Origin of the sequence: Streptomyces sp. NPDC056373 (genome assembly GCF_042262425.1) — a bacterium.
Taxonomy (GTDB): Bacteria; Actinomycetota; Actinomycetes; order Streptomycetales; family Streptomycetaceae; genus Streptomyces.
Window position 1 is genome coordinate 167,818 of sequence record NZ_JBHJPX010000005.1, and the last position, 56,481, is coordinate 224,298.

Here is a 56,481-nt window from a genome sequence, read left to right on the forward strand (position 1 = left end):
CGGACGCGGCCCCGCATGGGCCGCCCGATCGTGCACGGTGTGCCCCGCCTGCGCGGCACTGCTGCGCAACTGCACCGTCATCGCCCCGGCCTTGTCCCGCAGATCAGCGGCCCGCGCCCGCGCACGCCCCTTCACATCCGCCTTCCCGGCCAATTCCTCCACCGTGTTGCCGAGTTCCGTACGGGTCCGCTCGATCTGCTGCCGCAGCTCATCGGGGCCCTTCGCCCCACCCGTCGCCTCCGTCATCGATGCGCCCTCTCCTTGATCTCCTCCACGTCCGCCCGCACACTGCCGAGCGCCTGTTCGGGCGTGGGCGGTGTGGCCTTCCGCAGCTGCGCCCGCCCGGTTGCCGCCAGCACGGCCGCGATCACGAACAGCACCCCGGTAACGATCAGCGCCGCGGCCCAGACGGGCAGCACCAGGGCGAGCGCGGCGACCCCCGCGCCGGACAGCACGAGCAACCCGGCGTACGCGACGGCGCCCGCCGCGCCGAGCAGCCCACCGCCACGCCCCGCACGCCGCCCCTTCTCGGCGAGTTCCTCCTTGGCGAGCGCCACTTCCTGCCTCATGAGCATGGAGAGCTGCTCCGTGGCCTGCCCGACGAGTTCACCCACGGAGCGGCGCTCGTCGTGCACGGCCCGATGATCGATGGTCCCGGTCACGGTGCCTCCTCTCGACATCAGGAACACCCGGGTACCCGGCCGGCCCCACTGCTACCCAGCCGACTCCGGACCCGTCCGCGGCGCGACACCCCTGCCCCACAGTGAAGCAATACTTAGAAATAACTGGTAGGAAAATTAAGTAGAGCTACACCAACAGACGGCCGAGACTACCCCCATGACCTCACCGCTCCCCGCACCACCCCTGGGCCGCACCCTCTGCGCCATGGTCACCCCCTTCACCCCGTCCGGCGCCCTGGACCTCGACGGCGCCCAGCACCTCGCCACCCACCTGGTGACGAACGGCTGCGACGGCCTGGTCCTCTCCGGCACCACGGGCGAGTCGCCCACCACCACGGACGCCGAGAAGTCCGACCTGGTCCGAGCCGTCCGCGAGGCGGTGGGCGACCGCGCGAAGGTCATCGCCGGCATCGGCACCCCCGACACCCGGCACACCACCGAACTGGCCCGGGAGGCCGGGAAGGCGGGCGCGGACGGTCTGCTGGTGGTGTCGCCGTACTACAGCAGACCCCCGCAGGAGGCGATCGAGGCCCATTTCCGGGAGATCGCGGATGCGGGTGACCTCCCGCTCATGCTCTACGACATCCCCGCCCGCACCGGCACCCGCATCGAGCCGGAGACGCTCCTCCGCCTCGCCGAACATCCCAGGATCGTCGCGCTCAAGGACTGCTCCAGCGACTTCCTGGGCGCCCAGAAGGTCCTCGCCCGCACGGCCCTGGCGTACTACGCGGGCTGCGACGAACACAACCTCGCGCTGTACGCCGTGGGCGGCACGGGGTACGTCAGCACCGTCGCGAACGTGATCCCCGCCCACCTGCGGACGGTCCTGGACGCGTTCGACGCGGGCGACACGGCCCGGGCGGCCCGCCTCCAGCAGCAGGCCACCCCCCTCATCGAGGCGATCATGTCGGCGGGCCTGCCGGGCACCGTCACCGCGAAGGCGCTCATGAACGCCCTGAACCTCCCGGCGGGCCCGGTCCGCGGCCCCCTTCAGCCGGCCGACGCGAGGAGGACCGGCGAACTGCTCGCGCTCCACGACGACCTGATCGGCCACAGCGCATGACCACCGCTCCGCGAACACCGGCTCCCACCGCCACGGACGGGACGGCCCGTACCGCGGTGTCACTGTCACCTGCGGTACGGGCCGTCCCGTCTGCTCTGCGCGGTCAGTTCCAGGCGTACCCGTCGCCGAACAGCAGCGTGTGCTCCAGCACGTCCTCCGCCGGGTCGTCGATCTGACCGGTGTTGACGTTGATCAGACCGACCCGGTGGCCGTTGTGCGAACCGGTGTTGGTCTCGTCGGCGTGCGCGGCCCCCGCCGGCAGCCAGCACACCGTCAGCGCCGCGACCACCCCGGCCAGCCCGCGCACCACGGCCCGCCCCCGCTCGTTCCCCATGCCCCGCTCCTCGTTTCGTCGGTTCGGCGTCTGATCGGACACTGCGTCCACCCGTTCATCTGCCGAAACCACCGCGAGGTCACGCAGGGTCATCCGTACGGGATCGTGCCGGGACGAGCGGACGGAGAGTTGCTCTCCCGAATATCTCCCACCGGATCAGAACCATCCGGCACGGCCTCCGGAACGGGCCTCCACGTGTCGTCGGGCTCTGGCTCCGCTTCCGGGGCGCCGCTGTCGGAGGTGGCGCGGGCGGGCGGGACGGTCGGCCTGCCGGCCGCCGCACGGCGAGCGTGTGCCCCACCCGCACTTCGTCGGCTCCTACACGGGCGTCGGATGTACGAGGCGGCCGTGGAAGATGAGTGAGGCGGCCTGTTTCAGGCGGCGGACGCGGATGCTGACCTCGTAGGCGTCGATGCCGTCGATGGCGGCGACGTGGGTGGTGAGGTAGCGGTAGAAGTCCTCGGCGTCGCGGCAGATGACGCTGACCATCAGGTTGTGCCGGCCGCTGATGGCGCCGGCGAAGGCGACCTCGGCGTGCCGGGCGAGTTCCTCACCGGCCTGTTTGAGGTGGGCGGGGGCGACGCGCAGCCAGAGGGTGGCGTTGAGGGTGTGGCCCAGGCGCTCGGGCAGCAGTTCCACGTCGTAGAAGAGCGTGCCGGAGGTCTCCAGGGCTTCCAGGCGACGGGCGACGCGCGCGTTGGACCAGCCAGTGAGCTCGGCGAGGCGGGTGTGGGTGGTGCGGCCGTCCTCGGCGAGGGCGTCCAGCAGGGGGGTGTCCTCGTCCGTAGGGGGCCGCGGCGGCCCTGCGGGGGTGGGTGGCCGGTCGCCGGTGAGCTGCCGTACCTGGTCGGCTGTGAGGCCGGCGCCGTAACCGGTCCACTCACTGGTGCCGGTCTCACCGAAGGGGTGCAGGAGCAGGTCGATGTCGACGTCGAGGACGGAGGCCGAGCGGGGCAGCTGGCGCAGCAGGACGTCGTCGCGGTGAGCCTCGACGGAGGAGCGGATCATGCAGATGATCTCCGAGCCACCGGAGGCGAGGTTGGAGTAGGCGATGTCCGGCCGCTTGGCCAGGGAGTCCGCCAGGGGGCCGACCCGATCGGGGCGGGAACGGATGCGGGCCACCCAATGGGCCTGCCCGTACGCCGCAGGTGCGACCTGGCCGATCACCCGCATCACCCCGCTGCGGCGCAAGGCGTGGTAGCGGCGGGCTGCGGTCTGCTCCGACACGCCTGTCACCTCGCCGATGCGCCGGAACGGGGCGCGGGGCGCGCATTGGAGCGCGTGGAGGATTTTCCTGTCCACATCGTCGATCACGGGGAGAGCATGCCATGCAGCAGAGCGTCTGTGGAGGTTTCTGTTCGTTTTGGGCTGCACAGTTCATGGTCGGAGGCGGCGAGGCGGATGCTGGGGCGTGTCCTTGAGGAAAGGACGTGACTCCCATGAGCACGCGGTTGGCACCGGCGGTGGTCTGCCTCGGCACGTTCGTCCTGCTGATGCACCTGACCACGGCGGGTGTGGGACGACCCCACCATGCGGCGTCGCGCACCGGTGCCTCCCGCATCCAGCGGGTTGTCGTTGACGTGGCTCCGGTGGCGGGCGGCTGTGCTTGCGGGGGTCTGCGGGTCGGCCGTCCGGCGGGGTGTCGCTGCCGGCCCCCTGACCGGCCCGGAGCGTCCTTCCGCATCCCCCCGGGCGCTCCGGGCCATGCAGCGGCGCTGTGCCGACCAGCCGACCTGCCGACCCGCCGACGGCGCCGGCCGCACCACGACACACGAGCAGCGCCTGATCATCAGAGAGGTTTCCGCCCCCGTGCACTTCACCGTCGACGCCTTCCGCTCGACACCCCCGTTCGACATCCTCGCCAAGCTCTTCGGGCAGCCGGAGCACACCGACTGGCTCGACGAGAGCCTGTCGTGGAAGCAGACCTGCTACATCGGTGACTGGTCGTTCCTGCCGCAGACCCGCTTCCGCGGCCCCGACGTGCTCACGTTGTTCTCGGGGATCTCGGTCAACTCCTTCCGGAGGTTCCCGGCGGGCGCCTCCAAGCACGTCGTGCAGACCAACACGCACGGCCATGTCATGAGCGAGGGCATCCTGACCCGGCTGGACGAGGAGGACTACGTCTTCCACGGACCGGGCGGCGACTGGGCCCGGTACAACCTGGAGCACGGCGACTTCAAGGCCACCGCCGAGGACGAGGACTGGTTCGTGTACCAGGTCTCCGGCCCCGCCTCGATCCCGCTGCTGCTGGATCTGACCGGCGACGAGCGGCTGCTGGACACCCCGTACATGCACGCGGTGCCCACCACCCTCGCCGGGCACCGCGTCTGGGCGCTGCGGCAGGGCATGGCCGGCGAGGTCGGGTTCGAGTTGCAGGGCCCGCGCGAGATCGGCGGCTCTGTGTACGACGCGGTCGTTCAGGCCGGGCAGAAGTACGGCATCCGGCGCCTCGGCAACCGGGCCGCACCCATCAACCACCTGGAGAACGCGGTTCCCACCCGGAACCTGGACTACCTGCCCGCCCTGTACGAGCCCGAGGAGGCGGACTTCCTCACCCACCTGCTCGGCTCGCCCTGGCACATCCCGCGGGCGTTCATCGCCGGCAGCTTCCAGGGCGAGTCGCTGCGCGACTACTACCGCGACCCGGTCGAGCTCGGCTGGACCAGGCAGATCAGCTTCGACCACCCCTTCCTCGGCGATGCCGTCCTCAAAGAGCGGCTCGCCGAGCCCGCACGGGTGCTGCGCACCCTGGTGTGGAACAGCGACGACGTCCTCGACGTGCACCGCTCGCTGTACGGCGACGGCCCGCACCACACCTTCATGGACATGCCCCGCGACCTGCGCGGCCACCTGTGGATGGACCGAGTGGAGCGCGACGGCGTCCTCGCCGGCACGGCCACCTCGCGCGGCTACAGCTACTACTTCCGCAAGATGCTCTCCCTGGCCGTACTGAACGTCGCCGACGCCGAGATCGGCACGCAGGTCGACGTCGTCTGGGGTGAACCCGGCGACCCGGTCAAGCGCATCCGGGCCACCGTCGCCAAGGCCCCCTTCAAACGCGTCCGTTCGCGCGCCGAGCTCCACGCCCACCTGGCCGCCTACCGGGCCGAGTCCGGACCGGCCGCGTAAGCCGCGGAGAACCCCACCCACCGACGCCTGCGGGACGCCACCGGCGACATCCCGCGGGTCAGGGCTGCCCGCCCCCGGCACGGCAGCCCCCGTGCACCAGCCCCTGCCCCACCCGACCGACCGCGGCCCACCACGCCGCACGGGAGAAAGCGGAATTTCCGTGAACGCCACCACAACGGCGATCAGGCCGACCGACCGGCGGGCGGCCACCATCGTCATGGCCTGCCTCGGCGTGTTCGTCGCCTACCTGCCGATCACCACGGTCGCCGTCAGCCTGCCCGCGATCCAGCGGGCGCTGAGCACCTCGACCGCCCAACTCTCCTGGGTCCAGGACGCGTTCGTCCTGCCCATGGCCGCGTTCATCATGACCGCAGGCGTCTTCGGTGACGTCCACGGCCGCAAGAAGGTCTTCCAGGCGGGCCTGTTCTGCTGTGCCGCCGGGGCCACGGTCGCCCTGTGCGCACACAACATCCAGACCCTGTGGGCCGGGCAGGCCCTGGCCGGTCTGGGCTCGGCCGCGCTGCTGCCCACCACGCTGGCGCTGATCAGCCACGCGGTGCCCGACTTCCGCGAGCGCGGCAAGTTCATCGGCATGTGGGCCATGGCCATGCTCGCGGCCCTGGCCGTCGGCCCGGTCATCGCCGGCGTCATCCTCGACCACTTCTCCTGGCGCTGGATCTACCTGCTGTCCGTCCCCCTCGCGCTGGTCTCGATGGCCGTCGCCGCCCCGCTGCTGACCGACTCGCGCGCCCCGCACGGCCGCAGGCTCGACTGGCCCGGCCAGATCACCGCGGCCGTCGCCGTCACCGCCCTGGTCTACGGCGTGATCGAGGGCGGCGCCGACTCCTTCACCGCCACCAAGGTGATCGCCGCCCTGGCGCTGGGCGTCGTCGCGCTGATCGCGTTCGCCGTGGCGGAGAAGCGCAGCGACAGCCCGATGCTGGACCTGGCGGTGTTCCGCAGCGCAGCCTTCACCGCCACCGCCCTGGTCGCCATGATCACCTTCCTCGGGCTGATCGGCTTCTTCTTCGTCCTCAGCCTGTACTTCGGCATGGTGCAACAGCTCGGCACGCTGGAGGCGGGCGCGCGGCTGCTCCTGGTCCCGGTCGCCGCGATCGTGGCCGGAGCCCCGGCCGGACGGCTCATGCACCGCGCCCCTACCCGCTGGATGATCAGCGGCGGCCTGCTCCTGATCGCCGGGTCCCTGCTGGCCATGACCAACCTCGACGCCGACACCTCCTACGGCTCGATCGCCTGGCGGCTGATCGTGCTGGGCGTCGGCCTGGGCCTGGTCACCACGCCGATGACGGCCACCGCCGTCGCCGCCGTGCCGCACCATCTGGCGGGCATGGCCTCGGCCGCCAACAACGCCTTCCGCCAGGTCGGCGGCGCGCTCGGCCCAGCCGTCCTGGGCGCCCTGCTGTCCACCCGTGCCGTGCACACCCTGCCCGGCCACCTCGCCGACGCCGGTGTGACCGGCAACCAGGCCCACACCATCGTGTCCACTGCCGAGGAGGGCGGCCTGGGCGCGGTCGCCGGGATGAACCTCGGCTCCACGGCCACCCAGGTCTACGGCGCCCTGGGCGACTCCCTCCTCGACGGCATGCGCCTGTGCCTCATCGTGGCAGCCGTCCTGGCCCTGACAGCCGCGGCTTGCGCGGTCGTCCTGCTGCGCCCCGAGCAGCGGACCAGGACCGGCGCGGCGCGGGCCACCGACGTGGCACGGCACTGCAACCCGGAGACCTCCACCGAGAACGGCCAGGCGGCCGGCACCGTCCAGCCCTTGGGACATCGTCGCAGCTGAGCGGGCGGCAAGGGGAGGGTCATCACCTGCGCCGGTCACACGAGCCGCAGGAGGTGACCCTCCCCGGAGCTTGTCCTTGCCTAGGTCGTAGGCGGCGAACAGGTGCCTGACCCCGTGCGTCCGGGTGGAGGTCGCCCGCCTGCGGGGCCTCGGCTCCCGGTCGGGATCCTTGTGCCGTCCCCCGCGCTCGGCTGGGCTCTGATCGATAAGGCGGCCGCAGGTCACGGCCGCCGGTGATCAGTTGTGGCTGTGCAGGATCTCGTTCAGCCCGCCCCACACCGCGTTGTTCGGCCGGGCCTCGACGGTGCCGGTGACCGAGTTGCGGCGGAAGAGGATGTTGGAGGCTCCGGACAGCTCGCGCGCCTTGACGATCTGGCCGTCGGGCATGGTGACGCGGGTACCGGCGGTGACGTAGAGGCCGGCCTCGACGACGCACTCGTCGCCGAGGGCGATGCCCACGCCCGCCTCGGCGCCGATGAGGCAGCGCTCGCCGATGGAGATGATGACGTTGCCGCCGCCGGAGAGGGTGCCCATGGTGGAGGCACCGCCGCCGACGTCCGAGCCGTCGCCGATCACGACGCCGGCGGAGACGCGGCCCTCGACCATCGACGTTCCGAGCGTGCCGGCGTTGAAGTTGACGAAGCCCTCGTGCATGACGGTGGTGCCCTCGGCGAGGTGCGCGCCGAGGCGGACCCGGTCGGCGTCGGCGATCCGGACGCCCTTGGGGGCCACGTAGTCCGTCATGCGCGGGAACTTGTCGACGGAGGTCACCTGCAGGTGCAGGCCCTCGGCGCGGGCGTTCAGCCGGACCTTCTCGAGGTCGTCGACGGCGACCGGGCCGAGCGAGGTCCAGGCGACGTTGGCGAGGAAGCCGAAGATGCCCTCCAGGCTCTGGCCGTGCGGCTTGACCAGACGGTGGGAGAGCAGGTGCAGGCGCAGGTAGGCGTCGTGCGCGTCGATCGGCTTCTCGTCGAGCGAGGCGATGACCGTGCGGACCGCGACCACCTCGACGCCACGGCGGGCGTCCGGGCCGATCGCCGCGGTCGCGCCACCGCCGAGCAGCTCCGCGGCGCGTTCGGCCGACAGCCGCTCGGTGCCGGAGGGTCCGGGCTGGTCGGCCAGCTCGGGCGCGGGGAACCAGGTGTCGAGAACGGTGCCGTCGGCGGCGATCGTGGCGAGGCCGGCGGCCACGGCGCCGGTGGTGCGAGGAGCAGTCGTGTCGGTCATGAGGGCAACCTAACCGGCGGACACCGATCGATGCGAACCGGTGCGAGGGCGTCTCACGGGACGGGCGGTATCCGCCCCTGGAAGAGGCCTCTCAGCAGCGGGGACACCCCACCCTCGGCAGCCCGCCCACGGCCCCCGCGGACCCAACCACCCACGACGTCACCCGGACCCGCCCACCCCGGAGCACACCCGACCGCGCAGCCCGCGCACACACCCCGCGCGGCCGCCCCTCGCACACGAAGACCCCACCCCGGCGGCCCGCGCACGACACGCCGGCTGAGACCGACATCCCCGCACAGCCGACCCGTCCGCAGTGCGACTTCTCCACGGACGCCCGCCCAGCGGCCCGTCGGCCTCCCCGGAGCCCTCCCAGCGGCCCGTCGGCCTCCCCGGAGCCCTCCCGGCGGCCCGTCGCCCTACCCCCGGGCCCCCGTCAGCACCCGCGCCAGCACCTCGCGGGCGTATTCCTCGTCGTAGGGCACCCCCGTCAGCAGCACCTGGAGGCAGATGCCGTCGACGACCGCCACCAGGGCCCGGGCGGTCACCGGGTCGGTACGCCGGGACAGCAGCTCGACGACGCCCTCGGCCCATTCGGCGGCGACGGGCCGCAGGGCGGGCCGGCGCAGGGCGGCCAGGTACAGCTCGTACTCCAGCTCCACCCCGGTACGGTCGCCCGCGAGCCACTCCCCCATCAAGGCGGCGAGTTCGGTGGGCAGATCGGTGCGGGGATCCTCCAGGCCGCCCCGCGAGGCGACCACCTTGGCGAAACCCTCGTTCGCCTGCCGCAGCGCGGCGACCAGCAGCTCGTCGAGGGTCTTGAAGTGGTACGTCGTCGAACCGAGCGGCACATCGGCCTCGGCGGCCGCGCTGCGGTGGCTCAGCCCGGCGATCCCCTTCGCCCCGACGACCCGGATCGCCGCGTCGATGATCCGCTGCCGCCGCTCGGGGTCGTGGCGCCGGGCCATCAGTGGGCCCCGCCCAGGTTCAGCACCACGACCCCGGCGATGATCAGCGCGATCCCGGCGGCCTTGGCGACGGTCATCCCCTCCCCCAGGAACGCGAACCCGATCGTGGCGATGGCGGCGGTGCCGGCCCCGGCCCAGATCGCGTAGGCCGTGCCGACCGAGACGGTCTTGAGGGTCTGCGCGAGCAGCGCGAAGGAGACGACGTATCCGAGGACCGTGAGCAGCGACGGCCCGAGCCTGCTGAAGCCGTCGGTGTACTTCATGGCGGTGGTCGCGCCGACTTCGGCGGCTATGGCCCCGGCCAGCAGCAGATATCCCATATGTACAAGCGTACACAACTATCTGTACACCCGTACACAGCGACGCCTTGATCACGAGGTGAAACCGCTCTCGCAACGGAGAGAAACCGCTCTCACGAAACGAGTCACAGGCGCACCGGACGTCCACTACGGTGTCACCGATCACACACCGGGCCACCACAACTGCGCCGCCGTCAAGGGTGCCCCGATGGAGGAACAGCGCATGTCAAAAGACAAGTCCCGGCCGCCCCAGGACCGCCCCTGGGAGAGCGGCTGGGCCCCGGACACCACCCGGGCACCGGGGACGCGACGGCTCTGGCTGGCGGGTGCGCTGGCTCTCGCGACGATCACCGCGTGCGTCACGGCCATCACCGTGATGAACAACGAGGCCGAGGAGGCCGACTCCCGCGCGGCGGAGCCGACCACCCTCAGCAGTTCGGCCCCGGGTGGCCTGATCTCCTTCGCCACGCCCTCCGGGACCGGCACCCCCAAACCCGGCGCGGACCGCCGCACCCCGTCCCCCACTCCCACCACCAGCGCTCCCACGGCCGGCCCGAGCCCGAAGCCCGAGAAGAAGGCCCCGAAGCCGCCGAAGTCGTCCCCCACTCCTTCGAAACACCCGAAGCCCCCGTCCACCGCCGGCATATCCATACACTCGGTCAACTTCCCCGACCGCTACTGGCGGGTCAGCGACGGCTATGTGCGGCTGGACCGGATCGGCTACGGGCAGCGCGAGGACGCCACCTTCAAGCGCGTCGCCGGGCTCTCCGACTCCTCCTGCTACTCCTTCACCACCGCGGACGGCCGCTACCTGCGCCACCGCAGTTTCGTCCTGGTCGCGAACAGCGACGACGGCTCGTCCCTCTTCCGCCAGGACGCCACGTTCTGCCCCCGCGTCTGGTCGCGCTCGGGAACGCTCTCGCTGGAGTCGGTCAACTACCCGGGGCGCTTCCTGCGCCACCGCAACTTCCAGCTCCGCCTGGACCCCTTCGAGAACAGTCACCAGTACTACTCGGACGCGTCGTTCCAGATCGTGTCCGGACTGGGCTGAGCGTGCGTGAGGGCGGCACCTCCGTACAGGGTGCCGCCCTCAGTCGCGTCAGCGGATCTCAGACGTTGAAGCCCAGAGCCCGGAGCTGCTCGCGCCCGTCGTCCGTGATCTTGTCGGGGCCCCACGGGGGCATCCAGACCCAGTTGATGCGCAGCTCGCTCACGAGGCCGTCCGTGGCGGACTTCGCCTGGTCCTCGATGACGTCCGTCAGCGGGCAGGCCGCCGAGGTCAGAGTCATGTCGAGCGTCGCGATGTTCGCGTCGTCGATGTGGATGCCGTAGATCAGGCCGAGGTTGACGACGTCGATGCCCAGCTCGGGGTCGACGACGTCGTACAGCGCCTCACGGACCTCTTCCTCCGAGGCCGGCTTCATCTCAACGGTCTCGCTCATGCCGTCGTCTCCTTCTCGGCGTCGGCTCCGCCCAGTACCTGGGCCGTCGCGTCCTTCCAGGCCATCCAGCTCAGCAGGGCGCACTTCACCCGGGCCGGGTACTTGGACACCCCGGCGAACGCGACCGCGTCCTCCAGGATGTCCTCCATCGCGTCGTCGGGTTCGAGCTTCCCCTTGGACTGCATCAGTTCCAGGAAGGTCTCCTGGATCTTCCGCGCGTCGGAGAGGTCCTTGCCGACGAGGAGTTCGTTCAGTACGGACGCGCTCGCCTGGCTGATGGAACAGCCCTGGCCTTCGTACGAGACGTCCTCGATCGTGGTTCCGTCGTACTTCACGCGCAGCGTGATCTCGTCACCGCACGTCGGGTTGACGTGGTGCACCTCGGCGTCGCCATCCCGCAAGCCCCGCCCGTGCGGGTTCTTGTAGTGGTCCAGGATGACTTCCTGGTACATGGAGTCCAGTTTCACCGTCTAGCACGCCCCTCAGCCGAAGAAGTTCCGTACGTGCTCCAGGCCGTCGACCAGTGCGTCGATCTCGGCCGGCGTGGAGTACAGATAGAACGACGCTCGCGTGGTCGCAGGAATTCCGTAGCGGAGGCAGACCGGTCGGGCGCAGTGGTGGCCGACCCGGACCGCTATGCCCTGCTCGTCGAGGACCTGGCCCACGTCGTGCGGGTGGATGTCCCCGAGGGTGAAGGAGATCGCCGCGCCGCGCTCCTCGGCCGTGGTGGGGCCGATGATGCGCAGGTCGGGGACCTCCAGCAGCCGCTTCACCGCGTACTCGGTGAGGGCGTGCTCGTGGGCGAGGATCTTGTCCATGCCGATCGAGTTGAGGTAGTCGATCGCCGCGCCGAGGCCGACCGCCTGGGCGATCGGGGGCGTGCCCGCCTCGAACTTGTGGGGCGCCGGGGCGTAGGTCGAGGAGTGCATCGACACCGTCTCGATCATCTCGCCGCCGCCGAGGAACGGGGGCAGGTCCTCCAGCAGTTCCTGGCGGCCCCACAGGACGCCGATGCCGGTCGGGCCGCACATCTTGTGGCCGGTGAAGGCGACGAAGTCGGCCTGCAGGGCCTGGACGTCCAGCGGCATGTGCGGCGCGGCCTGGGAGGCGTCGACGCACACCAGCGCACCGACCTCCTGGGCGCGGCGCACGATCGCCTCGACGGGGTTCTGGGTGCCGAGGATGTTGGAGACCAGCACGAAGGAGACGATCTTCGTCTTCTCCGTGATGACCTCGTCGATGTTCGACAGGTCGAGGCGGCCGTCGTCGGTCAGGCCGAACCACTTCAGCTTCGCGCCCGTGCGCTGCGCGAGCAGCTGCCACGGCACGATGTTGGAGTGGTGCTCCATCTCCGTGATGACGATCTCGGTCTCGGAGTCCACGCGGTAGGGCTCGTCGGCCCAGCCCAGCATGTTCGCCACGAGGTTGAGGGACTCGGAGGCGTTCTTGGTGAAGATCACCTCGTCCCGCGAGGGCGCGTTGATGAACTCCGCGACCTTGTCGCGCGCGCCTTCGTACAGCGCCGTGGCCTCCTCGGCGAGCACATGCACACCGCGGTGGACGTTGGCGTTGTAGCGCTCGTAGTACTCGCTCAGGGCGTCCAGTACCTGGCGCGGCTTCTGGCTGGTCGCCGCGTTGTCCAGGTACACGAGCTTCTGACCGTCGTGGACCTGACGGTCCAGGATGGGGAAGTCCTTGCGGATCGCCTCGGTGTCGAGGAGGCCCGGCAGCTGTGTCACGCGGATGCGCCACCCTTCTGGTATGCCTCGTAGCCCTCGTTCTCCAGCTTGTCGGCGAGCTCGGCGCCGCCGGACTCGACGATCCGGCCGCCGGAGAAGACGTGCACGTGGTCGGGCTTGATGTAGCGGAGGATGCGCGTGTAGTGCGTGATCAGCAGCGTGCCGACCTCGCCCGTCTCGCGGACGCGGTTCACACCCTCCGACACGACGCGCAGGGCGTCGACGTCCAGACCGGAGTCGGTCTCGTCGAGAACGGCGACCTTCGGCTTGAGCAGCTCCAGCTGGAGGATCTCGTGGCGCTTCTTCTCACCGCCGGAGAAGCCCTCGTTGACGTTGCGCTCGGCGAAGGCCGGGTCCATGTTGAGGCGCTGCATGGCCTCCTTGACCTCCTTCACCCAGGTGCGCAGCTTGGGGGCCTCGCCGCGGACGGCGGTGGCGGAGGTGCGCAGGAAGTTCGACACGGAGACACCCGGAACCTCGACCGGGTACTGCATCGCGAGGAACAGGCCGGCGCGGGCGCGCTCGTCGACGGACATCTCCAGGACGTCCTCGCCGTCGAGGGTGACGGTGCCGCCGGTGATCGTGTACTTCGGGTGACCCGCGAGCGAGTAGGCGAGGGTCGACTTGCCGGAGCCGTTGGGGCCCATGATGGCGTGCGTCTCGCCCTGCTTCACGGTGAGGTCGACGCCCTTGAGGATCTCCTTCGTGGCGTTGTCGGCCTCGACGGTGACGTGCAGGTCTCGGATTTCAAGCGTTGCCATGGGTGCCTCAGGACTCCTGGGTGAGGGAGACGAGCACGTCGTCCCCTTCGATCTTTACGGGGTATACGGGGACGGGGCGCGTCGCCGGTAGGGCGTCGGGCTTGCCGGAACGGAGGTCGAAGCGCGAGCCGTGCAGCCAGCACTCGATGTGGCAGTCGTCGACCTCGCCCTCCGCCAGGGAGACGTTCGCGTGCGAGCAGATGTCGTGGATCGCGAACACCTCGCCCTCGGTCTGCACGATGGACAGGGGCGTGCCGTCGAGTTCCACCCGTTTCGGGGTGTCCTCCTCCAGCTCGCCCAGTCCACAGGCGCGTACGAAGGTCATGCGACCGCCGCCTCCAGCTCCTCCTCGATCTTGGCGATCAGGCGCTCCTCGATGTCGGGGAGGCCGATCTGCTGGACCAGCTCGGCGAAGAAGCCGCGGACCACGAGGCGCCGGGCCTCGTGCTCCGGGATGCCGCGGGCCATGAGGTAGAAGAGCTGCTCGTCGTCGAAGCGGCCGGTCGCCGAGGCGTGGCCGGCGCCGACGATCTCGCCGGTCTCGATCTCCAGGTTCGGCACGGAGTCGACCCGGGCGCCGTCCGTGAGGACGAGGTTCCGGTTCATCTCGTAGGTGTCCGTGCCCTCGGCCTTGGCCTCGATGAGCACGTCACCGATCCACACCGCGTGCGCGTCCTCGCCCTGGAGCGCGCCCTTGTAGACGACGTTGGACTTGCAGTGCGGGACGTTGTGGTCGACCAGGAGGCGGTGCTCCTGGTGCTGGCCCTGGTCGGTGAAGTACAGGCCGAACAGCTCGGCCTCGCCGCCGGGGCCGGCGTACTGCACACGCGGGTGCAGGCGCACGACGTCGCCGCCGAAGGTGACGACGACCGACTTGAAGGAGGCGTCGCGGCCGACGAGCGCGTTGTGCTGGGCGACGTGGACGGCCTTGTCGTCCCAGTCCTGGACGGAGACGACGGTGAGCTTGGCGCCGTCGCCCAGGATGTAGTCGACGTTGGCGGCGAGCACGGCGTCACCGGTGTGGTCGATCACCACGACGGCCTCGGCGAAGGCGCCCAGCTCGATCACCTGGTGGCCGAAGGCGGTGCCGCCCTCGCCGTGCACCCCGATGCGGATGGGCTCGGTGAGGACGGTCTCCTTGGGGACGGTCACGACCCCGGCCTTCTCGAACGCCGAGTAGGCCTGGGCGGCGACGCGGTCCACCGGGGTGCCGGCCCTGCCGAGGCGCGCGTCGTCGCGGCCGACCGCCTCGACGGTGACGCCCTCAGGAGCCTTGACCTCCACCTTCACGCCGTTGCCGGTGGTGACGGCGGTGCCGTCGTGCAGACCGCGCAGGCGATCGAGCGGGGTGAACCGCCACTCCTCCTCACGGCCGTGCGGGACGGGGAAGTCCGCCACGTCGAAGGAGGGGGGCGCGCTCATGCGGGTGGCGACGGTCGACTCCGCGGCGACCGCGATCGAGCCCGCGGTCGTCGACCCCACGGGGATGTTCTGGGCCTCAGCCATGGCTGTCGTGGTGCTCTCTTTCCGTTACGTAAGGGCTTGACGGACCGCGGTGGGATTAACCGACCGCGCCTTCCATCTGCAGCTCGATCAGCCGGTTGAGTTCCAGCGCGTACTCCATGGGGAGCTCCTTGGCGATGGGCTCGACGAAGCCGCGCACGATCATCGCCATGGCCTCGTCCTCGCTCAGGCCGCGGCTCATGAGGTAGAAGAGCTGGTCCTCGGAGACCTTGGAGACGGTCGCCTCGTGGCCCATGGACACGTCGTCCTCACGGACGTCCACGTAGGGGTAGGTGTCCGAGCGGGAGATGGTGTCGACGAGCAGCGCGTCGCAGAGCACGTTCGACTTGGAGCCCGGGGCGCCCTCGCCGATCTCGATCAGACCGCGGTAGGAGGTGCGGCCACCGCCGCGCGCGACGGACTTCGAGACGATGTTGGACGACGTGTTCGGCGCCATGTGGACCATCTTGGCGCCGGCGTCCTGGTGCTGGCCCTCACCGGCGAAGGCGATGGACAGGGTCTCGCCCTTGGCGTGCTCGCCCATCAGGTAGACGGCCGGGTACTTCATCGTCACCTTGGAGCCGATGTTGCCGTCGACCCACTCCATGGTCGCGCCCTCGTAGGCGACGGCGCGCTTGGTGACCAGGTTGTAGACGTTGTTCGACCAGTTCTGGATGGTCGTGTAGCGGCAGCGGGCGTTCTTCTTGACGATGATCTCGACGACCGCGGAGTGCAGCGAGTCCGACTTGTAGATCGGGGCGGTGCAGCCCTCGACGTAGTGCACGTAGGCACCCTCGTCGACGATGATCAGGGTCCGCTCGAACTGGCCCATGTTCTCCGTGTTGATACGGAAGTAGGCCTGGAGCGGGATCTCCACGTGGACGCCCGGCGGCACGTAGATGAAGGAGCCGCCCGACCACACGGCCGAGTTCAGCGACGCGAACTTGTTGTCACCGACGGGGATGACGGTCCCGAAGTACTCCTTGAAGAGCTCCGGGTGCTCCTTCAGCGCGGTGTCGGTGTCCAGGAAGATGACGCCCTGCTCCTCCAGGTCCTCGCGGATCTGGTGGTAGACGACCTCGGACTCGTACTGCGCGGCGACACCGGCGACGAGGCGCTGCTTCTCCGCCTCGGGGATGCCGAGCTTGTCGTACGTGGCCTTGATGTCCTCGGGCAGGTCCTCCCAGGACTCCGCCTGCTTCTCCGTGGAGCGCACGAAGTACTTGATGTTGTCGAAGTCGATGCCGGAGAGGTCCGAGCCCCAGTTCGGCATGGGCTTCTTCTCGAACAGGCGCAGGCCCTTGAGACGGAGCTTGGTCATCCACTCCGGCTCGCTCTTCTTGTCGGAGATGTCCCGGACGACGTCCTCGTTGATGCCGCGCTTGGCGGAAGCGCCGGCCGTGTCGGAGTCGGCCCAGCCGTACTCGTACTTGCCCAGGCCCTCCAGCTCGGGGTGGGCAGTCTCCGTGGGGAGAGTCATGCGGGGTTCCTCCCGGCCGTGCTTGCAGATGCGTTGTGGGAAATCTTGGGGATGAACGTCGTGCAGACGCCGTCGCCGTGCGCGATGGTGGCGAGCCGCTGTACATGCGTACCGAGCAGCTCGGCGAAAAATTCCGTCTCCGCCTCGCACAGTTGCGGGAACTGCCCGGCGACATGGGCGACCGGGCAGTGGTGCTGGCAGAGCTGCTCACCCTGCTGCGGGTGGGGCGCGCTGCGCGCCGTAGCAGCGTACCCGTCGGCAGTCAGGGCCTTGGCCAGCGCTTCGGCCCGCTTCTCGGCCGGCACGCCCTCGACGGCGCGGCGGTAGGCGCCCGCCTGCGCGGCGATCCGGGCGCGGGCGAAGGCGGCGATCGCCTCGTTGCCGCCCTCGCGGTCGGCGATCCAGCGCAGGGCGTCGGCGGCGAGCGTGTCGTACGACTGGTCGAAGGCGTCGCGGCCGCAGTCCGTCAGGGCGAACACCTTGGCCGGCCGGCCGCGGGTCCGAGCGCCGTACACCCGCTGCTCGCGCGCTTCCACGACACCGTCGCCCGTGAGGGCGTCGAGGTGCCGGCGCACGGCCGCCTGGGTGAGGCCCAGCCGCTCGGCGAGCTCGGCGACGGTCGAGGGGCCGTGGTCCAGGATGGACCTCGCGACTCGGTTGCGGGTGGACCGCTCCCCGGTCGCCAGCTCCTCGTGGGGTGCCTCGCCGACGTTTTTCACAACGCCATTGTTGCGTAATTCTTCCGGACCGGGCAAGCCGCGCATGTGTCACCCGACGGTGCCCTGCGTCACTTAGGTAAACCTAATCCGACCTGCGGAAACGATCTCTGATCGATCAAAGAGGTGGCATGCGGCAGCCGGATCGGGGACACTCCACAACCATGCCCACACCGCCTCCGACCGGCCCTCTTGTCACCCGCGAGACGCTCCGGACCCAGCTCGCCGAGCTGGGCGTGCGGCCGGGCGAGATCCTCCTCGCGCACTCCTCGCTCAGCGCCCTCGGCTGGGTCAACGGCGGCGCCGTCGCGGTGGTGGAAGGACTGCTCGACGCGCTCGGCCCGGAGGGCACGCTCGTGGTCCCCACCCAGACCGGCGACCTGTCCGACCCGGCCCTGTGGGGCAACCCGCCCGTACCCCCGGAATGGTGGGCGGCCATCCGTGCCACCATGCCCGCCTACGACCCGCGGATCACACCCAGCCGCGGGGTCGGCGTCGTCCCCGAGACCGTGCGGACCTGGCCCGGCGCACTGCGCAGCGCGCATCCGCAGACCTCGTTCGCCGCGCTCGGCCCCCGCGCGGCGCAGGTGCTGGACGGGCACGCGCCCGACTGCCGGCTCGGTGAGCGCAGCCCGCTCGCGAAGCTGGAGGCGATGGGCGCCCGGGTACTGCTGCTCGGCGCCGGCTACGCCTCCTGCACGAGCTTCCACCTCGCCGAGTACCGGATACCGTCCCCGCGCGTCGCCGTGGGCCGGCCGGGGCCGGACGGCTGGGAGACCGTCACCGAGGTGTCGATCAGCTCGGACCGCTTCGACGAGCTGGGCTACGACTTCGAACGGGACCGTCCCGTCGTGCGCGGAAAGGTCGGCGCGGCCGAGGCGCGGCTGTTCCCGGTGGCGGACGCGGTGGCCTACGCCGAACGGTGGCTGGCGGCCCACCGGCCCCGTGATGAGGAATTCCTCCACCCGCCGGTCTGAGGTCCGGCCCGCCTCCCTAGACTCTGGACCCATGCGAAGTGAGCCCGTGATCCAGGTCCAGGCCCTGGTGAAGCGGTACGGCACGAAGACCGCGGTGGACGGGCTCGACCTGGTGGCCCGGACGGGCGTGACCGCCGTGCTCGGTCCCAACGGGGCGGGCAAGACGACCACGGTCGAGACCTGCGAGGGGTACCGGAAGCCGGATTCCGGCACGGTGCGCGTCCTGGGTCTCGACCCGGTGAGACAGTCCGGGGACCTGCGGCCCCGCATCGGCGTGATGCTCCAGTCCGGCGGCGTCTACTCGGGCTCCCGGGCCGACGAGATGCTCCGCCACGTGGCGAAGCTGCACGCACACCCCCTGGACGTGGACGCGCTGATCGAGCGGCTGGGCCTCGGCTCCTGCGGCCGCACGACGTACCGGCGGCTGTCCGGCGGGCAGCAGCAGCGACTCGCGCTGGCCATGGCCGTGGTCGGACGGCCTGAGCTGGTCTTCCTCGACGAGCCGACCGCCGGACTCGACCCACAGGCCCGCCGCGCCACCTGGGACCTCGTGCGGGACCTGCGCGCCGACGGCGTCTCCGTCGTCCTCACCACCCACTACATGGACGAGGCCGAGCAGCTCGCGGACGACGTGGCGATCATCGACGCCGGCCGGGTCATCGCCCAGGGTTCCCCCGAGGAGCTGTGCCGGGGCGGCGCCGAGAACACGCTCCGCTTCACGGGCCGGCCGGGCCTCGACGTCGGCTCCCTGCTGAAGGCCCTGCCCGCCGACTGCTCGGCCGCCGAGCTGACGCCGGGCTCCTACCGGGTCGTGGGCAAGGTCGACCCGCAGCTGCTCGCGACGGTCACCTCCTGGTGCGCCCAGCACGGCGTGATGCCGGAGAAGATCTCGGTCGAGCGGCACACCCTGGAGGACGTGTTCCTGGAGCTGACCGGCAAGGAGTTGCGCTCATGATCCCGCCCCGCACGGAGATCGGCCGGGGGCCCGGGGGTGCCCCGGGCAAGCACAGCCTGGAGCTCACCGGCAAGGAGTTGCGCTCGTGACCGCCACCGGCACCGGGACGTACACGCCGAAGCCCGGCGCGGCGCCTCTGACCCGCATGATCGCGGCCCAGGCCGCCCTCGAGACGAAGATGCTGTTGCGCAACGGCGAGCAGCTGCTGCTGACGGTTGTCATCCCGACCCTGCTCCTGGCGCTCTTCAGCACCGTGGACATCGTCGACACCGGCGCCGGCGAGGCGGTCGACTTCCTCGCGCCCGGCATCCTCGCGCTCGCGGTGATGTCGACCGCGTTCACGGGCCAGGCCATCGCCACCGGCTTCGAGCGCCGCTACGGCGTGCTGAAGCGGCTCGCGTCCTCGCCCCTGCCCCGCTGGGGCCTGATGACGGCGAAGACGCTGTCCGTCCTGGTCACCGAGGTGCTCCAGGTGACCCTGCTGACGGTGATCGCCTTCGCGCTCGGCTGGTCGCCGCACGGCAACCCGGTCGCCGTCCTGCTCTTCCTGGTTCTCGGCACGGCCGCCTTCTCGGGGCTGGGCCTGCTGATGGCCGGGACGCTGAAGGCCGAGGCGACGCTGGCCGCGGCCAACCTGGTGTTCCTGCTGCTGCTGGTGGGCGGCGGGGTCGTCGTGCCGCTGGACAAGTTCCCCGCCGGCGCGCAGGACGTGCTGGGCCTGCTGCCGATCGCGGCCCTGTCCGACGGGCTGCGGGACGTGCTCCAGCACGGCGCCGGGATGCCCTGGGGCGACCTCGGGATCCTGGCCGTGTGGGCGGTCGTGGGCCTGGCGGCGGCCGGGAAGTTCTTCCGCTGGGAGTAGGGACGGTGTCCTGTGACGGACCCTCGTGAACGCATGCACAAGCGGCGGCCTACGATGGTTCGCGTGCCACACGTGACCCGCGCCGACGCCCAGGCCGCCCTGCGCAACCCGCTCGCCTTCATCGCCGAGCGCTGGACCCCGGAACCCCGGACGGTCCGGCGCGCGGCCCTCACCGCACTGCTGATGTCGGTGATCATCGTCGTCACCGGCGGCGCCGTCCGCCTGACCGGCTCGGGCCTGGGCTGCCCGACCTGGCCCAAGTGCACCGACGACTCGCTCACCGCCACCAGCGCGATGGGCTTCCACGGCGCCATCGAGTTCGGCAACCGCATGCTGACGTACGTGCTGTGCGCGGCCGTCGGCTGGGCGATCATCGCCGCGCGCTCGCAGAAGCCGTACCGGCGGGGCCTCGTACGGCTGGGCTGGGCGCAGTTCTGGATCGTGATGAGCAACGCGATCCTCGGCGGCATCGTGGTGCTGGTCGGTCTCAACCCGTACACGGTCGCGGCCCACTTCGTGGCGACCTCCGCGCTCATCGCGGTGGCCACGGTGATGTGGCAGCGCACCCGGGAGGGTGACGCGGTACCGCGCCCACTGGTCGGCAAGGCCGTGCAGCAGCTGGTGTGGTTCCTGGCCGCGGCGGCCGTCCTGCTCATCCTGGTCGGCACGGTCGTCACCGGCGCGGGCCCGCACGCGGGCGACTCCAGCGAGGTCGAGCGGATGCCGGTCGACTGGGAGACGGTGAGCAAGCTGCACGCCGTGCTGGCCTGGATCGTGGTGACGCTGACGTTCGCCCTGTGGTTCGTCCTCAAGGCGGTCGACGCGCCGAGGAACCCGCTGAACCGCACCCGCGAGCTGTTCCTGATCCTGCTCGCCCAGGGCGTCATCGGCTACGTCCAGTACTTCACGGACCTGCCCGAGATCCTGGTCGGCCTGCACATGCTCGGCTCGGCCGTGATGTGGATCTGGGTGCTGCGGGTGGTGCTGTCGCTTCGCGAGCGGCCGGAGGCCGGCGTGGACCTGCCCGGGCCCACCGCCGAGGCCACCCTGACCAAGGCCTAGGCCTTCGGTTCCCCGCGACCCGAGCCGGACGAAAGGCCTAGTCGAGCCCGTACACCCGGCGGGCGTTCCCCGACGCCAGCATGCCCGCCACCCGCTGCGCGTCGGTCAGTGACCAGGCGCCCTCGGCGACCCAGGTGCCGAGCACCCGTCCGAGGGCCTCACGGAACAGCCGGGCCCCCACCACGTGCAGTTCGGGCAGGCCCTGCGCGCCGGTGGAGAAGAGGATCTTGCCGAAGGGGGCCAGTTCCAGGATCTCGGCGAGGACGGTCGCGGCCCGGGCGCCCGTGCGGACCAGGGCGGCACCGCAGTCGACGTGGACGTGCGGGAAGACTCCGGCGAGATGGGCGGCCTGCCGGTGATACGGGTAGCCGTGCAGCAGCACCAGGTCCGTGCCGAGACCGGCGGTGGCCCGTACGAAGTCCGTCAGCAGCACCGGATCCGTACGGTCGATCCGCAGCGCCGGGGCGCCCAGCCCCGCGTGCAGCTGGAGCGGCAGCCCCGAGGCGACCGCGCTCCACAGCAGGTGCCGGAGCAGCACAGGGTCGCTCAGCTCAGCGCCGACGCCTCGCCCCGCGAGCCAGCGGCCCGCCGCACCGCGCACCTCCCCGGGCCCGGGCGGCTCCGGAGCGAGCGCGAGGCCGTGCCGCACGCCGGCGACCGAGGTGAAGGCGACGGCGTGGGCGGCGGCCGTGTGCACCGACTCGGCGAGGTTGGCGAGGAAGGACTCGACGGTTCCGGAGGTGTCGGCGACCTGTTCGGCGAGGAGTTCCAGGCGCACGATCTCGCGGGCCTCCGCCGCTCCCGCGCCGGCCAGCTCGCCGGGTTCGGTCAGATCACCCGGGAGGCCGGTGTCGACCAGGTACGTGGTGATGCCGCTGCCGCGCAGGAGGCGGCGGCCGGACTCCAGGACGCCCAGCTCCCGGCGTCGGGCCAGGTAGCGGGCGGGTGCGCAGTGGGGTTCGAGACCGAGCAGGGGAGGGCACCAGCGCCGCACGGCGAAGCCGGTCTGGGTGTCGAAGAGGGTGGTGCCGGGGGCGGGTGGGCCCTCGGTGCGGCTGAGGTGGGCCTCGAAGGTGCCGAGGCCCAGCTCCGTGCGCAGCACTCCGTGGCAGTACTGGTCCACCAGTGACGGCGTGTCGATCATCCGGGCCTCCCGGGGTGGACCCTGTTGTTCTCAAGGGTCCTAACGGGTGAACCGGGTGTGAGGTCGCGGTCCCGGGGTGGGCGGCCGGTGCCGTGCGGCGGGTGCGGGCCGTATTCGGTGGCTCGCGCAGTTCCCCGCGCCCCCAAAGAACCAGGTCAGTCGTTCTTGGGGCCGCCCACCTGGATGCCCGCCATGCGGGACCACTCGTAGCGGCCCGTCTTGACCTTCGCGGCGAATTCGCCGTCGAAGGACTCGTGGCGGGTGATGCCCGACTTCTCCACGGCCTTCTCGGCGATGTCGTAGGAGGGGGCGACCAGGTCGCCCCAGTTGCCGTCCTCGCCGACCAGGACGATGCGGGCACCGCGCTCGCCGATGTAGGCGACCTGGCCCTCGGCGCCGCCGTGGGCCGCGGAGAAGGAGGAGATCTGCTTGGCCAGCCGGGCCACCTTGCGCTCGGCCTTCGGGTCAACCTGCTGCGTGTCTGCCATGGCCAGGATGCTACTCACGAGTAGATCGACTCGCGAGGGCGGGGCGGTGTGACGTGCGTCAGCGCAGGAAGGGGTCCACCGCGACCGCCACGAAGAGCAGCGACACGTAGGTGATCGACCAGTGGAACAGGCGCATCTCCTTGAGCTTGCCGCCCGTCACCTCCGCCTTCGCGCGGCTCTGCAGGCCGTGCGCCTCCCAGAGCCAGAAGCCGCCGGCCAGCAGGGCCACCGAGGTGTAGAACCAGCCGGTGTAGCCGAGGGGGGTGAGCAGGAGCGAGACGCCGACCATGACCCAGCTGTAGATCACGATCTGCTTGGCGACCACCTTGTTGGAGGCGACCACCGGCAGCATGGGCACACCCACGCGCGCGTAGTCCTCCTTGACCTTCATGGACAGCGGCCAGTAGTGCGGCGGCGTCCAGAAGAACATGACCATGAAGAGGATGACCGGCGCCCACGACATCGAGTTCGTGACCGAGGACCAGCCGATCAGCACCGGCAGGCAGCCGGCGATGCCGCCCCACACGATGTTCTGCGAGGTACGCCGCTTGAGGATCATCGTGTAGACGACGACGTAGAAGAGGAGCGCGCCGAGGGCGAGCCAGGCGCTCAGCCAGTTCACGGTGAGGCCGAACAGCAGCGTGGAGGCGACGGCCAGCGTGATGCCGAAGGCCAGGCACTCGCGCGGGCTGACCATGCCGGTGACCAGCGGACGCTGCGAGGTGCGGTCCATCAGCGCGTCGATGTCGCGGTCGATGTACATGTTGAGGGCGTTGGCGCCGCCCGCGGACATGTAGCCGCCGAGGCACGTCAGCAGCACCAGCGTCAGGTCGGGCACGCCCTGCTGCGCCAGGAACATCACCGGCACCGTCGTGATCAGCAGCAGCTCGATGATCCGCGGCTTGGTGAGAGCCACGAATGCCATGACACGGGCCCCGAGCGGCCGGTGGGCCGGGCTCTGGTCAGCCCCGGTCATCCCCGCTGGACGGGATTCAACGGCCGTCACGCACACCCCTACAGAGACATCCCAGCAAGCCTCACCGCTGTGAAGTCCCGGTAAAGGCTCGCGCGTACCACGCCACTTTAGACGTTGCCCAGACTCGGACATTCGCGGGGGTCGGCTCGTGTTGGCGGAGGCCTTCGGAAGGGCGCCTCGAAGCTCGATTGAGCACCCGGATGAGCGGCTCCGTATTCACCTGTCGAACGCGGTACGGCCCAGTCGGGAAGCGGATCGGGATCAGCCCCGGCACTCTGGAGTGACTCGAAAAAACGCACGTCCCACGGGGGTAGGCTCGACTGCGGCCGGTGGGCGCCCCGATACACCGGCATCCGACATGTGGAGAGGAGCCCTGACCCAGGGTGAGCACCAAGCCGACCACCACAGACCTCGAGTGGACCGAGTTGGACCAGCGGTCCGTCGACACCGCGCGTGTCCTGGCCGCCGATGCCGTACAGAAGGTCGGCAACGGCCATCCGGGTACGGCGATGAGCCTGGCGCCTGCCGCCTACACCCTCTTCCAGAAGGTGATGCGGCACGACCCGGCGGACGCCGACTGGGTCGGACGGGACCGCTTCGTGCTGTCCGCCGGCCACTCGTCCCTGACCCTCTACACCCAGCTGTACCTGGCCGGCTTCGGCCTGGAGCTGGACGATCTGAAGTCCTTCCGGACCTGGGGCTCGAAGACCCCCGGCCACCCGGAGTACGGGCACACGACGGGTGTGGAGACGACCACCGGCCCGCTCGGCCAGGGTGTCGCCAACGCGGTGGGCATGGCGATGGCCGCCCGCTACGAGCGCGGTCTGTTCGACCCGGACGCCGCCGAGGGCGAGTCGCCGTTCGACCACTTCATCTACTGCATCGCCGGTGACGGCTGCCTCCAGGAGGGCATCTCCTCCGAGGCCTCGTCCCTCGCGGGCCACCAGAAGCTCGGCAACCTGATCCTGCTGTGGGACGACAACCACATCTCGATCGAGGGCGACACCGAGACGGCCGTCTCCGAGGACACCGCCAAGCGGTACGAGGCCTACGGCTGGCACGTGCAGCGCGTGGAGCCGAAGGCCGACGGCGACCTGGACCCGGCCGCGATCTTCGAGGCGATCCAGAAGGCCAAGGCCGTCACGGACAGGCCGTCGTTCATCGCGATGCGCTCGATCATCGCCTGGCCGGCCCCGAACGCGCAGAACACCGAGGCGGCGCACGGCTCGGCGCTCGGCGACGACGAGGTCGCGGCGACCAAGCGCGTCCTGGGCTTCGACCCGGAGCAGTCCTTCGAGGTCTCCGACGAGGTCATCTCGCACACCCGCAAGGCGCTGGAGCGGGGCCAGGCGGCCCGCGCGGTGTGGGAGAAGGCGTACCAGCAGTGGCGGGACAACAACCCCGAGCGTGCCGCGGAGTACGACCGCGTCGCCAAGGGTGAGCTGCCCAAGGGCTGGGAGGAGAAGATCCCGGTCTTCGAGGTCGGCAAGGGTGTCGCCACGCGCGCCGCGTCCGGCAAGGTGCTGCAGGCCCTCGGCGGAGTCGTCCCGGAGCTGTGGGGCGGCTCGGCCGACCTGGCCGGCTCCAACAACACCACGATCGACAAGACCAGCTCCTTCCTCCCGGCGGGCAACCCGCTGCCGGAGGCGGACCCGTACGGTCGCACGATCCACTTCGGTATCCGCGAGCACGCGATGGCCGCCGAGATGAACGGCATCGCGCTGCACGGCAACACCCGGATCTACGGCGGCACGTTCCTGGTCTTCTCCGACTACATGCGCAATGCGGTGCGGCTGTCGGCGCTGATGCACCTGCCGGTGACGTACGTGTGGACGCACGACTCCATCGGCCTCGGTGAGGACGGCCCGACGCACCAGCCCGTCGAGCACCTCGCGTCGCTGCGCGCGATCCCCGGCCTGAACCTCGTGCGCCCGGCCGACGCCAACGAGACCGCCATCGCCTGGCGCGAGATCCTCAAGCGCTGGACGAAGGAGTTCGGCAAGGGGCAGCCGCACGGCCTCGCGCTGACGCGCCAGGGCGTTCCGACGTACGAGCCCAACGAGGATGCCGCGCGCGGCGGTTACGTGCTGTTCGAGGCCGACGGCGGTGAGCCCGAGGTCATCCTGATCGCCACCGGCTCGGAGGTGCACGTCGCCGTCGAGGCGCGCGAGCAGCTCCAGGGCGCCGGCGTGCCCACGCGCGTCGTGTCCATGCCGTCGGTGGAGTGGTTCGAGCAGCAGGACCAGGGGTACCGGGACAGCGTTCTGCCGCCGTCCGTCCGTGCCCGGGTCGCGGTGGAGGCCGGTATCGGTCTCACGTGGCACAAGTACGTGGGGGACGCCGGCCGCATCGTTTCCCTGGAGCACTTCGGTGCTTCGGCCGACGGCAAGGTCCTCTTCCGCGAGTTCGGCTTCACTCCCGAGAACGTGGCCGCCGCCGCGCGGGAATCGATCGCCGCAGCTCAGCGCTGACGCTTATACACGACACGTAGGAGATGGAATTTCCATGACAGACGCACTCAAGCGCCTCTCCGAGGAAGGCGTGGCGATCTGGCTGGACGACCTGTCGCGCAAGCGGATCACGTCCGGCAACCTCGCCGAGCTGATCGACCAGCAGCACGTCGTGGGCGTCACCACCAACCCCTCGATCTTCCAGAAGGCGATCTCGCAGGGCGACGGCTACGACACGCAGCTGACCGACCTCGCCGCCCGCAAGGTCACGGTCGAAGAGGCCATCCGCATGATCACCACGGCGGACGTCCGTGACGCCGCCGACATCCTGCGTCCGGTCTTCGACGCCACCGGCGGCCAGGACGGCCGGGTCTCGATCGAGGTCGACCCGCGCCTGGCGCACAACACCCGGGCGACGGTCGCCGAGGCCAAGCAGCTCGCCTGGCTGGTGGACCGGCCCAACACGCTCATCAAGATCCCGGCGACCGAGGCGGGTATCCCGGCCATCGCCGAGACCATCGGCCTGGGCATCAGCGTCAACGTCACGCTGATCTTCTCGCTGGAGCGCTACCGCCTGGTCATGGACGCGTTCCTGGAGGGCCTGGAGAAGGCCAAGGAGCGCGGCCTGGACCTGTCGCAGATCCACTCCGTGGCCTCGTTCTTCGTCTCCCGCGTGGACACCGAGATCGACAAGCGGATCGACGCGCTGGGCACCGACGAGGCCAAGGCCGCGCGCGGCAAGGCCGGCGTCGCCAACGCCCGGCTGGCCTACCAGGCGTACGAGGAGGTCTTCTCCTCGGACCGCTGGAGCGCCCTGGAGAAGGCGGGTGCCAACAAGCAGCGTCCGCTGTGGGCGTCCACCGGCGTGAAGGACAAGGCCTACAAGGCCACCCTCTACGTCGACGAGCTGGTCGCGCCCAACACGGTGAACACCATGCCGGAGGCGACCCTGTTCGCCACCGAGGAGCAGGGCGAGATCCGCGGCAACGCCGTCTCCGGCACGTACGAGCAGGCCCGCGCCGACCTCGACGCGGTCGAGAAGCTCGGGATCAAGTACGACGACGTGGTCCGGCTGCTGGAGGAGGAGGGCGTCGAGAAGTTCGAGGCGTCCTGGACCGACCTGCTGAAGTCGACCGAGGCCGAGCTCAAGCGCCTCGCCCCTTCGGAGGGCTGAACAGGTGTCGAGCAGCAACCCGCTGCGTGACCCCGCGGACCGACGGCTCCCGCGCATCGCGGGGCCGTCGGGCCTGGTCATCTTCGGCGTCACGGGCGACCTGTCCCGCAAGAAGCTCATGCCCGCCGTGTACGACCTCGCCAACCGCGGTCTGCTGCCGCCGGGCTTCTCCCTGGTGGGCTTCGCCCGCCGCGAGTGGGCGCACGAGGACTTCGCTCAGGAGGTCCACGACGCGGTCAAGGAACACGCCCGCACGCCCTTCCGCGAGGAGGTCTGGCAGCAGCTCATCCAGGGCATGCGCTTCGTGCAGGGCACGTTCGACGACGACGACGCGTTCGAGCGGCTGCGCTCCACGATCGAGGAGCTCGACAAGGCACAGGGCACGGGCGGCAACTTCGCCTTCTACCTGTCGGTGCCGCCGTCGGCCTTCCCCGTGGTCATCCAGCAGCTGAAGAAGCACCAGCTGGCCGACCAGACGGGCGGTTCCTGGCGGCGAGCGGTCATCGAGAAGCCGTTCGGCCACAACCTGGAGTCGGCCGAGGAGCTCAACAAGGTCGTCCACGAGGTCTTCGCCCCGGACCAGGTCTTCCGCATCGACCACTACCTGGGCAAGGAGACCGTCCAGAACATCCTGGCGCTGCGCTTCGCCAACACGATGTTCGAGCCGATCTGGAACCGGTCCTTCGTGGACCACGTGCAGATCACCATGGCCGAGGACATCGGCATCGGCGGCCGGGCCGGCTACTACGACGGCATCGGCGCCGCCCGTGACGTCATCCAGAACCACCTGCTCCAGCTCATGGCACTGACCGCGATGGAGGAGCCGGCCTCCTTCGACGCGGACGCGCTCGCCGCCGAGAAGACCAAGGTGCTCGGCGCCGTGCGGCTGCCGAAGGACATGGGCCGCGACACCGTGCGCGCCCAGTACGCGGCCGGCTGGCAGGGCGGCGCGAAGGTGATCGGCTATCTCGACGAGGACGGCATCAACGCCTCCTCGAAGACCGACACCTACGCCGCGATCAAGCTGGAGATCGACAACCGCCGCTGGGCGGGCATCCCCTTCTATCTGCGCACCGGCAAGCGCCTCGGCCGCCGCGTGACGGAGATCGCGGTCGTGTTCCAGCGGGCCCCGCACTCCCCCTTCGACTCCACCGCCACCGAGGAGCTCGGCTCCAACGCGATCGTCATCCGCGTCCAGCCGGACGAGGGCGTCACGGTCCGCTTCGGCTCGAAGGTGCCGGGCACGTCGATGGAGATCCGGGACGTGTCGATGGACTTCGCCTACGGCGAGTCCTTCACGGAGTCCAGCCCGGAGGCGTACGAGCGTCTGATCCTGGACGTTCTGCTCGGTGACTCGAACCTCTTCCCGCGCACCGAGGAGGTCGAGCTGTCCTGGAAGATCCTCGACCCGATCGAGGAGTACTGGGACAAGAACGGCAAGCCCGCCCAGTACCCGGCCGGTACCTGGGGGCCCGTCGAGGCGGACGAAATGCTCGAGCGACACGGACGGAGCTGGCGCCGGCCATGAAGACAGACCTCACGGACACCACGGCCGGCAAGGTCAACAAGGCGCTCGTGCAGGGCCGCCGGGCCATCGGCACACCGGCGGTCGGCATGGTCCTCACGCTGGTCATCGTGACGGACGAGGAGAACGCCTACGACGCGCTGAAGGCCGCGAGCGACGCCGCGCACGAGCATCCCTCGCGCACGCTCGTGGTCATCAAGCGCGTCTCCCGCTCGCCCCGCGACCGCACCCAGTCCCGTCTGGACGCGGAGGTCCGGGTCGGCGCGGACGCCGGTACGGGCGAGACGGTCGTGCTCCGGCTGTACGGCGAGGTCGCGGACCACGCCCAGTCGGTGGTGCTGCCGCTGCTGCTGCCTGATGCCCCGGTGGTGGTGTGGTGGCCGGTGAACGCGCCGCTCGACCCGGCGAAGGACCCCCTGGGTGCCCTCGCGCAGCGCCGCGTCACCGACACGTACGCCTCCGAGCAGCCGGTACGGGACCTGGCGACCCGGTCGGGGACCTACACCCCCGGCGACACGGATCTGTCCTGGACCCGCATCACGCCCTGGCGTTCCATGCTGGCTGCGGCCCTCGACCAGGTCACCTGCGAGGTACGGGCCGTCGAGGTGGAGGGCGAGGAGTTCAACCCGAGCTGTGAGCTGCTGGCGATGTGGCTCGCGGACCGGCTGGACGTGCCCGTGAAGCGCTCGCTGTCCAGCGGCCCCGGTCTGACGGCGGTCCGGATGGACACCAACTGCGGGCCGATCAAGCTGGACCGGGCCGACGGCTCCCTGGCGACGCTCTCCATCGAGGGCCAGCCGGACCGGGCTGTCGCGCTCAAGCGCAGGGAGACCGCCGAGCTGATGGCGGAGGAGCTGCGCCGCCTGGACCCGGACGACACGTACGCGTCGGCGCTGCGGTTCGGGGTGGACCGGCTGAAGTCGTCCTGGTCGGCTCCGGCGCCGCGGGTCTCCGGGGACCCGGTCGCCAAAGGAGAGCGCGGAGAGCCCAAAAGTGACGGGCGAGGACGACTCGCCCTCCCCGCTCCCGTTGAAGCGGCTGCGAAAGCTCCCGCTTCACAAGCGACGGCGGAGGAACCGGTGAGGCAGGAACCGCCCGCGCTGGAACCGGTACGGAAGGCGACGACGAAGTGAGTACGGCACCGCAGCTGGTCGTCCACCGCGACAAGGAGCTGATGGCGCAGGCCGCGGCGGCGCGGCTGATCACCAGGATCGTGGACGCGCAGGCCTCCCGGGGTTCGGCGTCCGTGGTCCTGACGGGCGGCCGCAACGGCAACGGCCTGCTGGCCGCGCTGGCCGCGGCGCCCGCCCGGGACGCGATCGACTGGAGCCGGCTCGACCTCTGGTGGGGCGACGAGCGGTTCCTGCCCGAGGGCGACCCCGAGCGCAACGTCACCCAGGCGAGGGAGGCTCTGCTCGACTCGGTTCCGCTCGATCCGAAGCGGGTGCACGCGATGCCCGCGTCGGACGGGCCGCACGGCACCGACGTGGACGCGGCGGCCGCCGCGTACGCGGAGGAGCTGGCAGCGGCGTCGGGCCCGGAGAACCACGGGCCCGTGCCCACGTTCGACGTGCTGATGCTGGGCGTCGGGCCGGACACGCATGTGGCGTCGCTGTTCCCGGAGTTGCCGGCGGTCCGGGAGACCGACCGCACGGTGGTCGGCGTCCACGGCGCGCCCAAGCCGCCGCCGACCCGGGTGACGCTGACGCTGCCGGCGATCCGGGCGGCACGGGAGGTATGGCTCCTGGCCGCGGGCGAGGACAAGGCCGAGGCGGCGGCGATCGCCCTCTCGGGAGCCGGGGAGATCCAGGCTCCGGCGGCGGGGGCGTACGGCAGGAGCCGGACGCTGTGGCTGCTGGACGGGGCGGCGGCTTCCCAGCTGCCGCGTTCGCTGTATCCACCGGCGTCACCGTGAACGCCCTCGGGCCCCCGCTTCGTGGCGAAGTGGGGGCCCGAGACGCATGTGCTATTTGACCGAACCGGCCATCACGCCCTGCACGAAGTGCCTCTGGAACGCGAAGAACACGACGACAGGGACGACCAGGGACACGAACGCCCCGGGTGCCAGCACATCGATGTTGCTGCCGAACTGGCGTATCTGGGACTGGAGTTCCACGGTCAGCGGCTGCGAGGAACTGTCCGCGAACAGCAGCGCCACCAGCATGTCGTTCCACACCCACAGGAACTGGAAGATGGCCAGGGAGGCGATCGCCGGCCGCCCGACGGGGAGAACCAGCCGCGTGAAGATCCGCCACTCGCTGCCCCCGTCCATGCGGGCCGCCTCCAGCATCTCCTTCGGCATCTCGGCGAAGTAGTTGCGGAGCAGGAACACCGCGAACGGCAGGCCGTAGGCCACGTGGAAGAGGACGACTCCGGGGATCGTGCCGAACAGGCCCAGCTGCCCGAAGAGTTTGGCGACCGGCAGCAGTCCGATCTGCACGGGCACCACCAGCAGCGCCACCACGACCAGGAAGACCGTCTCCCGTCCGGGGAAGTCCAGCCATGCGAAGGCGTACCCCGCGAGTGCCGCGATCACCACGACCAGCACCGTCGTCGGCACGGATATCAGCACCGTGTTCCAGAACGCCTGCGTGATCCCGGCGTTCCCCAGCAGCGACGAGTAGTTGTCGAAGGACAGCTGCCCCGGGCTGGAGAACACCGTCCACCAGCCGCCCCTGGCCGTGTCCTCGGCGGACCGCAGCGAGGACAGGAACAGTCCGGCCAGCGGCGTCATCCACACCAGGCCGACCAGGACGAGGAAGGCCTGGACGAGACCGTTGCCCAGTCCGCGCCGCACCGCGTTCATCGCTGACTCCTTCGGAAACGGCGGACGTTGAACACCATGGCCGGGACGACCAGCAGCAGGAGCAGCACGCCCAGCGCACTGCCGAGTCCCTGGTTGTTGCCGCCGCCGAACGACACCAGCCACATCTGCGTCGCGAGTACGGTCGCGTCCTCCTGCACGGGGCCGGGCGCGATGATGTAGACGAGGTCGAAGACCTTCATCACGTTGATGACGAGGGTGATGAAGACGACCGACAGGACGGGTGCCAGCAGGGGCACCGTGATCCGGCGGAAGATCTGCCACTCGTTCGCGCCGTCCATCCGCGCCGCCTCCAGGGCGTCCCGCGGCAGCGTCGCCAGACCCGCCCCGATCAGCACCATGGCGAAGCCGGTCCAGATCCACAGGTACGCGCCGATGATCGCAGGGGTGACCAGCGCCGGCCCGAGCCAGGAGACGCCCTCGTAGGGCTGGGCGAAGTTCGACGACGGCAGCTTCACCTGGTAGGAGCCCGATGCGAGGCCCTCGAAGCGGAAGGAACCGTCGGCGGCCGTGGTGGTCGTGGCGACCGGCTCGCCGTCGCGGACCGCCTCGACCTTCATCTCCGGCAGTCCGCTCTCCCGCCGGTCGACCTTGCCCTGCTCCCCTCCCCCGCCGGGCGTGAAGTCGAGGTAGACGACTCCGCGCAGTTCGTCGGGGCCGGCCTTGCGCCCCGCCGCCGCGTACGCCGGTTCGGCTCCGCCCGGCAGGTCGTCGGGCTGTACACCGACGAGGCCCAGCGCCACCGCGTCCCCGGGCGCCACGCTCGTACTCGTGCGGTACGAGCCGTCCTTGTCCTTCGTCAGGCCGTGGGCGTCGCGTGCCCGGGCCGTCGGGTAGGAGGACTCCCCCTTGAAGGCGTCGTGGACGGAGACGACGGCGGCGTTGAGCACGCCCTTGTCGGGGTCCTCGTCGTAGGCGAGCCGGAAGATGATGCCGGCGGCGAGGAAGGAGACGGCCATCGGCATGAAGAGGAGCAGCTTGAACGCCGTGGCCCAGCGGACCTTCTCCACCAGCACGGCCAGGATCAGCCCGAGGCCGGTGAGCAGGGCGGGGGCGATGACGACCCAGACGGCCGTGTTGCGGACCGCCTTGAGGGTCGCCGGGTCACGGAACATCTCGGCGTAGTTGTCTCCGCCGACGAAGCTCGTCCCCGAGGCGTCGAAGAAGCTGCGGCCGATGCTGAACAGCACGGGGTAGACGACGAGCGCGCCGAGCAGCAGCAGCGCGGGCAGTACGAACAGCAGGGCGATGATCTTCCCGCGCCGGCGCAGTAGCCGGGTGCGGTCGGCGACCGGGCCGGGCGGTGGGGAGCTCGTGTCTTTCACGAGGGTCGCTGTCATGGCGTATCAGTCCTGGTACGCCTTGGCCGCCGCGGCCTCCAGCTTCGCCGCGGTGCCCTTCGGGTCGGAGGGGTCGCGCAGGAAGTCCTGGAGGAGCTTCCACTCGCCGGCGCCCTTCGTGCCGCCGAAGGCCGCCGGGGCCTGGTCGGACATGTCGAAGCGGACCGAGTCCCCGGCCTGGACGAGGGACTTGGCGGTGGCGCGGGTGACGTCGTCGCCGTAGGAGGCGAGGTCGACCTTCTTGTTCGGGGAGAGGAAGCCGCCCGCCTCCGCCCACACGGCCGAGGCCTCGGAGGTCGACAGGTACTCCAGGAGGGCCTGGGCGGCCTTCTGGTTCTTGCCGTCCTTGAGGACGACGGCGGCGTCACCGCCGCTGACGACCGGTGCCTCGCCGCCGCCGACCGCCGGGAACGGGAAGAAGTTCGCGTCCTGGCCGACCTTCTTGCCGAACTGGTCCTTGGCGACACCGGCGACGAAGTCGCCCTCGTAGACCATGCCGGCCTCGGGCTCGGGGCCGAACACCTTCTCCACCGAGCCGGGGAAGTCGGTGTTCAGGGCGCCCTTCTGGCCGCCGGCGATGAGCTGCTTGTCCTTGAAGAGCTTGCCGAGGGTGGTGAGGGCGTCGACGACGGACGCGTCGGTCCACTTGAGCTTGTGGGCGGCGAGGGCGTCGTACTTCTCGGGTCCGGCCTGGGAGAGGTAGACGTTCTCGAACCAGTCGGTGAGGGTCCAGCCGTCCTGTCCGGCGACAGAGAAGGCGGCCAGGCCGGAGTCGGAGACGGTCCGGCCGGCCTTGAGCATCTCGTCGTAGCTCTTCGGGGGCTTCACACCGGCCTGCTCGAGGGCGTCGGGGCTGTACCAGACGGTCGACTTGTGGGCGGCCTTGAAGTACAGGCCGTAGAGCTTGCCGTCGACGCTGCCGTACTTCTTCCACACGGGGGCGTAGCCCGCGTCGACGGCCTGCTCGGTCTTCGCCGACAGCGGCTTGAGCCAGCCCTTCTGCGCGAACTGCTTGAGCACGCCGACCTGCGGGACCATCACGACGTCGGGGGCGTTGCCGCCCTCGATCTTGCTGCCGACGACAGTGGAGACGTTGTCGCCGGTGGACGTGAACTGCGTCTTGGCGCCGGTCTTCTCGGTGAAGGCGTCGAGCACCTTCTGGAAGTTCTTCTGCTCGGTGCCGGACCAGACACCGGCCACGGTGACCGACTGGCCGCTGAGCGCCTTGTCGCCGCCGCCGGCCGAGACGGGTCCGCCGCCGCAGGCGGTCGCGCCGAGCGCCAGGACGAGAGCGGTGCAGCCGGTGAGCAGGGTGGTACGTCGTCGCATCATCGTTGATGTCCCTTCGGGGAGTTGACTTGCGAAGCGTTCGCTTGCGGGGCGTTCAGGAACGGATCCACCAGGCGGCCGTCGAGCCGGAGAGCACTCCGGACGGGCAGGGGCCGCTGGCGAGCAGGGGGGTGCCGGGGACCGGCGCGGGGGTGGGGGCCGTGCCGAAGTTGACAGCGCAGACCAGGTCGCCGCGTTCGAAGGCCAGGACGCCGGGTGAGGCGTCCAGCCAGCGCAGGGTTCCCTCGCCCAACTGGGGCAGGGTGCCTCGCAGCTGGAGGCCGTCGCGGTACAGGTGCCAGAAGGAGCGGGTGTCGGCGAGGGCGCGGTCGGTGGCGTACTCGGCGAAGTACTCCGGCTGCGGCAGCCACGGCTTGGCGCTCTCCACGCCCGGGGTGAAGCCGAACGGCGAGGCCTGGCCCGACCAGGGCAGCGGGACCCGGCAGCCGTCGCGGATACGGGCCCGGCTGCCGGTACGGCGGAAGATCGGGTCGGTGAGCACGTCGTCGGGCAGGTCCACGACCTCCGGCAGCCCCAGCTCCTCGCCCTGGTAGATGTACGCGGCACCGGGCAGGGCCAGCAGGAGCAGCGCGGCTGCGCGAGCCCGGGCGGCGCCGAGGCCGCTGCCCTCGGTGGCGGGCTCGCCGTAGCGGGTGACGGTGCGGACCTGGTCGTGGTTGTTGAGGACCCAGGTGACGGTCGAGCCGGTTCCGGCGATGTCCTGCATGGCCTCCGAGATGACCTTCCGGAAGGCGTCGGCGTCCCAGGAGGCGCTCAGCAGGTCGAAGAAGAAGGCCTGGTGGAGTTCGTCGGAGCGGACGTACTGCGCGTGTTCGCGGGCGGTGGGCACGGACACCTCGCCGACGAGGAGGCGTTCGCCGCCGTCGCGCTCGGTGTACTCCTCGCATATGGAGCGCCAGCGGCGCCACACGTCGTGCACCTCGGGCTGGTTCCAGGCGAGCGGGTTGACGGAGTCGCGGGTGCGGGCGTCGGCCTCCGGGTCGTCGGAGTCGGGCAGCTCGGGGTGCTTGTAGAGGCCGGCGGCGACGTCGATGCGGAAGCCGTCGACGCCGCGGTCCAGCCAGAAGCGCAGGACCCGGTCGAACTCGGCGGCGACCTCGGGGTCGCGCCAGTTCCAGTCGGGCTGCTCGGGCGTGAACATGTGCAGGTACCACTGGCCGGGTGTCCCGTCCGGCTCGGTCACGCGGCTCCACGCCGGGCCGCCGAACATGGCGTGCCAGTTGTTGGGCGGCTCGGCGCCGTCGGGACCGCGGCCGTCGGCGAAGTGGAAGCGGGCCCGGGCCGGGCTGCCGGCAGGGGCGCCGAGCGCCTCGCGGAACCAGGGGTGCGCGCTGGAGCAGTGATTCGGGACGATGTCGAGCAGCACCTTGATGCCGAGCCGCCGGGCTGCCCCCACGAGCTGGTCGAACTCGTCGAGGTCGCCGAAGAGCGGGTCGACGCCGCAGTAGTCGGCCACGTCGTAGCCATGGTCGTGCTGCGGCGAGGGATAGAAGGGGCTCAGCCAGATCCCGTCGACGCCGAGCTTCTTGAGGTACGGCAGTCCGGCCCGGACGCCGGCGAGGTCGCCGATGCCGTCGCCGGTGCTGTCGAGGAAGCTGCGGACGTACACCTGATAGATCACTGCGTCACGCCACCAGTGGTGCCTGTTCAACCCATCGACCTGTCTCTGAGGAGGGCAGCGGTTATGCATGCATGTTAAGTAGGCGTGTCGAGAGGGTGTCAATGAAAAGGCAGAAGGTATCGAGCGGCTGGAGTGCCCAAATGCGGACACACAGGGGCAATAGTCAGTGAGATGAGACGCCCGCGTTACCTAACAAGTAACTAGGAAGGATCTACAAGGGTCGTGGAAAGCGCTAGCCGCGGGAGACGACGGCGAGCTCTCGCGCCAGTCGTCGCACCGCCGCGGCGGGCGTCTGGTGCCCCGCCATCGCATCGTGCACGACCGCCTGCACCACCAGGCTCACCTGGCCGTAGCGCGGGCTCTTGGGGCGCGGCTCGGCCGCGAGGACACTCGTCCGCAGGGTCGGCAGGTAGGGGAACCGGCGGATGAGCTCGGGATCCCGGTAGAGATCCGCGCGCACGGGCGGCAGCGCGCCGCGCGTGAGGACCTGCCGCTGGACGCCTTCACTGGTGAGGTACGCGATCAGGCGGGCCGCCGAGTCGGGGTGGCGCGCATGCGCGCTGACGGCCAGATTGGAGCCGCCGAGGACGCTGGTCCCCGGCCCGCCGGGGCCGGGCAGGGGCACGGCACCGACCTTGCCGGCGACCTTCGAACCGGGGGCGGAGGCACCGACGTAGGCGTACGGCCAGTTCCGCAGGAAGAGCAGCCGGCCGTCCTGGAAGGCCTGCTTGGACTCCTCCTCCTTGTACGTCAGCGCTTCCTTCGGGATCCAGCCCTCGCGCACCCCGCGCGCCAGGAACCCGATGCCCTCGCGCGCGGCCGCCGAGTCGACGGTGACGCGCTCGCCCTCGTCGCCGAGGATCGAGCCGCCCGCCGAGTAGACGGCCTCGGCCGCGTTCACGGTGAGGCCCTCGTAGGGCAGGAACTGCCCGGCGTAGCCGTCGAGGCCGTACTTCGGGGCGATGGTCTTCGCGTACCGCTCCAGCTCCGCCCAGGTACGCGGCGGTGCGACGCCCTCCTTCGCGAGGACGTCCTTGCGGTACAGCAGCAGGCCGGCGTTGGTGACGTACGGGACGGCGTACAACTGCCCGTCATAGGTCGCCGTGTCCACGACCGGCTGGAGGAAGGTCTTCAGGGGGAAGCGGTCCCGGGGCAGTGGCCTGATCCAGCCCGCCGCGGCGAACTCGGGGGTCCAGTTGACGTCGATGTTGAGCACGTCGAACCGGCTGCGGTCACCGTCGCGCAGGTCGGTGATCATCTGGGCCTGGGTCTCGTCGGCCGAGTCCGGCAACTCGACGAGGGTGACCTTCTCGCCGGGGTGGGTACGGTTCCAGCCCTCCAGCAGGGGGCCGAGGTAGCCGGTGAGGTCACCGGCGGTGGCCAGGGTGAGCGGTCCGCGGCCGCCCCCGGAGGGCTCGCCCGCCTGCGCTCCGGCGGCGACGTAGCCTGTCAGGACCACGACGAGAACGAGAAGGCCCCTACCCGCGGCATGGATCCACCGCATAGGTTCCTCCCTGTACACCGGCGCTGGGCACCCTTGCCCGGAACAGAGGCCATGTATACCTGTTAGGTATGGGCGATACTAGGGCCTGGAGCACATTGGACCGGACAGGAGGACTGCACGCGTGCGCCTGCCCCTCCTGGCCCTCCTCGCCCGCGGGCCCGCCCACGGCTACGAGCTCAAGCAGGACCTTGAGCAACTGCTGGGCTCCGCGTACCCTCAGCCGAACGTCGGCCAGATCTATGTGACCCTCGGCCGCCTCGAGAAGTCGGGACTGATCGAGGGCGAGGACGTGGCGCAGTCCAGCCGGCCCAACAAAAAGGTCTACCACCTCACCGACGCCGGGCGGGAGGCGCTGCGCGCCTGGTTCGAGGAGCCCGAGGACGAGCCACGGGTACGGGACGACTTCTTCATGAAGCTGGCGCTCGCCCCGCAGACCGGCCTCGCCGAGCAGATCACCCTGATCAACCAGCAGCGGCGCCAGTACCTGAACACCATGCGGCAGCTGTCGAAACTGGCCGGCGCCGAAGACCGCGACAACCGCATCGCCCATCTGCTGATCGAGGGCGCGATGCTGCACCTGCAGGCCGACCTCGACTGGCTGGAGCGGTGCCAGGAAGAGCTGGAGGAGCTGGAGTGAGCGACGAGCGTCCCGCTCCTGCGCTGCGCGCCGAGGGGCTGGTGAAGACCCACCACGGCGAGGGCGCCCCGGCCCACGCCGTGCGCGGGGTCGACCTGTGCGTACGGCCCGGCGAGTTCGTGGCGATCACCGGCCCGTCCGGCGCGGGCAAGTCGACGCTGCTGCATCTGCTCGGCGGGCTCCAGCGGCCGGACGCGGGCAGCATCTGGCTCGACGGCGAACGCACGGACGCCTACAGCGAGGCCCGCTGGGCGGTGGAGCGCCGGAAGCGCATCGGCATCGTCTTCCAGTTCTTCAACCTCGTCTCCAACCTGTCCGTCGCCGACAACGTGGAGCTGCCCGCCCTGCTCGCCGGGACCCCGCCGAAGCAGGCGCGCACCGAGCGCGAGGCGCTGCTGGCCGAGCTGGGCCTGACGGGCAAGGAGCGCAGCATGCCGGGTGAGCTGTCCGGCGGTGAGCAGCAGCGCGTCGCCCTGGCCCGGGCCCTGGTCAACCATCCGCCGCTGCTGCTGGCCGACGAGCCCGCCGGCAGCCTCGACAGCAAGGGCACCCGCGAGGTGATGCGGCTGCTGTCCCGTTTCCACCAGCGCGGCCAGACGATCGTGCTGGTCACCCATGACGCCCGGCTGGCGAGCTCCGCGGACCGGGTCATCAGCTTCTTCGACGGCAGGATCGCCGACGACGCGGCTCTCGACGGCGGCGGCACCCCGCCGCGCCGCTCCGGCATATCCGGTGTGCTGGAGCTGAAGGACTGACATGCGGGTGCACGACGATCCCCGGAGGGGCTGACCCGTATGCGAGCCACCCTGCGCTGGGCCCACTCCGATCTGCGCACGCACCGCGGCGAGGCGCTGTTCCTCGTCCTCGCCACCGCCGGCATCGTCGCCTCCCTGCTGCTGGCCACGGCCCTGTTCGGCTACGCGACCAACCCCTGGCAGCGCGTCTTCACGCAGTCGCACGGCGCGCACGTGTGGCTGCACACGGACACGGCGGCCGACACCGGGAAGCTGGCCGGTCTGGACGGTGTGGAATCCGTCGTCGGCCCCTATCCCAGCGCCGCCACCACCGTCTCCGCACGCGGCAGCCGTGCCGCCGTGGAACTGCGGGGCATGCCGGAAGGGTCCTCCGACGGCCGCCCGCCGCTGGTCTCCGGGCACTGGCCGACCCCGTCGCATCCGAACGGTGTGGTCCTGGAGAGCCGCCTCGCCCGGGCCCTGCTGGCCGGGCCCGGCGACACCCTCGACGTGCCCGGCACCGCTCGCGAGCTGACCGTCGTGGGCCTCGCCGACAGCGCCGAGCCGCGCTACCGGCCCGGTGAGCAGCCGGGCCTGGTGTGGGCGCTGCCGTCGGCCGTGCCGGATCCCGGCGGCCAGGTGATCGGGCTGCGGCTGACGGACCCGGGCGACACGTCGTACATCGTCCAGCGCGCGGTGACCGTGCTGGGCTCCGGGGCGATCGGCGAGGTCTCCACCTGGCAGCAGGCGCGGGCCGAGGCGCAGGGCGACAACCGGCTGCTCGGTCAGGTGCTGGGACTGTTCGGGCTGGGTGCGCTGGTCGCGGCGGGACTCGCCGTGCACGGGGCGATCGGCACCCGCATCCGCGGGCACCTGCGCGACCTGTCCGTCCTGAAGGCCATCGGCTTCACCCCCGGCCAGGTGGTCCGCATCTTCCTGCTCCAGCACCTCGCCTACGCCCTGCTGGGCGCCCTGGCCGCCGCCGCTCTGGCCGAGGCCCTGGGCAGCAGGATCCCCGGGCGGCTCGGGGACGCGGTCGGCGTGTGGCAGGGACTGCCCGGCCACACCGCGGCGCTGCTCGTGGTGCCGGTGGGCGCGGTGCTGTTCATCGGTGCGACCACCGGGCTGGCGGCCTGGCGGGCCGGGCGCGTGCCGCCGGTACCGGTGCCGAGATCCGCAGCGCCCTCGGGAGGACGGCTGTCCGGTGTGGCGCGCCGGGCCCTCGGCGTACGGATTCCGCCCGCGCTGGTGCTCGGATGGCACCGGGCGTTCACCCGCCGCCCCCGGTCCCTGGCCACCGTCGCCCGGCTCACCCTGCCCCTGCTGCTGATCGTCGTGGCGGTGAGCGCCTGGACCACCCTCGACCGCTTCCACAGCGAGCCCGAGCGGATCGGCCTGCCCACCACGCTCAGCGTCCGCGCCGACGCCGGAACGGGCGAACAACAGACCCGCTCCCTCCTGCAGAGCGACCCGGAGGTGGCCGCCGCCTACCCGGGCATCGAGACGGCCGCCCTGGGGCCGAGCCAGACCGCGACCATCGCGCTGCGCGGCCTCGGCACCCGGCAGGACCCCTACCCCTACACCCTCGCCGAGGGCCGTCCCGCCCGCGCCACCGACGAGGCCGTGGCCGGGCAGGGGCTGCTGGACCTGCTGGACGTGCGCGTGGGCGACTGGGTCCGGATGACCGTCGGCGACCAGCCGCAGATCCTGCACATCGTGGGCCGCAGCATCGAGCCGGAGAACGCCGGCCGGGTCATCTCCACGTCCCTCGACACCCTCCGCGAGAACAACCCGGGACTCCGCCCGACCCTCTACGAGCTCCGCCTGGACCCGGGCGCCGACCCGCAGGAGGTCGCCGACCGGCTCGCCGCGGCGGGGCACGGCCATCTGGACGTCCACAGGGTCGCCAACCCGGCGGACGGCCTGTCCCCGCTGCGCGCGGTGGTCGCCTGGCTGATCGCCGTGCTCGCCCTCATCGGGCTCATCGAGCTGCTGACCGCGATCGGCGGCACCGTCCGGGAGAGCGAACGGGACCTGCTGGCGCTGAAGGCCATCGGCCTGTCCCCACGGCAGATCACGGCGATCACTGTCACGGCCACCGGTCTCACGGCCCTGGCTGCCGCCCTCGCCGCCATCGCCCTCGGCCTGCCCCTCGCCCGGTGGCTGATCGACGCCCAGGGCAGGTCCAGTGGCATCGGCTCCGGGATCGCCCAGGGGCCCTCGGCGATCCTCATGGTGCTGCTCGGCGCGGCGGCGGTGCTCTGCGCCGCCGCGCTGGCCGCCCTGCCCGCGGCCCGGGCCGCCCGGCGGCGCCTCGCGGACACGCTGAGCGCGGTGGCCTGACGCCTGCCTGCCGCCGATACCGGCCGGGAGTCAGCCTCCGTAGGGCTGCTGCGGGTGGTAGGGGTGCTGGGGGTGCTGGGAGTGCGGGGCGTACGGGGCCTGAGGGTGCGGGGCGTACGGGTGCTGTCCGCTCGCCGCGTAGGGATGCCCGTACGGGTTCCCCTGCGGCGGCAGGTGGGGCGAGCCCGCCGGGGGCATCGGCGGGACCGGGCCGGGCAGGGGAGGGTGTGTCGCCGGATGGGCGGTCAGCCGGATTCCGTACCGCCGCTTCAGCCGCCCCATCTCCACCAGCGCAATGGCGGTGACCGTCACCGGCGCGCCCAGGATGAAGACGATGCCCAGGGTGAGACTGAGCCCGTGCAGATCACCGGTCACGAGGTCCGGGACGGCCACCAGCCAGCTGGTCACCATGGCGAGCAGCGGCGGCAGGCAGCGGTGCACGGCGGCCGTGCCGAAGAAGTTGCCCGACACCCGTACGGCTCCGTAGGCCGTGAAGGCGAGCAGCCACAGCATCGTCATGCCGCAGCCGATGATCACGGCGATGCTCGCGGACGCGTTCACCGTCCGCACCAGCAGCAGGACGGTCGCCACGCAGCCGACGAACAGCACGAGCAGCGCGAGGGAGCTGAGCAACGGCCTCCGCAACTGCCGGACCGTGCCGCCGCGCCGCCAGACCCACAGCATCACCCCGACCGTGAGCGGGGTGAGGAAGAGCAGGACGACGGAGGCCGTCATCGCGTTCTCCAGCAGCTCGGTGAGGTCGAAGCCGCCTTCGACGAAGGTGTAGACACCGAGCGAGGCGACCGCCCCGGCGAGGACACGGAACCGTTTCAGCCGCTCCACGGACGGGTCGAGCGGCTGCGGGATCCAGGCGGGGTGGAACACCGCCCGGGCCACGTCCTGGGGTTTCAGAACGGACCCTGCCGTCAGCGTGCCGCCGGTCCAACTTCCGCGTGTGCGTGCCACTTCGCGCTCCCCCGAGCACTCGCCGTGATGATCGTCCGGGAGTCTACGGGAAGCGGACGGCGCGCTGCCGCCCGCCTCCCGCCCGGCCGTGACTACCGGCCGCGCAGCTCCCGGTACGTGGCGACCAGCGCCTTGGTGGAGGCGTCCAGGCCCTCGACTTCGGCGCCCTCGGTCAGGGCGGGCTCGACGCGCTTGGCTAGGACCTTGCCCAGCTCCACGCCCCACTGGTCGAAGGAGTCGATGTTCCACACCGCGCCCTGCACGAACACCTTGTGCTCGTAGAGGGCGACCAGCTGACCGAGGACGGAGGGCGTCAGCTCGGGCGCGAGGATCGTGGTCGTCGGGTGGTCGCCCTGGAACGTCTTGTGCGGCACCAGTTCCTCCGGCACTCCCTCGGCCCGCACCTCCTCGGGGGTCTTGCCGAAGGCCAGCGCCTGCGTCTGCGCGAAGAAGTTGGCCATCAGCAGGTCGTGCTGCGCCTTCAGCTGCTCGCTCAGCTCGCCGACCGGCCGCGCGAAGCCGATGAAGTCCGCCGGGATGAGCTTCGTGCCCTGATGGATCAGCTGGTAGTAGGCATGCTGCCCGTTGGTGCCCGGCGTGCCCCACACCACCGGCCCGGTCTGCCACTCCACTGGCTTCCCGTCGCGGTCCACCGACTTGCCGTTGGACTCCATGTCGAGCTGCTGGAGGTAGGCGGTGAACTTGGACAGATAGTGGCTGTAGGGCAGCACCGCGTGCGACTGGGCGTCGTGGAAGTTGCCGTACCAGATGCCCAGCAGGCCCAGCAGCAGCGGCACGTTGGACTCGGCGGGTGCGGTCCGGAAGTGCTCGTCGACGATGCGGAACCCGTCGAGCATCTCGCGGAAGCGGTCCGGGCCGATGGCGATCATCAGGGCCAGGCCGATGGCGGAGTCGTAGGAGTAGCGGCCACCGACCCAGTCCCAGAACTCGAACATGTTGGCCGTGTCGATGCCGAACTCGGCGACCTTCTCGGCGTTCGTCGACAACGCCACGAAGTGCTTGGCGACGGCGGCGTCGTCACCGAGCGCGTCCAGCAGCCAGGAACGGGCGGACGTGGCGTTGGTGACCGTCTCGATGGTGGTGAAGGTCTTGGACGCGATGACGAACAGCGTCTGTGCCGGGTCGAGGTCCCGGACCGCCTCGTGCAGGTCGGCGCCGTCCACGTTCGACACGAAACGCACCGTCAGCGAGCGGTCCGTGAAGGCCCGCAGCACCTCGTACGCCATTGCGGGGCCGAGGTCGGAGCCGCCGATGCCGACGTTGACGATGTTCCGGATCCGCTTGCCGGTGTGACCGGTCCACTCGCCCGACCTCACGCGGTCCGCGAAGGCGGCCATCTTGTCGAGCACGGCATGAACGTCCGGCACCACGTTCTCGCCGTCGACCTCGATCACCGCGTCCCGCGGGGCGCGCAGCGCGGTGTGCAGCACGGCCCGGTCCTCCGTGGTGTTGATCTTCTCGCCGCGGAACATGGCGTCCCGGAGCCCGAAGACGCCGGTGGCGGCGGCCAGTTCGCGCAGCAGCCGCAGGGTGTCGTCGGTGACGAGGTGCTTGGAGTAGTCGACGTACAGGTCGCCGACCCGGAGGGTGTACCCCGTGCCACGGCCGGCATCGGCGGCGAACAGCTCGCGCAACCGGACGTCGCCCAGCTCCTCACGGTGCTTGGCCAGTGCCGTCCACTCGGGCGTCTGGTTGAGTCTGGTACGGCCGTCTGCGTTCATCTGGGACTTCAGCCTTCTTCCTTGCCTGCCTGTGCTGCCGCGTACCTGCCCCGCTGCCGGTCCAACCTAATTGATCAGCGGTTGCCGTGGCCTGTCGTCGCGCCGTCGTCCGGCGCAACAACAGGTACGTCCGACCGGCGCGCGGGTATCAGCGCGGTGACGGACAGGACGAAGAAGGCGGCCGCGAGCAGCGCGGTGGTGTTCTCCCCCCAGGCGCCGGCGACGGCTCCGCCCAGCAGCGCGCCCAGGGGCGCGCCCGCGACCGCGAGTGTCCGGAAGGCGGAGCTCACGCGGCCCAGCAGCTCGACGGGGGTGCGCTGCTGCATCAGCGTCGTGGTGTTGACGTTCCACACCATCCCCATGAACCCGAAGACGGCCAGGGCGGACACCAGCGCGACCATGCTGCGCACCGAGCCCATGACGAGGAGGGCGGCGGTCTGCGACGTCCCGGCGGCGAGCACCAGGCGCATCCGTCCGAAGCAGGTGACGAGTCGGCCGCCCGCCGCTCCCCCGGCCAGGCTGCCGACCGTGTACGCGGTCATCGCCACCGCGTATCCGGTGTTGCCCGCGTCGAGCCAGCCGGTCACCAGGATCACGAGGGTGGCGATGAGGGCGCCCATGCCGATGTTGCACAGGGCGGTGGCGGCGCACAGTCCGCGCAGGGCCTTGTCGCGGGTCAGGACGCGCAGCCCCTCGGCGATGTCCCGTCGCAGGGTGCTGCCCGTCGGCCGCGGCTCACGGTCCGGCCCGGCGGCCGGCAGCGTGGCGATGAGCGCGGCGGCCACCAGGAAGGTCACCGCGTCCGCCGCGAACGGCACCGCCACCCCGGCGGCCAGCAGCAGCGGCACGACCGGCCCGCCCAGCAGGCCGCCCGCGATGCGCTGGCCGGTCAGCAGCCGGGCGTTGGCACTGCCCAGCGCGTCGCGGTCGACCAGGGCGGGCAGCAGCGCGGTGGCGGCGTTGTCGAAGAGGGTCTGGAGGGTGGTCAGCGCGAAGGCCAGCACGATCAGCAGGGCGATCGAGGCGTGGCCGAGGGCGACGACCACCGCGAAGGCGGCGACCAGCAGCCCACGTGAGACCTCCACCATCCACATGGCCCGCCGCTGGTCCACCCGGTCGGCGACGGCCCCGCCGAGCAGGCCGAAGACGATCCAGGGCAGATAACCGCAGGCCGTGACGGAGGCTATGAGCAGCGGATCGTCGGTCAGTGTGACGGCCACCAGGGGCAGTGCCGCCGTCCGCAAGGCGTCACCGAAGCTGGACAGGACGGCGGCGCTCCACAGCCGCCCGAACCCCCCGCGCCACGCGGGCGCGCGGACTCCGCCAAGCCTTTCGAGCAGGGAGGTACCCCCGCCCACCTCGCCCGTCGCCACTGTTCCCCCTCATGGTTCGTCCGATGCACAAACCGTAGAGGGCACCACTGACAATCGGTCCGCGAGCAACTCCGGCCGGGCACCTGTCGGTGCCCGGCCGGTCTCGACTTCTAGATCTCGCCCCGCAGTTTGGCGAGCGCCTCGGCGAGGATCGCCTCGCCGTCCGCGTCGCTGCGCCGCTCCCGCACGTACGCCAGGTGGGTCTTGTAGGGCTCGGTGCGTGGCGGGTCCGGCGGGTTGTCCCGGTCCTGGCCCGCCGGGAAGCCGCAGCGAGGACAGTCCCAGGTGTCGGGCACCTGCGCGTCGCTGGCGAAGCTCGGCTGGGTCTCGTGTCCGTTGGAGCACCAGAAGGAGATGCGCAGCCGCGGCGCGGACTCGCCGCGCTCGGCCTCGCCCATCGGCCCCGCCCCGACCCGGCTTCCCCGGATCGCGTTGCCACTTGCCACGGTCGTAACTCCCTGCGTGATGGTGCCGCGAAGCGAGTCGGCGTTCCGCTTCGCCGCGAGCGCCTCAGTCTACGTAAGGCCCAACGCGCGTCCAGTGATTGGAGTTACAACCCTCACACCTGGACGCAAGCCCCATGATAGGCCGCGCTCAGCTGCGCGTACCGAACATGGGGCCCGACGTACGAGTTCCGTGCGGATCGTGGCTCGCTCAGTTGTTCACCTTCATCAGGATGCCGAGTACGACGATGCACGCGAACCACAGCAGACCGATCACGACGGTGATCCGGTCGAGGTTGCGCTCGGCGACCGAGGAGCCGCCGACGGAGGACTGCATGCCGCCACCGAACATGTCGGAGAGGCCGCCGCCCTTCCCCTTGTGCATCAGCACCAGCAGCATCAGCAGCAGGCTGAAGACGATCAGGGCGATCGAGAACCCCAAAACCACGGCTGGACCAACTTCCTCGGATTCGGATGGACGACGCGGGGCCCAGCACAGCGCTGGACCCCGCAAGGGTACGACGGATCGCCGCTACCGCATACTCACTGGTCGCGGAAGCGCACGATCTTGACGAACTCGTCGGCGTCCAGCGAGGCGCCGCCGACCAGGGCGCCGTCGATGTCGGCCTGGGCCATGATCTCCGCGACGTTGCCGGCCTTGACCGAGCCGCCGTACTGGATGCGGACCTTGCCGGCCAGGTCCTGCGAGTACAGCTCGGCGATCTTGCCGCGGATCGCCGCGCAGACCTCCTGGGCGTCCTCGGCGCCGCAGACCTTGCCGGTGCCGATGGCCCAGACGGGCTCGTAGGCGATCACGACGGTCTCTGCCTGCTCGGCGGGGAGGTCCTTCAGACCGCCCTCGACCTGGGCGAGGGTGTGGGAGACGTGGTTGCCCGCCTCGCGGACCTCCAGCTCCTCGCCGACGCACAGGATCGGGGTCAGGCCGTGCTTGTACGCGGCCTTGACCTTGGCGTTCACCAGCTCGTCGGTCTCGGCGTGGTACTGCCGGCGCTCGCTGTGGCCGATGGCCACGTACGTGCACTTCAGCTTGGCCAGCATCGGGCCGGAGATCTCGCCGGTGAAGGCACCGCCGTCGTGCGCCGAGATGTCCTGGGCACCGTACTTGATCTTGAGCTTGTCGCCGTCGACCAGGGTCTGCACGGAGCGCAGGTCGGTGAAGGGCGGCAGGACGGCGACCTCGACGGCCTCGTGGTCCTTGTCGGCCAGGGCGAAGGCGAGCTTCTGGACGTGCGCGATGGCCTCGAGGTGGTTGAGGTTCATCTTCCAGTTGCCCGCCATCAGCGGCGTGCGCGTGCTCATAAAGGGTCAGTCCTCCAGTGCGGCGAGGCCGGGGAGCGTCTTGCCCTCGAGGTATTCGAGGGAGGCGCCGCCACCGGTCGAGATGTGGCCGAATGCGTTCTCGTCGAAGCCCAGGATGCGGACGGCGGCGGCGGAGTCGCCACCACCGACCACCGTGAAGGCCTTCGAGTCGAGGAGAGCCTGGGCGACGGCCTTGGTGCCCTCGGCGAAATCGGGGTGCTCGAAGACGCCCATGGGGCCGTTCCAGAAGACGGTGGCGGCGTCGGTGATCTTCGAGGCGTACAGCGTGCGGGACTCGGGGCCGATGTCAAGGCCCATCTGGCCGGCCGGCATGGCGTCGGCGGCTACGGTGCTGGGCCGGCCCGGGGCCTTGGTCTTGAGGTCGGGGAACTCCGGCGCGACCACGACGTCCACGGGAAGGACCAGCTCGACGCCGTTCTTCTCGGCGCGCTCGATGTACTCCAGGACGACCGGGAGCTGGTCCTCCTGGACCAGGGACGAGCCGATCTCGTGCCCCTTGGCCTTGAGGAAGGTGAAGACCATGCCGCCGCCGATGAGCAGGCGGTCGGCCTTGCCGAGCAGCTGGTCGATCACGGCGAGCTTGTCGGAGACCTTGGCGCCGCCCAGGACGACGGCGTAGGGCCGCTTGACGTCGTCGGTGAGCTTCCTCAGGACGCCGACCTCGGTTGCGATGAGGTAGCCGGCGTAGTGCGGCAGACGGGCCGGGAGGTCGAAGACCGAGGCGTGCTTACGGTGCACCGCGCCGAAGCCGTCACCGACGTAGACGTCCGCGAGGGCGGCGAGCTGGTCGGCGAAGGTGCCGCGCTCGGCATCGTCCTTGCTCGTCTCACCGGCGTTGAAGCGCAGGTTCTCGACGACGGCGGCCTGGCCGTCGGCGAGGCCGGCGACGGTGGCCCGGGCGGACTCGCCGACCGTGTCGGTCGCGAAGGCCACGTCCGAACCGAGGAGCTCACCGAGGCGCGCGGCGGCCGGGGCGAGGGAGAAGGCCGGGTCCGGGGCGCCCTTGGGGCGGCCCAGGTGGGAGGCCACGACGACCCGGGCGCCCGCGTCGGCGAGGGCCTTGACCGTGGGCAGCACGGCGCGGATGCGGCCGTCGTCGGTGATGCGCGTGCCGTCCAGCGGCACGTTCAGGTCGGCGCGGACGAAGACCCGCTTGCCCGCCACTCCCCCGGAGAGGAGTTCGTCGATCGTCTTCATGAAGGGGACTCCTGAAAGAGCTCGTGATCGCTCGGAAGCGCTCGTGATCGAACAGCTCTGATCTGTACGTGAGTCAGGGCTCGGACGGCGCGTCCTCGCGCCGCCCGAGCCCTGCTCTCACATGGACGTGCCTGCTGGGTTGATCAGAGCTGGTTGCCGACGAAGACCGTAAGGTCCACGAGGCGGTTGGAGTAGCCCCACTCGTTGTCGTACCAGCCGATGACCTTCACGCTCTTGCCCTCCTGGACCATGGTCAGGGAGGAGTCGAAGGTGCAGGACGCCGGGGCGTTGACGATGTCGGAGGAGACGATCGGGTCCTCGGTGTACTCGAGGATGCCCTTGAGCTCGCCCTCCGCGGCCTTCTGGAAGGCGGCGTTGACCTCTTCCTTGGTGACCTCGCGCCCGAGCTCCAGGACCAGGTCGGTGACCGAGCCGGTCGGGACCGGGACGCGCATCGCGATGCCGTCCAGCTTGCCCTTGAGCTGCGGCAGGACCAGCGCGGTGGCCTTGGCGGCGCCCGTGGTGGTCGGAATGATGTTCTCGGCGGCGGCACGCGCGCGACGCAGGTCCTTGTGCGGGAAGTCCAGGATCCGCTGGTCGTTGGTGTACGCGTGCACCGTCGTCATCAGGCCCTTGACGATGCCGAAGTTCTCGTCGAGGACCTTCGCCATCGGCGCCACACAGTTGGTGGTGCAGGAGGCGTTGGAGATGACGTGGTGGTTCGCCGGGTCGTACTTGTCCTGGTTGACGCCCATCACGATGGTGACGTCCTCGTCCTTGGCCGGAGCCGAGATGAGGACCTTCTTCGCGCCACCGGCGATGTGCTTCTCGGCGTCGGCCTTCTTGGTGAAGATGCCGGTCGACTCGATGACGATGTCGACGCCCAGCTCGCCCCACGGGATGTCGGCGGGGTTGCGCTCGGCCAGGACCTTGATCGTCTTGCCGTCGACGGTGATCGTGTCGGCGGTGTGGGTGACCTCCTGCTTGAGGCGGCCCAGGATCGTGTCGTACTTCAGCAGGTGGGCGGTGGTCGCGGTGTCACCCAGGTCGTTGACAGCCACGATCTCGATGTCTGCACCCTGCTCCAGGAGCGCGCGGAAGTAGTTACGACCGATGCGGCCGAAGCCGTTGATGCCTACGCGGATCGTCACGAACCGATCTCCTCGTTGGTACGCCGGCCATGAAGTGCCGGCGAGCTCTGTTTGGGATGTCCCCGACCGCCTACGACCCTACCTCCCTGAAGGGCTGGTGGTGACATCCAGATGCCTCATACACGGCAGGGCGGTCCGTACCCGCCAGTAGGGGTACGGACCGCCCACCGCCGCAAGCAAGATCACTCGATTTCGCTACCTGACGGGTTCCCTGTTGACCAGGGAACTCACCCGTCGAGGGAAGCGAGTGCCTTCCTCATCAGCGCCGCCCGGTCGGCCGCGGTGGTGACGTGCTCCAGGCCGAAGCCCAGCAGCACGGTGTCGTCCGTGGTGACCGCGCCGTACGTCTGGAACAGGGCGCCGGTGCGGGCCCAGTCCTTGAGGACGGCCGGGCTGCCCGCGGGCGGTCCGGCCACCTTCCAGGCCCCGAGTGAGGTCTCGAAGCCCTCGGTCTCCTTCGCCGTGCCGCCGACGACGAGCGAGGCGTCGTCGGCGAGGACGCCGTGCCCGCCGCTGCCCGGGTCGGTGACGTAGCTGATGGAGAGCTCGACGGTCTTGCCGGCGTAGGCGCTCAGGTCGAAGTCGACCCGCTGCCAGCCGTTGGAGGCACCGGTGAGGCTGTTCCACGTGCCGGTGGTGCCGGTCGCGGTGCAGCCGTCGGCCGCCACCGTCAGGTAGTGCTTCAGCCAGGGGTGCTCGCCGACGTAGAAGCCGCCCTGGCACTCCGCCGGCACGGTGGCCTCGGTGGCGCCGCCCGCCTCGGGCAGGGTCGTCCAGTCGTCGGCGCCCGTGGTGCGGGCCTCGATGATGGCGTGGTCGTAGCCGGGCTCGGTGTCCCAGAGGAGCTGGGTGCGCAGGGTCGGCTGCTCGGCCGCGGTGGTACCGGTGAGGTCCACTGTGCGGGTGAGGCGCTTGTAGGCGTCGTCGGTGTGGACGGCTGCGGCCATAGATGAGCCCGCGTACGGCCCGTACGGGCTGACCGTGCCGGCGAACCGGCCGGCGCCCCGGCTCGCGAACTGCGGGAACGTGTCGGTGCGCAGTTCGTCGGAGGTGACGCTGTAGGTGCCGGCCTTGTCCAGAGGGTTGCCGGGGGCGGCACCCAGCGGGCTGGTGACGCCGCTCAGGTCGCCGGAGCCGGTGAAGCCGGTGGCCCCGGGGGTGGAGGTGCGGGTGTAGGCGCCCAGGTAGTACTGGCTGAAGTCGTTCGACAGCACACCGCCGCCGAGGTCGACGTTGCCGCCGGCCTGCTCTCCGGCCTCGATCAGCCGGCCGCCCTCGTTGAGGTAGGCCCGCAGCTGGAGCTGGGTCGCGTTACCAGGGACGCTCGCGCCCGTGTAGTGGACGACGGTGTCGAAGTGGCCCAGCACACCCAGTGCGTCCGGCACGCCCTGCTTGGCCACGTCCCAGACGACCGCCTTGCGGCCGCTCGCCTTGAGCGCGTCCACATAGGTCTGCGCCTGCGTGGCGGCGACGCCCTCCTCGGCGACCACGAGGGTGTTCGCCCGGGGCCGCTCGGCGACGGTGTAGGTGAAGCGCTCGCTGGAGAGCTTCTTGCCGTTCTTCGCCTCGCCGGTGAACCACACCTCGACCTTGTCGCCCGGTTCGCCGTCCCTGACCTTGGCCCGGTACTCGTCGAAGTAGAGGTTGTCCTCACCGCCGTAGGTCTCGCCGCCCTTCCAGGGCTTGAGCGCCATGTCCCAGGTGCGGCCGCCGTTGACGCGGTACTTGAGTTCCTTGTCGCGCACCGACTTCCGTACGACGACGGAGACCTCCTGGTCGGCGCCGCGGGAGAACGACGTGGTGAACGCGGCCGGGGTGAAGTCGGCGGCGCTCAGGCCGACCGACGAGGACGGCCGGTCCGGGTGTGCGGCGGACTCGGCGACGGAGAGCGCGAACGGGACGTTCTTGGCGAACTCCTGCTGGATCAGCTTCTCGTCGTCCGGGAAGGTGAAGACCGACTGGCAGTCGGAGGCCTTCCATTCGTCGTTCGGGTCCAGGTCGGAGGCCGTCTGGCAGGTCGACATCTCGGGGGTGAACATCGCCAGACCGTTGACGTTGGCCGCGTGGCCGTCCGCTTCACCGTTGGTGGTGTACAGCTCGGACGAGATCTGCGGGTGGTAGCCCGGGATCGCGGAGTTCTCGGGTGTTCCGGCGAGCGCCCTGTACAGGACGTCGTCCGGGGTCTGGGTGGCCACCTGCCAGCCGACCCCGTAGAGGAGGAGTTCGGCGGCGGAGTGGTAGTTGATGCCGTACGTGAAGCCGATCCGCTTCTGGAAGGCGTCCAGGGCCTTCGTCTCCGGCTCGGAGCCCGGGCCCGCGCCGCGGTAGGTCTGGCTGGTGGGGTTGGGGGACGAACCCTCGTCGTCGTAGCCCCACTTGTAGGCGAAGTTGCGGTTGAGGTCGACACCGTCGCCGGTGGTGATGGCACCGTCGCCGTTGACGTCGCGCAGGTTCTTGCGCCACTGGCGGTTGGCGGGGTCCGCGAAGGTGTAGTCGTAGCCGTCGGGGTTGGCCGACAGCAGGAACCACAGTTCGGTGGAGTCGACGATCTTCTTGACGCGCCGGTCCTTCTTGTAGTTGTCCAGGTAGTGGTGCATCAGACGCCGGGTCATCTCCGGCGTGATCCACTCGCGCGCGTGCTGGTTGGACATGTAGAGGACCGAGGGCTTGGAGCCGTCCTTCGTCTTCTTCGCGCCCTTGGTGAGCTTCAGCGCGAGGACGTCCTGGCCCTTGACCGTCTTGCCGATGGAGACGACCTTGGTGAGGTCCGGGTTCTCCTGGGCGGTGCGCAGGAGTTCTTCCCGCAGCCCGCCCTTGCCGCTGTACGGGCGGAACACGCCCTCGGCGGCGTTCTCGACCCGGGCCGCGGCCCGGCTGGAGAGTTGGTGCTCGGTGAGGTCGACGCCCTGTTTCTCCAGCTTCTTCGCCTGCTGGTCCGTCAGATAGACCTCGACGGTCGCGGTGCCCTTCGCGGGCACCCGCTCGCTCAGTTCGTGACCGTCCTGGCCGGCCGCCAGCAGCAGGGGTACCTGCTTCTGGTCGACGTCGGCCCGGAAGACCTTGACTTCCTCCGGGTCGGACGGGGTGGAGCTCCCCGGTTGTGCCTGGGCGATGGGCGCGAAGCTCGCTCCGCCGATCAGGAGCGCGCCGACAGCGAGGATCGATCTCGCTCTTCGTCTCATGAACCCCCCTAGCGTAGGTCCGCCACAGCAGCGAACAGATGCCAGGCTCATGACAGAGCATGATCGAGTCAAGGGTGCCTCAGCGACACGCGAAAACCGGTGCCGGTCACCCAAATGGGCCTCGGCACCGGCTTTTTGACGTGGTGTGGGGTCAGCCCACCAGGTTGTCGGCCAGCTCCTCGCTGAGGTTGGCCTCCGTGCCCGGGATACCGAGGTCGGAGGCGCGCTTGTCGGCCATGGCCAGCAGGCGGCGGATCCGGCCGGCGACGGCGTCCTTGGTCAGCGGCGGGTCGGCGAGCGCGCCCAGTTCCTCCAAGGAGGCCTGCTTGTGCTCCATGCGCAGCCGGCCGGCGGCGGCGAGGTGCTCGGGCACGTCGTCGGCGAGGATCTCCAGGGCGCGCTGCACCCGCGCCCCGGCGGCGACGGCCGCGCGGGCCGAGCGGCGCAGGTTGGCGTCGTCGAAGTTGGCGAGGCGGTTCGCCGTGGCGCGCACCTCGCGGCGCATCCGGCGCTCCTCCCAGGCCAGCACCGACTCGTGCGCGCCGAGGCGGGTCAGCAGCGCACCGATCGCGTCACCGTCGCGGACGACGACGCGGTCCACGCCGCGCACCTCGCGGGCCTTGGCGGCGATCGACAGCCGGCGGGCGGCGCCGACCAGGGCGAGCGCGGCCTCGGGGCCCGGGCAGGTCACCTCCAGGGAGGACGAGCGGCCCGGCTCGGTGAGCGAGCCGTGCGCCAGGAACGCGCCACGCCAGGCGGCCTCGGCGTCGCAGGTGGCCCCCGAGACCACCTGCGGGGGCAGGCCGCGGATCGGGCGGCCCCGCCCGTCGACCAGGCCGGTCTGGCGGGCCAGCTGGTCGCCGCCCGCCACCACCCGCACCACGTAGCGCGAGCCGCGGCGCAGCCCGCCGGGAGCCATCACGATCAGCTCGGAGCCGTGGCCGAAGATCTCCAGGATGTCCCGCTTGAGACGGCGGGCCGCCATGGCCGTGTCCAGCTCCGCCTCGATCACGATCCGACCGCTCACCAGGTGGAGGCCGCCGGCGAACCGCAGGATGGCGGAGACCTCCGCCTTTCTGCAGCAGGTCCGGGTGACGGGGAGCCGGGAGATCTCGTCCTTCACCGCTGCCGTCATCGCCATGGGCCGATCCTTCCATGCATCCGAAAAATACGGTCGTACGCGGCGGCCAACAGCTCCGGGTCGTGCCTCGGGGTTCCGTCGGGTCTGGCCACGGGCGCCAGCTCGACCGCGGCCCCGAACCGCTTGGCGGCATCGGTCAGGGAGTCGCGGTCGGGCACGGCGGCCTCGTCGGCCAGCACCACGTCCAGGGCGAGTTTAGGGGCGTGTCGTCCCAAAACCTCCAAATGACGCTGCGGGGAGAAGCCCTCGGTTTCTCCGGGCTGCGGCGCGAGGTTCAGGGAGAGTACCCGGCGGGCCTTCGTCTGCGTGAGCGCGTCCAGCAGCTCGGGCACGAGCAGGTGCGGAATGACCGAGGAGAACCAGGAGCCGGGGCCGAGCACGACCCAGTCGGCGTCCAGGACGGCCTCGACCGCCTCGGGCACGGCCGGCGGGTCGTTCGGCACGAGGTGCACGGACTGCACCTCGCCGGGGGTGAGGGCGACGGTCGCCTGGCCGCGGACCGTGTCGACCTCCTCCGGACGCTCCGGGTCATGGCCCTTGACCAGGGCCTGGAGCTCCAGGGGCACGGCGGACATCGGCAGCACCCTGCCCTGGGCGCCCAGCAGCCGTCCGACCAGGTCGAGGGCCTGGACATGGTCGCCGAGCTGCTCCCACAGGGCGACGATCAGCAGGTTGCCGACCGCGTGCTCGTGCAGGTCGCCCTGGGACTGGAAGCGGTGCTGGATGACCCGGGCCCAGGTCTGGCCCCAGTCGTCGTCGCCGCACAGTGCGGCCAGCGCCTTGCGCAGGTCCCCGGGCGGAAGCACGCCCAGCTCGTCGCGCAGCCGGCCGCTGGAGCCGCCGTCGTCGGCCACGGTGACGACGGCGGTGAGGTCACCGGTGATCCGGCGCAGTGCGGCGAGCGAGGCGGACAGCCCCATGCCGCCGCCGAGGGCGACGACCTTGGGCTGGGTGCCCCGGCGGCGCGGTCTGCCGCCCCGGGCCTCGGCGGGCCGGCTGCTCTTTCCGCCGGTGGTGCCCTTGTCTCCGTTGCCTTCGGGCACCACCCGGCGCAGCCGGCTCAGCCGGGGAGTACGTCGTGTCATTCGCGTCCCATGTCCCGGTGGACGACCACCGTCTCCACGCTCTCGGCCGCGAGCCGGGCCGCGAGCTTCTCCGACATGGCGACCGAGCGGTGCTTGCCGCCCGTGCAGCCCACCGCGATGGTCACGTAGCGCTTGCCCTCACGGCGGTAGCCGGTGGCGATGAGCTGGAGCAGCTCGGTGTAGCGGTCGAGGAACTCCTTGGCTCCGGGCTGGTTGAAGACGTACCCGGAGACCTCCTCGTTGAGGCCCGTGAAGGGGCGCAGCTCCGGGACCCAGTGCGGGTTCGGCAGGAAGCGGCAGTCGACGACGAGGTCGGCGTCGACCGGGAGGCCGTACTTGTAGCCGAACGACATGACCGTCGCCCGCAGCTCCGGCTCCTCCTCGCCGGCGAACTGGGCGTCCATCTTGGCGCGCAGCTCGTGCACGTTCAGGCTGGAGGTGTCGATGACCAGGTCGGCGTCGCCCCGCAGCTCGCGCAGCAGCTCGCGTTCGGCGGCGATGCCGTCGACGATGCGGCCGTCGCCCTGGAGGGGGTGCGGGCGGCGCACCGACTCGAAGCGGCGGACCAGGGCCTCGTCGGAGGACTCCAGGAAGACGATCCGCCGTGTGACGTTCTTCGCCTCCAGGTCGGCGAGGGACTCGCGGAGGTTGTCGAAGAAGCGGCGGCCGCGGACGTCGACGACGACGGCGATCCTCGCCACGTTGCCCTGGGAGCGGGCGCCGAGCTCCACCATGGTGGGGATCAGCGCGGGCGGCAGGTTGTCGACGACGAACCAGCCGAGGTCCTCCAGACACTTCGCGGCCGTGGAGCGCCCGGCTCCGGACATGCCGGAGATGATCACCAACTCGGGGATGGCCGCGTCCGGGACCTGGGCCTTGTCGTTGGGGGTGCCCGTACTCACCTGTGCTCCGTCTCCGGCTTGCTCGTGTTGCCCGTCGTGCTCGTTCACATTCATGTCTCCTGCCCCCGTCGTTCGTCCGGGGCGCCCGCTGCCACGGGTTCCCCACTGGAACCCATGGTGCCTGGTTCCTCTTCGATGATCTCTCCGGTCGCCGTGTTGACGGCGGGTGCGGCCGGGGCCGAGGCGGCGAGGGCCACGGCGATCGTCTCGGCCGTCTTACGGCCTATGCCGGGGACCTCGCAGATCTGGTCGATCGTGGCGGATCGCAGTTTCTTCAACGAACCGAAGTGCTTCAGAAGTGCCTGCCTGCGCGTGTCCCCGAGGCCGGGGACGTCGTCCAGAGGGCTGGAGCGGAAGCGCTTGGACCGCTTGGTGCGCTGGTAGGTGATCGCGAACCTGTGGGCCTCGTCACGGACACGCTGGAGCAGATACAGGCCCTCGCTGGTGCGGGGCAGGACCACCGGGTCGTCGTCGCCGGGCAGCCAGACCTCCTCAAGGCGCTTGGCGAGGCCGCACACCGCGATGTCGTCGATGCCTAGTTCGTCCAGGGCGCGCCGGGCGGCGGCGACCTGCGGGGCGCCGCCGTCGACGACCACGAGCTGGGGCGGGTAGGCGAACTTCTTGGGGCGGCCGTCGTCCTCGGTGGGACCGGTCCCGACGATCTCGCCGTTGCCGTCGGTCATGGGTGCCGCGGCGTTCTCGCTGTCCGCCACGGGAGCCGCGGGGGTCCCGTCGCCGGTCACGGGAGCCGCGGGGGTCCCGTCGTCCGTCACGGATGCCGCGGCGTTCTCGCCGTCGGTCCACTCCCCCGTCTTCTCCTTCTCGGCGAGGTAGCGCCGGAAGCGGCGGG

The 56,481-nt window shown here is 70.6% G+C and carries 52 protein-coding genes and 1 pseudogene (2 of these 53 cut by a window edge); 16 read left to right on the forward strand and 37 right to left on the reverse strand.

What is annotated here, in order from left to right; translation table 11 throughout:
• A protein-coding gene (locus ACFCXS_RS12230; RefSeq protein ID WP_376643176.1) for a DUF3618 domain-containing protein crosses the window boundary here: on the reverse strand, positions 1 to 246 show its 5' portion. 120 nt of this gene lie to the left of the window's left edge; the window shows 246 of its 366 coding nt (coding positions 1-246); its start codon is at positions 244 to 246; its stop codon lies off the left edge, out of view.
• The gene (locus tag ACFCXS_RS12235) at positions 243 to 662 is read right to left on the reverse strand and encodes a phage holin family protein (protein WP_376643177.1); all 420 of its coding nucleotides are present in this window, start codon (positions 660 to 662) and stop codon (positions 243 to 245) included. Before ACFCXS_RS12235 ends, ACFCXS_RS12230 begins: the two co-directional genes overlap by 4 nt.
• A gap of 175 nt (positions 663 to 837) precedes the next feature.
• Between ACFCXS_RS12235 and dapA the strand changes: the two genes are divergently transcribed.
• The gene (gene dapA / locus ACFCXS_RS12240) at positions 838 to 1,743 is read left to right on the forward strand and encodes a 4-hydroxy-tetrahydrodipicolinate synthase (protein WP_376643178.1); all 906 of its coding nucleotides are present in this window, start codon (positions 838 to 840) and stop codon (positions 1,741 to 1,743) included.
• Between the two features lie 103 nt (positions 1,744 to 1,846).
• On the opposite strand, the gene ACFCXS_RS12245 is transcribed toward dapA, so the two are convergent.
• Positions 1,847 to 2,077: a hypothetical protein gene (locus ACFCXS_RS12245; protein ID WP_376643179.1), complete on the reverse strand. Its 231-nt coding sequence runs from the start codon at positions 2,075 to 2,077 to the stop codon at positions 1,847 to 1,849.
• A 318-nt stretch (positions 2,078 to 2,395) separates the two neighbouring features.
• Positions 2,396 to 3,451, reverse strand: a complete 1,056-nt coding sequence (locus ACFCXS_RS12250) for an Lrp/AsnC family transcriptional regulator (protein ID WP_376643180.1) — start codon at positions 3,449 to 3,451, stop codon at positions 2,396 to 2,398.
• A 330-nt stretch (positions 3,452 to 3,781) separates the two neighbouring features.
• Here ACFCXS_RS12250 and ACFCXS_RS12255 point away from each other — a divergent pair, with 330 nt between their 5' ends.
• The gene (locus ACFCXS_RS12255) at positions 3,782 to 5,206 is read left to right on the forward strand and encodes a hypothetical protein (RefSeq protein WP_376643181.1); all 1,425 of its coding nucleotides are present in this window, start codon (positions 3,782 to 3,784) and stop codon (positions 5,204 to 5,206) included.
• A 160-nt stretch (positions 5,207 to 5,366) separates the two neighbouring features.
• A complete protein-coding gene (locus ACFCXS_RS12260) occupies positions 5,367 to 7,010 on the forward strand; it encodes an MFS transporter (RefSeq protein WP_376643182.1) in 1,644 nt (547 codons plus the stop codon).
• Positions 7,011 to 7,070: 60 nt separating this feature from the next.
• Here ACFCXS_RS12260 and ACFCXS_RS12265 read toward each other — a convergent pair.
• The 4 genes and pseudogenes from ACFCXS_RS12265 to ACFCXS_RS12280 form a co-directional block, all read right to left on the reverse strand.
• Positions 7,071 to 7,202, reverse strand: a pseudogene (locus ACFCXS_RS12265) (IS630 family transposase); the annotation flags it as partial.
• Positions 7,203 to 7,247: 45 nt separating this feature from the next.
• Positions 7,248 to 8,237 (reverse strand): 2,3,4,5-tetrahydropyridine-2,6-dicarboxylate N-succinyltransferase, encoded by a 990-nt coding sequence (gene dapD / locus ACFCXS_RS12270; protein ID WP_376643183.1) that lies wholly within the window; start codon positions 8,235 to 8,237, stop codon positions 7,248 to 7,250.
• A gap of 416 nt (positions 8,238 to 8,653) precedes the next feature.
• Positions 8,654 to 9,202: a TetR/AcrR family transcriptional regulator gene (locus ACFCXS_RS12275; protein WP_376643184.1), complete on the reverse strand. Its 549-nt coding sequence runs from the start codon at positions 9,200 to 9,202 to the stop codon at positions 8,654 to 8,656.
• A complete protein-coding gene (locus ACFCXS_RS12280; RefSeq protein ID WP_376643185.1) occupies positions 9,202 to 9,522 on the reverse strand; it encodes a DMT family transporter in 321 nt (106 codons plus the stop codon). The genes ACFCXS_RS12275 and ACFCXS_RS12280 overlap by 1 nt, the downstream gene beginning before the upstream one ends.
• 202 nt (positions 9,523 to 9,724) lie before the next feature.
• On the opposite strand from ACFCXS_RS12280, the gene ACFCXS_RS12285 reads away from it, so the two are divergent.
• Complete coding sequence (locus ACFCXS_RS12285) at positions 9,725 to 10,552, forward strand: AbfB domain-containing protein (protein ID WP_376643186.1); 828 nt, start codon at positions 9,725 to 9,727, stop codon at positions 10,550 to 10,552.
• Between the two features lie 58 nt (positions 10,553 to 10,610).
• On the opposite strand, the gene ACFCXS_RS12290 is transcribed toward ACFCXS_RS12285, so the two are convergent.
• Genes ACFCXS_RS12290 through ACFCXS_RS12325 form a run of 8 tightly spaced genes read right to left on the reverse strand, consistent with a single transcriptional unit; the run spans position 10,611 to position 17,145 of the window.
• Positions 10,611 to 10,943, reverse strand: a complete 333-nt coding sequence (locus ACFCXS_RS12290) for a metal-sulfur cluster assembly factor (RefSeq protein ID WP_028809645.1) — start codon at positions 10,941 to 10,943, stop codon at positions 10,611 to 10,613.
• The gene (gene sufU, locus ACFCXS_RS12295; RefSeq protein ID WP_031143574.1) at positions 10,940 to 11,410 is read right to left on the reverse strand and encodes a Fe-S cluster assembly sulfur transfer protein SufU; all 471 of its coding nucleotides are present in this window, start codon (positions 11,408 to 11,410) and stop codon (positions 10,940 to 10,942) included. Before sufU ends, ACFCXS_RS12290 begins: the two co-directional genes overlap by 4 nt.
• Positions 11,411 to 11,425: 15 nt before the next feature.
• A complete protein-coding gene (locus ACFCXS_RS12300; RefSeq protein ID WP_376643187.1) occupies positions 11,426 to 12,682 on the reverse strand; it encodes a cysteine desulfurase in 1,257 nt (418 codons plus the stop codon).
• Positions 12,679 to 13,443: a Fe-S cluster assembly ATPase SufC gene (gene sufC / locus ACFCXS_RS12305; protein WP_376643188.1), complete on the reverse strand. Its 765-nt coding sequence runs from the start codon at positions 13,441 to 13,443 to the stop codon at positions 12,679 to 12,681. The genes ACFCXS_RS12300 and sufC overlap by 4 nt, the downstream gene beginning before the upstream one ends.
• 7 nt (positions 13,444 to 13,450) lie before the next feature.
• Positions 13,451 to 13,768 (reverse strand): non-heme iron oxygenase ferredoxin subunit, encoded by a 318-nt coding sequence (locus ACFCXS_RS12310; RefSeq protein ID WP_053670666.1) that lies wholly within the window; start codon positions 13,766 to 13,768, stop codon positions 13,451 to 13,453.
• Positions 13,765 to 14,949 carry a Fe-S cluster assembly protein SufD gene (gene sufD, locus ACFCXS_RS12315; RefSeq protein WP_376643189.1) on the reverse strand — a complete coding sequence of 395 codons (1,185 nt, stop codon included), beginning with the start codon at positions 14,947 to 14,949 and terminating at the stop codon, positions 13,765 to 13,767. The genes ACFCXS_RS12310 and sufD overlap by 4 nt, the downstream gene beginning before the upstream one ends.
• A gap of 55 nt (positions 14,950 to 15,004) precedes the next feature.
• Positions 15,005 to 16,426 carry a Fe-S cluster assembly protein SufB gene (gene sufB, locus ACFCXS_RS12320; RefSeq protein WP_053670664.1) on the reverse strand — a complete coding sequence of 474 codons (1,422 nt, stop codon included), beginning with the start codon at positions 16,424 to 16,426 and terminating at the stop codon, positions 15,005 to 15,007.
• On the reverse strand, positions 16,423 to 17,145 hold the full coding sequence (locus ACFCXS_RS12325) for a helix-turn-helix transcriptional regulator (RefSeq protein WP_376643190.1): 723 nt from the start codon (positions 17,143 to 17,145) through the stop codon (positions 16,423 to 16,425). Before ACFCXS_RS12325 ends, sufB begins: the two co-directional genes overlap by 4 nt.
• 161 nt (positions 17,146 to 17,306) lie before the next feature.
• On the opposite strand from ACFCXS_RS12325, the gene ACFCXS_RS12330 reads away from it, so the two are divergent.
• From ACFCXS_RS12330 to ACFCXS_RS12345, 4 genes are all read left to right on the forward strand, one after another.
• A complete protein-coding gene (locus ACFCXS_RS12330; RefSeq protein ID WP_376643191.1) occupies positions 17,307 to 18,119 on the forward strand; it encodes an aminoglycoside N(3)-acetyltransferase in 813 nt (270 codons plus the stop codon).
• A 31-nt stretch (positions 18,120 to 18,150) separates the two neighbouring features.
• A complete protein-coding gene (locus ACFCXS_RS12335; RefSeq protein WP_376643192.1) occupies positions 18,151 to 19,074 on the forward strand; it encodes an ABC transporter ATP-binding protein in 924 nt (307 codons plus the stop codon).
• A gap of 145 nt (positions 19,075 to 19,219) precedes the next feature.
• Positions 19,220 to 19,936 carry an ABC transporter permease gene (locus ACFCXS_RS12340; protein WP_376643408.1) on the forward strand — a complete coding sequence of 239 codons (717 nt, stop codon included), beginning with the start codon at positions 19,220 to 19,222 and terminating at the stop codon, positions 19,934 to 19,936.
• Between the two features lie 54 nt (positions 19,937 to 19,990).
• Positions 19,991 to 20,998 (forward strand): heme A synthase, encoded by a 1,008-nt coding sequence (locus tag ACFCXS_RS12345; RefSeq protein ID WP_376643193.1) that lies wholly within the window; start codon positions 19,991 to 19,993, stop codon positions 20,996 to 20,998.
• 37 nt (positions 20,999 to 21,035) lie between these two features.
• On the opposite strand, the gene ACFCXS_RS12350 is transcribed toward ACFCXS_RS12345, so the two are convergent.
• The 3 genes from ACFCXS_RS12350 to ACFCXS_RS12360 form a co-directional block, all read right to left on the reverse strand.
• On the reverse strand, positions 21,036 to 22,142 hold the full coding sequence (locus tag ACFCXS_RS12350) for an amidohydrolase family protein (protein WP_376643194.1): 1,107 nt from the start codon (positions 22,140 to 22,142) through the stop codon (positions 21,036 to 21,038).
• Positions 22,143 to 22,297: 155 nt separating this feature from the next.
• Positions 22,298 to 22,630, reverse strand: coding sequence for a hypothetical protein (locus tag ACFCXS_RS12355; protein WP_376643195.1), 333 nt, complete (start codon positions 22,628 to 22,630; stop codon positions 22,298 to 22,300).
• 58 nt (positions 22,631 to 22,688) lie between these two features.
• Entirely contained in the window at positions 22,689 to 23,642 is a 954-nt protein-coding gene (locus ACFCXS_RS12360; RefSeq protein ID WP_376643196.1) for a heme o synthase, read from the reverse strand.
• A 347-nt stretch (positions 23,643 to 23,989) separates the two neighbouring features.
• Here ACFCXS_RS12360 and tkt point away from each other — a divergent pair, with 347 nt between their 5' ends.
• From tkt to pgl, 5 genes are read left to right on the forward strand one after another with little or no spacing between them, the layout of a single operon-like run.
• Positions 23,990 to 26,077, forward strand: a complete 2,088-nt coding sequence (gene tkt, locus ACFCXS_RS12365; RefSeq protein WP_376643197.1) for a transketolase — start codon at positions 23,990 to 23,992, stop codon at positions 26,075 to 26,077.
• Positions 26,078 to 26,111: 34 nt separating this feature from the next.
• Positions 26,112 to 27,230 carry a transaldolase gene (gene tal / locus ACFCXS_RS12370; RefSeq protein ID WP_376643198.1) on the forward strand — a complete coding sequence of 373 codons (1,119 nt, stop codon included), beginning with the start codon at positions 26,112 to 26,114 and terminating at the stop codon, positions 27,228 to 27,230.
• A 4-nt stretch (positions 27,231 to 27,234) separates the two neighbouring features.
• Positions 27,235 to 28,758, forward strand: coding sequence for a glucose-6-phosphate dehydrogenase (zwf, locus tag ACFCXS_RS12375; protein ID WP_376643199.1), 1,524 nt, complete (start codon positions 27,235 to 27,237; stop codon positions 28,756 to 28,758).
• Positions 28,755 to 29,888, forward strand: a complete 1,134-nt coding sequence (gene opcA, locus ACFCXS_RS12380) for a glucose-6-phosphate dehydrogenase assembly protein OpcA (protein WP_376643200.1) — start codon at positions 28,755 to 28,757, stop codon at positions 29,886 to 29,888. The genes zwf and opcA overlap by 4 nt, the downstream gene beginning before the upstream one ends.
• Positions 29,885 to 30,670: a 6-phosphogluconolactonase gene (pgl, locus tag ACFCXS_RS12385; RefSeq protein WP_376643201.1), complete on the forward strand. Its 786-nt coding sequence runs from the start codon at positions 29,885 to 29,887 to the stop codon at positions 30,668 to 30,670. The genes opcA and pgl overlap by 4 nt, the downstream gene beginning before the upstream one ends.
• A gap of 51 nt (positions 30,671 to 30,721) precedes the next feature.
• Here pgl and ACFCXS_RS12390 read toward each other — a convergent pair whose 3' ends face one another.
• The 5 genes from ACFCXS_RS12390 to ACFCXS_RS12410 all read right to left on the reverse strand — a co-directional run bounded on the left by ACFCXS_RS12390 (position 30,722) and on the right by ACFCXS_RS12410 (position 37,394).
• Complete coding sequence (locus ACFCXS_RS12390) at positions 30,722 to 31,561, reverse strand: carbohydrate ABC transporter permease (RefSeq protein ID WP_376643202.1); 840 nt, start codon at positions 31,559 to 31,561, stop codon at positions 30,722 to 30,724.
• A complete protein-coding gene (locus ACFCXS_RS12395) occupies positions 31,558 to 32,919 on the reverse strand; it encodes an ABC transporter permease subunit (protein ID WP_376643203.1) in 1,362 nt (453 codons plus the stop codon). Before ACFCXS_RS12395 ends, ACFCXS_RS12390 begins: the two co-directional genes overlap by 4 nt.
• Before the next feature lie 6 nt (positions 32,920 to 32,925).
• Positions 32,926 to 34,251: an ABC transporter substrate-binding protein gene (locus tag ACFCXS_RS12400; RefSeq protein WP_376643204.1), complete on the reverse strand. Its 1,326-nt coding sequence runs from the start codon at positions 34,249 to 34,251 to the stop codon at positions 32,926 to 32,928.
• Between the two features lie 52 nt (positions 34,252 to 34,303).
• Positions 34,304 to 35,959 (reverse strand): glycoside hydrolase family 13 protein, encoded by a 1,656-nt coding sequence (locus ACFCXS_RS12405; RefSeq protein ID WP_376643205.1) that lies wholly within the window; start codon positions 35,957 to 35,959, stop codon positions 34,304 to 34,306.
• A 163-nt stretch (positions 35,960 to 36,122) separates the two neighbouring features.
• Positions 36,123 to 37,394: an ABC transporter substrate-binding protein gene (locus ACFCXS_RS12410; protein WP_376643206.1), complete on the reverse strand. Its 1,272-nt coding sequence runs from the start codon at positions 37,392 to 37,394 to the stop codon at positions 36,123 to 36,125.
• A 121-nt stretch (positions 37,395 to 37,515) separates the two neighbouring features.
• Here ACFCXS_RS12410 and ACFCXS_RS12415 point away from each other — a divergent pair, with 121 nt between their 5' ends.
• From ACFCXS_RS12415 to ACFCXS_RS12425, 3 genes are read left to right on the forward strand one after another with little or no spacing between them, the layout of a single operon-like run.
• Positions 37,516 to 38,031, forward strand: a complete 516-nt coding sequence (locus tag ACFCXS_RS12415; protein WP_376643207.1) for a PadR family transcriptional regulator — start codon at positions 37,516 to 37,518, stop codon at positions 38,029 to 38,031.
• Positions 38,028 to 38,786: an ABC transporter ATP-binding protein gene (locus tag ACFCXS_RS12420; RefSeq protein WP_376643208.1), complete on the forward strand. Its 759-nt coding sequence runs from the start codon at positions 38,028 to 38,030 to the stop codon at positions 38,784 to 38,786. The genes ACFCXS_RS12415 and ACFCXS_RS12420 overlap by 4 nt, the downstream gene beginning before the upstream one ends.
• 39 nt (positions 38,787 to 38,825) lie before the next feature.
• Positions 38,826 to 41,108 (forward strand): FtsX-like permease family protein, encoded by a 2,283-nt coding sequence (locus ACFCXS_RS12425; RefSeq protein ID WP_376643209.1) that lies wholly within the window; start codon positions 38,826 to 38,828, stop codon positions 41,106 to 41,108.
• Between the two features lie 30 nt (positions 41,109 to 41,138).
• On the opposite strand, the gene ACFCXS_RS12430 is transcribed toward ACFCXS_RS12425, so the two are convergent.
• From ACFCXS_RS12430 to uvrC, 13 genes are all read right to left on the reverse strand, one after another.
• Entirely contained in the window at positions 41,139 to 42,074 is a 936-nt protein-coding gene (locus ACFCXS_RS12430; protein WP_376643210.1) for a hypothetical protein, read from the reverse strand.
• A 92-nt stretch (positions 42,075 to 42,166) separates the two neighbouring features.
• On the reverse strand, positions 42,167 to 43,816 hold the full coding sequence (pgi, locus tag ACFCXS_RS12435; protein ID WP_376643211.1) for a glucose-6-phosphate isomerase: 1,650 nt from the start codon (positions 43,814 to 43,816) through the stop codon (positions 42,167 to 42,169).
• Positions 43,817 to 43,890: 74 nt separating this feature from the next.
• Positions 43,891 to 45,156, reverse strand: a complete 1,266-nt coding sequence (locus ACFCXS_RS12440; RefSeq protein ID WP_376643409.1) for an MFS transporter — start codon at positions 45,154 to 45,156, stop codon at positions 43,891 to 43,893.
• 143 nt (positions 45,157 to 45,299) lie between these two features.
• On the reverse strand, positions 45,300 to 45,635 hold the full coding sequence (locus tag ACFCXS_RS12445) for an RNA polymerase-binding protein RbpA (RefSeq protein WP_003957010.1): 336 nt from the start codon (positions 45,633 to 45,635) through the stop codon (positions 45,300 to 45,302).
• A gap of 208 nt (positions 45,636 to 45,843) precedes the next feature.
• Entirely contained in the window at positions 45,844 to 46,080 is a 237-nt protein-coding gene (gene secG / locus ACFCXS_RS12450) for a preprotein translocase subunit SecG (protein ID WP_094052663.1), read from the reverse strand.
• 95 nt (positions 46,081 to 46,175) lie between these two features.
• Positions 46,176 to 46,952: a triose-phosphate isomerase gene (gene tpiA / locus ACFCXS_RS12455; RefSeq protein WP_376643212.1), complete on the reverse strand. Its 777-nt coding sequence runs from the start codon at positions 46,950 to 46,952 to the stop codon at positions 46,176 to 46,178.
• A 6-nt stretch (positions 46,953 to 46,958) separates the two neighbouring features.
• Entirely contained in the window at positions 46,959 to 48,170 is a 1,212-nt protein-coding gene (locus tag ACFCXS_RS12460; protein WP_376643213.1) for a phosphoglycerate kinase, read from the reverse strand.
• A gap of 143 nt (positions 48,171 to 48,313) precedes the next feature.
• Positions 48,314 to 49,321, reverse strand: a complete 1,008-nt coding sequence (gene gap, locus ACFCXS_RS12465; RefSeq protein ID WP_344456782.1) for a type I glyceraldehyde-3-phosphate dehydrogenase — start codon at positions 49,319 to 49,321, stop codon at positions 48,314 to 48,316.
• A gap of 227 nt (positions 49,322 to 49,548) precedes the next feature.
• Positions 49,549 to 52,503 (reverse strand): M14 family zinc carboxypeptidase, encoded by a 2,955-nt coding sequence (locus ACFCXS_RS12470; RefSeq protein WP_376643214.1) that lies wholly within the window; start codon positions 52,501 to 52,503, stop codon positions 49,549 to 49,551.
• A 151-nt stretch (positions 52,504 to 52,654) separates the two neighbouring features.
• Positions 52,655 to 53,644: a DNA-binding protein WhiA gene (whiA, locus tag ACFCXS_RS12475; RefSeq protein ID WP_033310739.1), complete on the reverse strand. Its 990-nt coding sequence runs from the start codon at positions 53,642 to 53,644 to the stop codon at positions 52,655 to 52,657.
• The gene (gene yvcK, locus ACFCXS_RS12480; protein WP_376643215.1) at positions 53,635 to 54,729 is read right to left on the reverse strand and encodes a uridine diphosphate-N-acetylglucosamine-binding protein YvcK; all 1,095 of its coding nucleotides are present in this window, start codon (positions 54,727 to 54,729) and stop codon (positions 53,635 to 53,637) included. Before yvcK ends, whiA begins: the two co-directional genes overlap by 10 nt.
• Entirely contained in the window at positions 54,726 to 55,685 is a 960-nt protein-coding gene (rapZ, locus tag ACFCXS_RS12485) for an RNase adapter RapZ (RefSeq protein WP_376643216.1), read from the reverse strand. The genes yvcK and rapZ overlap by 4 nt, the downstream gene beginning before the upstream one ends.
• Positions 55,682 to 56,481, reverse strand: partial view of an excinuclease ABC subunit UvrC gene (gene uvrC, locus ACFCXS_RS12490; RefSeq protein WP_376643217.1) — the final stretch only. 1,366 nt of this gene lie beyond the right edge of the window; 800 of the gene's 2,166 nt are visible here — the last part of the coding sequence; its start codon lies beyond the right edge, outside the window — the gene reads right to left on this strand; the stop codon is at positions 55,682 to 55,684. The genes rapZ and uvrC overlap by 4 nt, the downstream gene beginning before the upstream one ends.

Coding starts and splice junctions, on each gene's coding strand:
- dapA (WP_376643178.1), top strand. CDS start 838: ATGACCTCACCGCTCCCCGCACCACCCCTGGGCCGCACCCTCTGCGCC.
- ACFCXS_RS12245 (WP_376643179.1), bottom strand. CDS start 2,077: ATGGGGAACGAGCGGGGGCGGGCCGTGGTGCGCGGGCTGGCCGGGGTG.
- ACFCXS_RS12255 (WP_376643181.1), top strand. CDS start 3,782: ATGCAGCGGCGCTGTGCCGACCAGCCGACCTGCCGACCCGCCGACGGC.
- dapD (WP_376643183.1), bottom strand. CDS start 8,237: ATGACCGACACGACTGCTCCTCGCACCACCGGCGCCGTGGCCGCCGGC.
- ACFCXS_RS12275 (WP_376643184.1), bottom strand. CDS start 9,202: ATGGCCCGGCGCCACGACCCCGAGCGGCGGCAGCGGATCATCGACGCG.
- ACFCXS_RS12280 (WP_376643185.1), bottom strand. CDS start 9,522: ATGGGATATCTGCTGCTGGCCGGGGCCATAGCCGCCGAAGTCGGCGCG.
- ACFCXS_RS12285 (WP_376643186.1), top strand. CDS start 9,725: ATGTCAAAAGACAAGTCCCGGCCGCCCCAGGACCGCCCCTGGGAGAGC.
- ACFCXS_RS12290 (WP_028809645.1), bottom strand. CDS start 10,943: ATGAGCGAGACCGTTGAGATGAAGCCGGCCTCGGAGGAAGAGGTCCGT.
- sufC (WP_376643188.1), bottom strand. CDS start 13,443: ATGGCAACGCTTGAAATCCGAGACCTGCACGTCACCGTCGAGGCCGAC.
- ACFCXS_RS12310 (WP_053670666.1), bottom strand. CDS start 13,768: ATGACCTTCGTACGCGCCTGTGGACTGGGCGAGCTGGAGGAGGACACC.
- sufD (WP_376643189.1), bottom strand. CDS start 14,949: ATGGCTGAGGCCCAGAACATCCCCGTGGGGTCGACGACCGCGGGCTCG.
- sufB (WP_053670664.1), bottom strand. CDS start 16,426: ATGACTCTCCCCACGGAGACTGCCCACCCCGAGCTGGAGGGCCTGGGC.
- ACFCXS_RS12330 (WP_376643191.1), top strand. CDS start 17,307: ATGCCCACACCGCCTCCGACCGGCCCTCTTGTCACCCGCGAGACGCTC.
- ACFCXS_RS12335 (WP_376643192.1), top strand. CDS start 18,151: ATGCGAAGTGAGCCCGTGATCCAGGTCCAGGCCCTGGTGAAGCGGTAC.
- ACFCXS_RS12340 (WP_376643408.1), top strand. CDS start 19,220: ATGATCGCGGCCCAGGCCGCCCTCGAGACGAAGATGCTGTTGCGCAAC.
- ACFCXS_RS12345 (WP_376643193.1), top strand. CDS start 19,991: ATGGTTCGCGTGCCACACGTGACCCGCGCCGACGCCCAGGCCGCCCTG.
- ACFCXS_RS12350 (WP_376643194.1), bottom strand. CDS start 22,142: ATGATCGACACGCCGTCACTGGTGGACCAGTACTGCCACGGAGTGCTG.
- ACFCXS_RS12355 (WP_376643195.1), bottom strand. CDS start 22,630: ATGGCAGACACGCAGCAGGTTGACCCGAAGGCCGAGCGCAAGGTGGCC.
- tal (WP_376643198.1), top strand. CDS start 26,112: ATGACAGACGCACTCAAGCGCCTCTCCGAGGAAGGCGTGGCGATCTGG.
- opcA (WP_376643200.1), top strand. CDS start 28,755: ATGAAGACAGACCTCACGGACACCACGGCCGGCAAGGTCAACAAGGCG.
- ACFCXS_RS12390 (WP_376643202.1), bottom strand. CDS start 31,561: ATGAACGCGGTGCGGCGCGGACTGGGCAACGGTCTCGTCCAGGCCTTC.
- ACFCXS_RS12395 (WP_376643203.1), bottom strand. CDS start 32,919: ATGACAGCGACCCTCGTGAAAGACACGAGCTCCCCACCGCCCGGCCCG.
- ACFCXS_RS12400 (WP_376643204.1), bottom strand. CDS start 34,251: ATGATGCGACGACGTACCACCCTGCTCACCGGCTGCACCGCTCTCGTC.
- ACFCXS_RS12405 (WP_376643205.1), bottom strand. CDS start 35,959: ATGCATAACCGCTGCCCTCCTCAGAGACAGGTCGATGGGTTGAACAGG.
- ACFCXS_RS12410 (WP_376643206.1), bottom strand. CDS start 37,394: ATGCGGTGGATCCATGCCGCGGGTAGGGGCCTTCTCGTTCTCGTCGTG.
- ACFCXS_RS12425 (WP_376643209.1), top strand. CDS start 38,826: ATGCGAGCCACCCTGCGCTGGGCCCACTCCGATCTGCGCACGCACCGC.
- pgi (WP_376643211.1), bottom strand. CDS start 43,816: ATGAACGCAGACGGCCGTACCAGACTCAACCAGACGCCCGAGTGGACG.
- tpiA (WP_376643212.1), bottom strand. CDS start 46,952: ATGAGCACGCGCACGCCGCTGATGGCGGGCAACTGGAAGATGAACCTC.
- ACFCXS_RS12460 (WP_376643213.1), bottom strand. CDS start 48,170: ATGAAGACGATCGACGAACTCCTCTCCGGGGGAGTGGCGGGCAAGCGG.
- ACFCXS_RS12470 (WP_376643214.1), bottom strand. CDS start 52,503: ATGAGACGAAGAGCGAGATCGATCCTCGCTGTCGGCGCGCTCCTGATC.
- whiA (WP_033310739.1), bottom strand. CDS start 53,644: ATGGCGATGACGGCAGCGGTGAAGGACGAGATCTCCCGGCTCCCCGTC.
- yvcK (WP_376643215.1), bottom strand. CDS start 54,729: ATGACACGACGTACTCCCCGGCTGAGCCGGCTGCGCCGGGTGGTGCCC.
- rapZ (WP_376643216.1), bottom strand. CDS start 55,685: ATGAATGTGAACGAGCACGACGGGCAACACGAGCAAGCCGGAGACGGA.